The organism is Thioclava sp. NG1 (genome assembly GCF_003122275.1).
Taxonomy (GTDB): Bacteria; Pseudomonadota; Alphaproteobacteria; order Rhodobacterales; family Rhodobacteraceae; genus Thioclava; species Thioclava nitratireducens.
Genome location: NZ_QFBB01000001.1, coordinates 226,014 through 281,766, shown reverse-complemented (window position 1 = coordinate 281,766; position 55,753 = coordinate 226,014). Strand labels below are relative to the sequence as shown.

The following is a 55,753-nucleotide window of genomic DNA, read 5'->3' as shown; positions in this document are numbered from 1 at the left end:
ACGACCATCCCGAACAGCACGAGCCCCAGTAGCGCCAGCGCACGTAGGCCCGGCACGGTGAATGCGCCGGGCACCGCCCAGGTCACCGCCCAGATCGCAGCGCCCATCACCAGCGCCGCGATCACGATGCGGGGCAGGCGGCGGTAGAAACGGTGATCGAAGCTCGCGGCTTCCCCCATCGGGCGTGCGCCGAGCCAAAGCTGCGCGACCATCGCCCAGGCGGCGAGCGTCGTTCCGACAGCCGCCGCAAGGTAGCCGATCACGAAGGACAGCCCGATCGCCAACACCGCATTCACCACCATCGCGACGAGCGCATAGTTGAACGGCGTGCGCGTGTTCTCGCGGGCGAAATACAAGGGCTGCAGAACCTTTTGCAGCACAAAGGCGGGCAGGCCGAGGCCGTAGATCGCGGTGGCCCAGGCCGTGGCAATGGTGTCCTCGTGGGTGAACTGGCCGCGCTCGAACAGGACCGAGACGATGGGCTGGGCTGCCACCAGCAGCGCTACGGCGGGGCCGACGGTGAAGAGGAGCGCGAACTCTCCCGCACGCGAAAAGGAATAGCGGCTGCCGGCCGTGTCGCCGCCGCGCAAGCGACGAGACAGGTCGGGCAGCAGAACCACGCCGATCGCGATGCCCACGACGCCCAGCGGCAACTGATAGAGCCGATCGGCATAGTTCAGCCACGCGATCGCGCCGTCGAAATGCGAGGCGACCTGACGGCCCACCAGCAGGTTCACCTGCACCACGCCGCCCGCGAGCATCGCCGGGATCGCGATCCGAACGAGGCGTTTCATGTCGGGAGAGAGGCGCGGGCGTTTTGGGACGATCTTGTAGCCCGCCCGCCATGCCGCGGCCCAGACCAGCGCCAGTTGCGCCACGCCCGCAACGGGCACGGCCCAGGCCAGCGCATCGCCCACCGGCCAGCCGGCTTGATCGGCCATCAGCATCGCGATGACGAAGGTGACGTTCAGCAGCACGGGTGCCGCAGCGGCAGCGGCGAAGTGACCGGCGGCGTTCAGCACGCCCGACAGAAGCGCGCTGAGCGAGATGAAGAGGATGTAGGGGAAGGCGATCCGGCCATAGCTCGTGGCGATGGCGAACCGCTCATCGCCCGCGAAGCCCGAGGCCATCGCCAGCACCAGCCACGGCATTGCCGCCGAAGCCACCAGTGTCAGCACGATCAGCACCGAGGCCAAGCCGCCCATTGCCTCGCGCGCGAAGCCCTGCGCGTCCTCGCCGCCCTCCAGCTTCTTCGAGAAGATCGGGATGAAGGCGGTGTTGAACGCGCCTTCCGCGAAGAAACGGCGAAACAGGTTCGGTAGCGAGAAGGCCACGAGGAAGGCCTCCGCCACCGGGCCTGCACCGAGATAGGCCGCGATCATCATGTCGCGCGCAAAGCCGAGGATGCGGCTCGCCATGGTCCAGCCGCCCACCGTGAGGAAGCCGCGCACCAGCCGGATTGGTTTCATATTAGTTGCCCGCCCGTTTCGCGCCCGAGGCAATCGCGTCCATCAGCTTCTTCTCGAGAGCTTCCTGGCGCGATTTGGAATGGAGTTTCAGGCCGAACATGTCTTTCACGTAGAAGCTGTCCACGACCTGCGCGCCATAGGTGGCGATCACCGCCGAGGAGATCGAGATATTGTTCGATGCCAGCGCCCGGGTCAGGTCGTAGAGAAGGCCGGGCCGGTCGCGGGTATCGACTTCGATGATCGTGTAGATATCCGATCCCTCGTTGTCGATGGTGATATGGGTCGGGAACTTGAACTCGCGCTCACGCTTCTTGAGCTTGTCGCGATCCTTGAGCGCCTCGCGGGCGACGACCTCGCCTTTCAGCGTCTTCTCGATCATCCCGCGCAGGCGGGTCAGTTTCGAGGCCTCGTAGGGATGGCCCTCGGCATCCTGAACCCAGAAGACGGCGGTCGCGTAGCCGTCCTTCGAGGTATAGGTGCGCGCATCGACCACGTTCGCGCCGACCAGCGCCAGCGCGCCGGAGAGCCGGGAGAAGATGCCGGGGTGATCGGCGAGAGCGAAGCTGACGCGGGTCGCGTCGTGATCGTCATCGGGATGCAGGTCGATACGGATCTCGTTATCGCCCAGATCGCGCAGCAGCCGCGCGAAGATCTCGTGATTGACCGTGGCGAGCGCCTGCCAGTAGGGCGGGTAATGGCGGGCGAGCTCGGCGCGGATGCGGGTCTTGTCCCAATCGTCCTGCGCCTCCAGCACTTCGCGCAGGGCACGTTTGGCCTCGTCGGTACGCTGCTCGCGATTGACCGCTTCCAGCCCGTGCTCCAACGCCATCGCGGTCTCGGAATGCAGCTTGCGCAGCAGCGTCGCTTTCCAGTTGTTCCACACGTTCGGGCCGACGCCGCGAATGTCACAGACCGTCAGCACCGTCAGCAGGTCGAGTCGCTTGCGCGACTTCACGCGCTTGGCGAAATCGCGGATCGTGCGCGGGTCCGACAGGTCGCGTTTCTGCGCCACGTCGGACATCAGAAGGTGATGGCGCACCAGCCATTCGACGGTGTCGCATTCCTCTGGGTTCAACCCCAGCCGCGGCGCTACCTTGCGGGCGATCTTCGCGCCGAGGATCGAGTGATCTTCGGGGCGTCCCTTGCCGATGTCATGCACCAGCAGCGCGACATAGAGAACCTTGCGATTGATGCCTTCTTCGAGAATATGCGACGAGAGCGGCAGATCCTCCACCAGCTCCTTGCGCTCGATCTGTGCCAGCGTCGAGACGACCTGTATCGTGTGCTCATCCACGGTGTAGCTGTGATACATGTTGAACTGCATCATCGCGACGATCGGCTCGAATTCGGGGATGAAGGCGGCCAGCACGCCCAGCTCGTTCATCCGGCGCAGCGCGCGTTCCGGGTTGCCGTGCTTCAGGAGCAGATCGAGGAAGATACGCTGCGCCTCGCGATTGGTGCGCACCTTGTCGTCGATCAGGTCGAGATTGGCCGAGACGAGCCGCATCGCGTCAGGGTGGATCAGCATCCCCGAGCGCAGCCCCTCTTCGAAGAGGCGCAGCAGGTTGACCGGATCGGAGAGGAAGGCCTTCTCGTCGGCCACGTTGATGCGTCCGTTCTCTTCGCAATAGGGGGCCTTCAGCTTGCGTCGCCGGCGGAAAATCCGCGTCAGCATCGGCGCGCTTTTGACGTGCTGCGCCTCAAGCTTGGTCAGGAAGATGCGGGTCACGTCGCCCACGGCGGTCGCGTGGCGGAAGTAATCCTGCATGAAGACCTCTACCGCGCGGCGGCCCGCCAGATCGCGATAGCCCATGCGCTCGGCCACCTCGACCTGCATGTCGAAGGTCAGCTGATCCGAAGCGCGGCCGGAGATCAGATGCAGGTGACAACGCACCGCCCAGAGGTAATTCTCGGCCTCGTGGAAGGTCTCGTATTCCTCGGGCGAAAATGCCCCGATCTCCATCAATTCGCGGGCGCGGTCCACATGATGGATGTATTTGCCGATCCAGTAGAGGGTCTGCAGGTCGCGCAGGCCCCCCTTGCCCTCTTTCACGTTCGGTTCGAGCACGTAGCGCTGCCCGCCCTGCCGGCGGTGGCGTTGCGAGCGTTCCTCAAGCTTGGCCTCGATGAACTCGGCCTCGGTCCCCTCGAAAAGGTCGTGGTGAAGGCGCAGCGACAGCGCCTCGGCCAGCTTATCGTCGCCGCCGACGCAGCGATGCTCCAGAAGTGCGGTGCGGATCGTGATGTCCTCGCGCCCGAGCCGGATGCAATCGTCGAGCGTCCGAGACGAATGACCGACCTTCAGCTTCAGATCCCAGAGCATGTAGAGCATCGACTCGATGACGCTCTCGGCCCAGGGGGTGACCTTGTAAGGGGTGAGGAAAAGCAGATCGACATCGGAATGCGGCGCCATCTCGGCGCGGCCATAGCCGCCCACGGCGAGCACCGCGAAACGCTCCGCCTCGGTGCGGATGCCGCTTGGATGCAGACGCGTCGTCGCGATGCGCAGCACTGACCGGACGATCCCGTCCGTCATCTGGGCATAGGCTTCGACCGTGTCGCGCGCCGCGCGCGGGTGCCTCTCGAAATCAGCCTCGATCGCAGCGGTGGCGGCGCGGCGCTCCTCGGTGAGGAAGTTCACCGTCGCGGTCCGGATGTCCTTGGGATCGCTTGCACCGGAGGTTGCGGCGTCGAGCGCGTCGAACAGACGCTGCTGATCCAGAAGGAGGGGCGCCCCGGTCGATGCCGGGGCGGTGTCTGTCATGCTGGTCACTGCGCGATCTCGTCCCTTTGCGGGCCCTTTCCTGTAGCGGCGCTCCGGATCAGAAGCCGAAACCGCCGAAGTTGCGCGGCGCCGGATCGATCACGACCGCCTGCCCGTTGCGGACCTGAGCTACGGCGAGTGCGCGCTCGTTGGTGCCGTCGGGCAGGAGCCGGAAGACGCCGTTGACGCCCACGAAGCCCGAACGCTGGGTCAGGCCCTGCTTGGTCAGCGCGTTCGGATTGCCCGATTTCACCAGCGCGCCGATCGCCGCGACCCCGTCATAGGCGAGGCCCGCGATCGGGTGGGGCGCTTGCCCGTAAGCGGCGGTGTAGCGCGACACGAACTGCTGTTGCAGCGCCGGGTCGGGCTCGGCGAACCATCCACCTTGGGTGCCCGGAAGCGACAGGGTCGCCGGCGGGATATCCCAACGGGTCAGGCCGATATATTGCGTGGTCTGCGGGGTCACTCCCTGCTCGCCCATCAGCTGCGTGAGCAGCGGGAGTGCGCCTGCGGTATCGGCGGTCAGGAACAGCGCATCGACGTCGCCGGACTTCACGCGGCTTGCGATCTGCGGCGTCGCATCGACCACGCCCTGCTGCGAGAACGGGTAGGAGGCCACACCCGCGAGCGAAGCGCCCGACCGTGCGATCGCCCTCTGGATCGCCTGCGCGCCGATTTCGCCTGCCGTGGTCTGCTCATGCACGACCATGATCCGCTGCTTGCCCTGACGCGCGGCGAAGCTTGCGAGGCGGTTGGCGGTGTTCTGGAAGGTCGGGCCGAGCACGAAGACATTGCCGCCCGCGACGTTGGTATTGTTCGAAAACGCAAGCACGTTGATGTTGCGCGAGGCCACCGCGAGACCCGCCGCATTCGCCGATTGCGCATAGACGGGGCCGAGGATGACCTTCGCGCCCTCGTCGGCAGCCTTGGTCGCCATCGCGGCGGCCTGCTGCGGATTGCCCGCGGTGTTGTAGACCTGCAGGTCGATGCGGGTGCCCTTCAGGTCCCGGATCGCGAGATTGGCCGCATTCTGCAGAGCCCGTGCGAGAGTCTCATCGCCCGCATTTCCCGACCCCGACGGGACGAGAAGCGCGACCTTGACCGGTGCGCTGCTGTCGATCTTCTGGCCGGAATTGCCCATCGGCCCCGGCTGACAGGCCGCGAGCCAGACCAGAGCAAGGAGGGCTGCGATTCGCGCAGCGAGGGCGCGGGGGTTACGAATGAGATTAAACATGATACGTCCTTTTGGGCGTTGGCGTCCGGTCCGGGCACTGAAGCAAAGCCTGCGAACCGCGATCGGATGACGCGATCGAGACTACGCACAAGCAGGCGTGAAGTAAACGATCCACACAAGTGATGAGGCGGGCGATGGGCGAGGGTGTTGTATCTGATGCAAACGCGCAAAATGGCGGAACCAAGGGGGTGCCTGCGCCGTTAAGCCCGGGGCTTCATTTCATCGCCACGCCGATCGGAGCGGCCCGCGACATCACGCTGCGCGCCCTAGATATGTTGCGCGCCGCCGATGTTCTGGCGGCCGAGGATACCCGCAGCCTGCGGCACCTGATGGAGATTCACGGAGTACCGCTCAACGGGCGCCAGGTGCTCGCCTATCATGACCATAACGGTGCCGCGATGCGGCCGAAAATCCTTGCCGCGCTCGAGGCCGGGAAGTCGGTGGTTTATGCCTCCGAAGCGGGCACGCCGCTGGTCGCCGACCCCGGTTATCAGCTCGGCCGCGCGGTGATCGAGGCCGGGCTGCCGCTCTACAGTGCGCCGGGCCCCTCAGCGGTGCTGACGGCGCTGACGCTCTCGGGCCTGCCGACGGATCGCTTCCTGTTCGCCGGGTTCGCGCCGAACAGTAAGGGCGCGCGGCGGAATTGGCTCGCCGAGTTCAAGGAAATTCCCGCGACACTGGTTTTTTATGAAAGCCCCAAACGCATTAGGGAAATGTTAGCTGACGCGGCTCATAGTCTGGGAAAGGAGAGACAAGCGGCGCTGTGCCGGGAACTGACGAAGCGGTTCGAAGAGGTGCGCCGGGGCACGCTGGAAGAGCTTGCGGCAGGCGTGGCTGATGCGCCGATCAAGGGAGAGATCGTGGTGGTGGTCGACAGGCCGCACGCGGTCGAAGTCGATGATGCGGAACTGGAGCGCCGGTTGAGCGCCGCGCTCGAGCGGGAGTCGCTTCGCGATGCGGTCGATGCCGTCGTGGGCTCGACCGGTTTGCCGCGACGCAAGGTCTATCAGGCCGCTCTGGCTATGGAGAAGAAGAAATGAGTGGATCGCTGTCGTATCATTCGGGTCTCGCCGCCGAAGAACAGGTGATGCTGCATTACGAGAGAGAAGGCCGCGCGGTGTCGGAACATCGCTGGCGCGGCAAATATGGCGGCGAGATCGATTTGATCGCGCGCGAGGGCGACACCTTGATCTTCATCGAAGTGAAGAAATCGCGCAGCCATGCCCGTGCTGCCGAACGTCTTTCGCAACGTCAGATGCGCCGAATCTGCGTTTCGGTCGAAGAATACCTGATGCGCCATCCGGCTCCGGCCAACTGCAATCGCAAGGTTCGGTTCGATCTCGCGCTGGTCAATGAGATCGGGGAGATCAAGGTTGTGGAGAACGCCTATTTCGGAATGTGACCGGCCGATGGGTTGAGGTTGCATCCGGGCGCGCCACATTGCATCAAGATTGCACTGAAACAGGGGGCGCGGATGGGTTTGAAAGTTGCGATCCAGATGGATCCGATCGAAGCGGTCAATATCGAGGCTGACAGCACGTTTCGGATCGCCGAAGAGGCGCAGGCTCGTGGGCATGAGCTGTTCTATTACACGCCGGGCCGTCTGATTTATCGCGAGGGTCGCGTTTATGCACGTGGTTGGCCGCTCACGGTGCGCCGCGAGAAGGGCAATCACTTCTCGTTGGGCGAAGAGGCCGAGATCGATCTGGGGGATTGGGACGTCGTCTGGCTACGGCAGGATCCACCCTTTGATATGGGCTACATCACCACGACGCATCTGCTGGATCGGATTCATCCCGAGACGCTTGTGGTGAACGATCCTTTCTGGGTACGCAATTCGCCCGAGAAGCTACTCGTTCTCGACTTCCCCGACCTGACGCCGCCGACATTGATTGCGCGCGACCTCGAGGCCATCCGGGCCTTCAAGGCCGAGCATGGCGATATCATCCTCAAGCCGCTTTATGGCAACGGGGGAGCGGGGGTGTTTCGGCTCGATCCGAACGACCGCAACCTGTCGTCGCTGCATGAGCTTTTCATCGGCATCAACAACGAGCCGTTGATCGCGCAGAAATTCCTGCCCGCGGTGTCGAAGGGCGACAAGCGGATCATTCTTGTCGATGGCGAGCCCGTGGGCGCGATCAATCGGGTGCCTGCGGAAGGTGAGACGCGGTCGAACATGCATGTCGGCGGCCGGCCCGAAAAGGTCGAGCTGACCGCACGTGATCGAGAAATCTGTGCGCGGATCGGTCCGCATCTGCGCGAGAAGGGTCAGATTTTCGTCGGAATCGATGTGATCGGCGATTGGCTGACCGAAATCAACGTGACTTCGCCCACCGGAATTCAGGAGCTCGAACGGTTCGACGGCGTGAATATCACCGCCCGGATCTGGGAGGCGATCGAAGCGAAACGGAGCTGATATGTCGATCCGTCTGGTTTTACTCAATCTCTGGCTGCGCGCTTTCGCAAAACCGATGGTGCGCAGGTTCCACGGCCCTGCGCAAATGCGGCGCGCGACCGAGAGATTGGCCAGTTGGATCGTGCGCGAGCCCACAGAGATATGTCGTCTGCAAATCAGGCTGGCCGGGCGTGACGCACTGTCGTTGCGCGCGGGACAATGCGCGGCCGGGCGCGTCATTCTCTATCTTCACGGCGGCGGTTACGTCACCGGATCCCCTTGGATGTATCGCGGTCTCACCGGGCGCTTGGCGAAGCTGAGCGGCCTCGAGGTGATCGTGCCGGATTACCGCCTCGCGCCCGAAGCGCCGGTGGGCGCCGCGCTCGAGGATGCGACGGCGGCTTTCGACGCGCTTGTTGAAACCGGGTATGATCCTAGCGCGATCGTGCTCGCAGGCGACAGCGCGGGGGGCGGCTTGGCGTTGGCGCTTCTCAGCGCCCTGTGCCAGCGCGGCACGCCGCCTGCCGGGGTGATCGCTTTGTCCCCCTGGACGGATTTGACCTGTTCGGGCGAGAGCCTCCGCCTCAACGCTTCTAAAGATGCAATGCTGCCGGTCGAGCGTCTTGGCGACACCTGCGAAATGGTTCTGCGCGGCCATGACCCGACCGATCCGCGCTTCTCGCCGCTTTTCGCGGAATTTCCCGATCCGCCACCGGTGCTGATCCAGCATTCGATGGCCGAGATCCTGTGTGACGACTCGCTGCGCGTGGCCGAAAGGCTGCGCGATTTCGGTACGGATGTCACCGTGCAGAGCTGGCCCGACACGCCGCATGTCTGGCATTTCTTCGACGGTCGGATTCCCGAGGCGCGCGAGGCGCTGGAAGACGCGGCCGCCGCGGCGCGCAAGATGCTCAACCTGCCACAGCGCTGAGGCGATAGCTCAACGCCTCCGCGATATGTGGCTTGCGCACCTTATCGGCGTGATCGAGATCGGCGATCGTGCGTGCGACCCGCAAGACGCGGTGGTAGCCGCGCGCCGAGAGCCCGACCCGTTCCGCCATCCGCGCCAGAAGATCGCGTCCCTCGGTATCCGGCGTTGCGATATCTTCGAGCAACCGTCCTTCGACTTCGGCGTTGACGCGGATTTCCGGGTGATCCGCGAAGCGTTGGGCCTGCCGCTCGCGTGCGTCAGCGACGCGCGCCGCCACTTCTGTGGAGCTGTCGCCGGTGGCGGGCAGGTCGAGATCGGCATAGCGCACCGGGGGCACCTCGATGCGCAGATCGAACCGATCCATCAGCGGTCCTGAAATTCGGCCCAGATAGTCGTCACCACAGCCGGGCGCGCGGGGGCATGCGCGTTCGGCATCGCCGAGATAGCCGCATTTGCAGGGGTTCGCGGCGGCGATCAACAGGAAGCGGCAGGGGTAGCGCGTATGGGCGTTGGCGCGCGAGACGACGACTTCTCCGGTCTCGATCGGTTGGCGCAGAGTCTCCAGCACGGCGCGGGGGAATTCGGGGAACTCGTCCATGAACAGGACGCCGTTATGGGCGAGGCTGACCTCGCCGGGGCGTGCGCCGCGCCCGCCTCCGATCATCGCCGCCATCGACGCGGTATGGTGCGGTTCGCGGAAGGGGCGGGTGCGCGAGATGCCGCCCTCGGCCAGCAGGCCCGAAAGCGACTGGATCATCGAGGTTTCCAGCATCTCCTCGGGGCGCATCTCGGGCAGGATAGAGGCCAGCCGCGCGGCCAGCATGGATTTGCCCGAGCCGGGCGTGCCGATCATCATCAGGTGATGGCGTCCGGCAGCGGCGATTTCCAGCGCGCGTTTCGCCCGCTCCTGACCCTTCACGTCACGCAGGTCGCGCGGATGCGCGGTCGCTTCGATCAGACCCGGTCGCGCAGGCTCCAGCGGCAGGCGACCGCTGAGATGGTCGATTGCGCCGCCGAGCGTCTCCGGCGCCGTTACATCGGTCGCGCCGACCCAGGCGGCCTCTGCGCCGGAGCCTTTCGGGCAGATCAGCCCCTTGTCCGCTGCGGCAGCTGCCATCGCGGCGGGTAGGGCGCCCGCGACCGGCAGCAGTCGTCCGTCGAGCGATAGTTCTCCCACCGCGACCAGTGCCTCGATACGGTCGCGGGGCACCACGCCAATGGCGCCCAGCAGCGACAGGGCGATGGGCAGATCGAAATGCGAGCCCTCTTTCGGCAGGTCCGCGGGCGAAAGGTTCACGGTGATCTTCTGCATCGGCAGTGCGATCCCCAGCGCGCCGAGCGCCGCGCGCACCCGCTCGCGCGCCTCGGAGACCGCCTTGTCGGGCAGACCCACGACCGCGAAGCCGGGCATGCCTTCGGAGAGAGCGCATTGCACCTCCACGAGGCGGGCTTCCACCCCCTCGAACGCCACCGTGTAGCTCTGGCTGACCATCGGTTCTCCCACGCCTCCTCGTCGATGGGTAGCGCGATCATGGTTTAGGATCGGTTAACGGTCGCCGAGGCCGAGAGGCGGCACCCGAACCTCGACTCAGGGGCGAAAGGCGCCTGGGGGAAAGCTGCCGAAATCTCCACGAGAACCTGCATTTTCTGCATATCCGCACAGCGCTCGCTTCAATTTCGCGCACAAGATCAACGCGTTGCGTTACAGTTTCTCAAGTGTCCGTGAGCAGGCTTATGATATGTCGTGCTCAAGAAGGAGTGATGGTCCTTCCGTAGGGATATGAATTTCTTTCATTTTTCGCTTGAAAACGTCGTCAAGTGCGCCACGCGCACAAAGTTTCAAGCAAAATTCAACATTTCCGTGAGGAACTAATTCATGTCATTCGCATTGGGTGGGCAAAGCAGCCACCCAATTCAAGGTTGCGCCGGTTTGGGCTGGACACCCCAGGGAGATTGTAAATGGCACTTGATGGTATGACCGATGAAACCCTGCCACGCCAAGCGATGCGGGCAGAGTTCCTGGACGCTGACACCGAAGCAGAACTGGCGCGCGCGTGGCGCGATCATCGGGATGAGCAGGCCCTCCATCGACTTGTAACCGCTTATATGCGCCTGGCGATTTCGATGGCGTCGAAGTTCCGCCGCTACGGCGCCCCGATGAACGATCTCATTCAGGAAGCGTCACTTGGTCTGATGAAGGCCGCCGACAAGTTCGATCCGGAACGCGGCGTGCGCTTCTCGACCTATGCCGTGTGGTGGATCAAGGCCTCGATCCAGGAATTCGTAATGCGGAACTGGTCGATGGTGCGCACCGGGTCCACCTCGTCGCAAAAAGCGCTGTTCTTCAACATGCGCCGCGTTCAGGCTCAGTTGACCCGCGAGGCTCAGCAAGAGGGCGAGCAGCTCGACGCGATGCAGCTGCGGCAGCGCGTGGCCGAGGTGATCGGCGTGCCGCTTGCCGACGTCGAGATGATGGAGGGCCGCCTGTCCGGCTCCGACTTCTCGCTCAACGCGACGCAGTCCAGCGAAGACGAAGGCCGCGAATGGGTCGACACACTGGAAGATGACGGCGCGAGCCCGGAGGAAACCGTGGCCGACACCCATGACGGCCAGACGATGAAAGTCTGGTTGGGTGAGGCGATGGAGCGACTGACCGACCGCGAAGCCTACATCGTCCGCGAGCGCCGCCTGATCGACGAGCCGCGCACTTTGGAAAGCCTCGGTGAAGAATTGGGTCTTTCGAAAGAGCGCATTCGTCAGCTCGAAGCGCAGGCCTTCGGCAAGATGCGTAAATCGCTTGAAACACATCAGGGCGAGGTGCAAAGCTTCTTCATATGAGGAAGTTTCTCGCCGCGATCTGCCTGCTGTCGCTGACAGGTTCCGCTCAAGCTGCGGAAATATCGCCCGACCAGCTCGATACGCTGTCGGGCGATATTGTCGTTCTGGGCGAGATTCACGACAACCCCACCCATCACCTCAATCAGGCGCGGGCGATCAAGGCGCTGAAGCCCGCCGCTGTGGTGTTCGAGCAATTGACGCCCGAGCAGGCCGCGAAGATCACGCCGGCGCTTTTGAAGGAAGAGGGGGCGCCGGAAAAGGCGCTGGATTGGAATAACTCGGGCTGGCCCGATTTCGCGATCTACTATCCGATTTTCGAGGCTTTGGGCGATGCGAAAGTCTATGGCGCCGCGCAGCCGCGCGAGACAGTGCGCGCCGCGATGACCAAGCCGCTACCGGAGGTGTTCGGCAAGGGCGCTGCGCGTTACGGGCTCGATCGACCCTATCCCGACGCGTTGCAGGCCAAGCTGGAAGCTCAGTCGCAGGAAGATCATTGTAACGCGCTTCCGGTCGATCTGCTGCCCGGCATGGTCGCCGCGCAACGCTTCCGCGACGCCGCCTTCGCCCGGGTCGCTCTGAAGGCGCTGAAGGAAACCGGCGGCCCGGTCGCGGTGGTCACCGGCTCGGGCCATGCCAGAACCGACCTCGCGGTCCCCGCGCTTCTGCGCAAGGCGGACCCGGAGGCGAAGGTCGTGGCGATCGGCCAGATCGAGGCCGAACCGGGTGCCGATCCCGGTCCACAGCCCTATGACGACTGGATCGTCACGCCCCCGACCGAGCGCGCCGATCCCTGCGCCGCGTTCAAGTGATCCTTGCACCAATGCGCCCCGGCGCTTAGACCATCTGAGAGAGTTTCACGGAGAGGCAAATGCTTGCCGGCAAACGCATCCTGTTGATCGTCGGCGGCGGCATCGCCGCCTTCAAGGCGCCCGAGCTGATCCGACTGCTGCGGGGTGCGGGAGCCTCGGTGAGCCCGGTCCTGACCAAGGCCGGCGCCGAGTTCGTGACGCCGCTGACCCTGTCCTCGCTTGCGGGCGAGGCCGTGCATTCCGACCTTTTCGATCTGACGCATGAGGCCGAGATCGGTCATATCCAGCTGTCGCGCGCCTCCGATCTGGTCGTCGTCGTGGCGGCCACCGCCGACCTGATGGCGAAGATGGCGCACGGTCTGGCCAATGACCTCGCCTCGACCCTGCTGCTCGCGACGGACAAGCGTGTGCTGATCGCGCCCGCGATGAACGTGCGGATGTGGGAGCATCCCGCAACGCAGCGCAATATCGCGACGCTCAAATCCGACGGCGTGATCTTCGCAGGTCCGACCGAGGGCGACATGGCCTGCGGCGAATTCGGCGAGGGCCGGATGATCGAGCCCGAGGCGATCCTCGCGGCGATCGGTGCGGCGCTGTCCGACGGTCCGCTGAAAGGCCGCCATATCCTCGTGACCTCGGGGCCCACCCATGAGCCGATCGACCCGGTGCGCTATATAGCGAACCGCTCCTCGGGCGCGCAGGGCACGGCGATTGCCGCAGCCCTGCGCGACCTCGGCGCGACTGTCACCTTCGTCACCGGTCCCGCGACGGTTGCGCCCCCTGCGGGCGTGAAGGTGATCAAGGTCGAGACCGCTCGCGAAATGCTCGAAGCGGTGCAGACCGCGCTGCCTGCCGAGGCCGCGATCTTTGCTGCCGCCGTGGCGGATTGGCGCGTCGCGAACGCGGCCGAGCGGAAGATGAAGAAGGACGGCACCGGCGCGCCGCCCGCGCTGGAATTTGCCGAGAACCCGGACATTCTCGTCACAGTTTCGAAGATGGGCGAGGGCCGCCCGGGTCTCGTGGTTGGCTTCGCCGCCGAGACCCACGATGTCGCGCGCTTTGCGGCGGACAAACGCGCCCGCAAGGGCTGTGACTGGATCGTCGCCAATGACGTGAGTCCCGCGACCGGGATTATGGGCGGCACCGAGAATGCGGTGACGATCATCGACGAGACCGGCGCGGAAAGCTGGGACCGGACGGGCAAGGACGAGGTTGCGCGGCGGTTGGCTGCGCGCATCGCGGCAGCCTTGGGCGCGGCGACGGGGTAAGGGACGCTCCGCTGTGGATATTTATGCCAAGCCGAAGCGAAGCGCCCCTCTTTCGGCTTGGTCCAAATATCCCCGCCGGAGGCATCTGCAATTGACGCCCGCGCGACATCGGGCAGGAGAGGGACACGTGAGCACACCGATCATCAAGGTTCTGCACGAAGACTGGGCCGATCACGAGATTGCCCTGCCGCGCTACGAGACCCACGGCGCCGCCGGGGCCGACCTGCGCGCCAATCTCCCGCCCGAGGATCGCGGCCGCGGCGTCATGCTCGGCCCGATGCAGCGCGCGATCATTCCGACAGGGCTGCGAGTCGAGATTCCCGAAGGGTTCGAGATGCAGATCCGTCCGCGTTCGGGGCTTGCGTACAAACACGGGATCAGCCTGGCCAACACGCCCGGGACGATCGACGCCGATTATCGCGGGCCGCTGGGGGTGCTGCTGATCAACCTCGCCCAAGAGCCCTATCTGATCGAGCATGGGGCGCGCATCGCGCAGGCGATCGTCGCGCCGGTGGTGCAGGCGCGCTTCGAGGTCTCCGACACTTTGGGTGACACCGCACGCGGCGCAGGCGGTTTCGGCTCGACCGGCAAGGGCTGAGGCATGCTCGGACTCACTCTCATGGCGGCGATCCTCGGGCTTGGGCTGGTGATGAAAGCGTCTGCCCGTGCGATCTTCGGGATGCTGGTGCTGGTCTGGGCGGCGCTGGTGGTCGCGCATCTGCCGATCCCGGGATTTTCTCCCATCGGACGTGTTCTGGGCGGTTCGCTTGCGGGGTGGATTGGCCTCGGTGTCGTGGTCGCGCTGGTGCTGATCTATCGCCGGATGCTCGGGGCGATCCGGACGAGAGCCGAGGCGAAGGAGCCGCAGTCGCCAGCCGCCAACCCGGGCAGCTTTTCCGAGGCGGAACTGGACCGCTACGCGCGCCACATCATGCTGCGCGAGATCGGCGGGCCGGGGCAGAAGCGGCTCAAACAGGCTAAGGTTCTGGTGGTCGGCGCCGGGGGGCTGGGCTCGCCCGCGCTGCTCTATCTCGCCGCTGCCGGGGCGGGGCGGATCGGTGTCGTGGATGACGATGTCGTCTCGAATTCTAACCTGCAGCGGCAGGTGATCCACCGCGACGCCGATCTCGGGATGCCCAAGGTCTTCTCCGCACAGAAAGCGATGCTGGCGCTCAACCCGCATATCGAGGTGCTGCCCTATAACCGCCGCCTGAGCGCCGAGGACGCCGAAGGGCTGGTTGCAGAATATGACCTCGTCCTAGACGGGACCGACAATTTCGACACCCGCTATCTGGTGAACGCGGCCTGCGTGACGACAGGCACGCCGTTGATTTCTGGCGCGATCACGCAATGGGAAGGGCAGCTCTCACTCTATGATCCAGCGAAGGGTGCGCCCTGTTACGCCTGTGTTTTCCCCGAGGCGCCGGCGGCGGGTCTTGCGCCCACCTGCGCCGAAGCGGGGGTGGTCGGCGCGTTGCCGGGCGTTGTGGGCTCGATGATGGCGACCGAGGCGATCAAGGAGATCACCGGCGCGGGGCAATCCGCGCGCGGACGGTTGATGATCTACGACGCCCTCTGGGGCGAGAGCCGTCAGTTCGGCGTGAAGCGGCGCGCCGATTGCGCGGTTTGCGGCGAAGGGCGTGGCGCGGGGATGGTCAATCCTGAGCGTGCGTCCTAGCTTGCGATGCAAAGGAGACACGCCATGACCAACCCGCTTCTCGCCGACTGGACCGGCCCCTACGAACTGCCGCCCTTCACCGAGATTTCAGATGCCGATTTCGCGCCTGCTTTCGATGCTGCGCTGGCCGAGGCGCGCGCCAATATCGCGGCAATCGCGGACTCGCCCGACGCCCCGACATTCGTCAATACGATCGAGGCGATGGAACTGGCTGAAGAGGCGCTCGAAAAGGTCGCGGGCGTGTTCTACAACCTCGCCGGCGCCGATGCGACGCCCGCGCGGCAGGAGTTGATGCGCGATCTGGCGCCGAAGCTCGCGGCGTTTTCCTCCGAGATCACGATGAACAAGGCGCTGTTTGCGCGGATCGACCAGCTTTGGCAGGACCGCGAGAGCCTCGGACTTGGCCCGGAGCAGGCGCGGCTTCTGGAGCAATATTATCAGATGTTCACCCGTTCCGGCGCGGCGCTGGAAGGGGCCGAGGCCGAGCGGATGCGCGAGATCAAGCAGCGCTTCGCCTCGATCACCACGCAGTTCAGCCAGAACCTGCTGGCCGACGAGAGCGGGTGGTTTCGCCCGCTGGCCGAGGATGACCTGGAAGGGCTCCCCGATTTTGTCGTCGATACCGCCCGCGCGGCGGGCAAGGAGCGTGGGCAGGACGGTCCGGTGCTGACGCTCTCGCGCTCTCTGATCGTGCCCTTCCTGCAATTCTCGCCCAATCGCGAGCTTCGCCGGATCGCCTACGAGGCCTGGGCCGCGCGCGGCGCGAATGGCGGCGAGACCGACAATCGCGAGATCGCCGCCGAGGTGCTCAAGCTGCGCGAGGAACGCGCGAAGCTGCTGGGTTACGAGAGCTTCGCCGCCTACAAGCTGGAGCCCGAGATGGCCAAGACGCCCGAAGCGGTGCGCGATCTTTTGATGCGGGTCTGGGCACCTGCGAAGGCCGCCGCCGAGGCTGATGCCGCGAAGCTGGCCGAGATGATGCACGCCGACGGGATCAATGGCGATCTGGAGCCGTGGGACTGGCGCTACTATGCCGAGAAGCGCCGCGTGGCAGAGCATGATTTCGACGAGGGGCAGATCAAGCCCTATCTCTCGCTCGACGCGATGATCGGTGCGGCCTTCGATACGGCGAACCGGCTCTTCGGGCTGAAGTTCAAGGAGATCGACGGGCCGTTCTATCATGCGGACGTGCGTGGCTGGGAAGTGTCGCGCGGGGGCAAGGTTCTGGCCGTGTTCCTCGGCGACTATTTCGCGCGCGGTTCGAAGCGGTCTGGCGCGTGGTGCTCGGCGATGCGCTCGCAGCGCAAGCTGGGCGTCGCGCCGGTGCCGATCGTGGTGAACGTGTGCAACTTCGCCAAGGGCGATCCGGCGCTTCTGTCGCATGACGACGCACGCACGCTGTTCCACGAATTCGGCCATGCGCTGCACCAGATGCTGTCCAACGTGACCTATCAGTTCCTATCAGGCACCTCGGTCGCACGCGATTTCGTGGAGCTGCCGAGCCAGCTGTACGAGCATTGGCTCGACGTGCCCGAGACGCTCGAAAAACACGCGCGCCACTACAAGACGGGCGAGCCGATGCCGACGGAGCTGCGCGAGAAGCTGAACGGTGCTGCCACTTTCGATCAGGGCTTCTCGACGGTGGAATATCTCGGTTCGGCGCTGGTCGATCTGGCCTTCCACGAGGGTGCGGCCCCGGAAGATCCGATGGCGAAACAAGCCGAGGTGCTTCGCGAGATCGGCATGCCCCACGCGATCCGGATGCGCCACGCGACGCCGCATTTCTCGCATGTCTTCTCGGGCGACGGCTATTCGGCGGGCTATTACAGCTACATGTGGTCCGAGGTGATGGATGCCGATGCGTTCGAGGCCTTCGAGGAAGCCGGCGACGTGTTCGACCCGGAAACGGCGGCGAAACTCGAACGCTTCGTTCTGTCTGCGGGCAATTCGCGGCCGCCGGAAGAACTTTATACCGAGTTCCGGGGCAAGATGCCGGGGGTCGAGCCTCTGCTGAAGGGTCGCGGGCTGCTTGATCCGGCCGCCTGAGCGGGTGGTGATGTCGGAGCCTCCGGCGAGGATATTTGAGGCAGTTGGAAGCAAGACGATCTGCCTTCCTCTTGGCCAAAATATCCCGGGGGGCGGCGCAAGCCGTGGGGGCAGCGCCCCCTCCGCGCTCAGCCCCGATAGACATCCTTGTGGATGATGACGTCGGCCTGCGGATAGGCCGCGACAATGGCGCGTTTGAGCGCGGCGCCGATGTCGTGCGCTTCCTCCAGCGTCTGATCCCCGTCGAGTTCGATATGCAGGTTTACGAAGATCTGCGCGCCGGCGGTACGGGTTTTAAGATCGTGAAAGCCGCGCACATCGGGCCAGTCGCGGGCGATCTTGGCGATGCCTTCGATCACGTCGTCAGGGGCTGCGCGGTCCATCAGGGCGTGCCATGCGCCAATGAAAATCTTCGCCGCGCCGGCTAGCATGATCGCGGCGGCGATCAGGGCGACGATGCTGTCCACGTCGCCCCAGCCAAAGGCATGCGAGAGCCAGAGCGCGAGGATCGCGCCCAGCGTCGGCAGCAGGTCGCCCACATAGTGCAGACGGTCGGCGGCGACGACCTTGTTGCCGGTGGACCGCGCCACGCGGCCCTGCCACCAGATCAATCCGAAGGTGACCACCGCAGAGGCGACCATCACCGCGATCCCAAGCCCCTCTGCGGCGAGCGGCGGGGGCGAAGGCGCCATCAGCCGCCGTATTCCGGTGATGCCGATCGTGGCGCCCGCGCCCAGCACGATCAGCGCCTGACCGAGGGCCGCGAGGTCTTCGGCCGAGCTGTGTCCGAAAGCGTGATCGTCATCGGCGGGTTTCGCGGCATAGAGGATCGCCAGCAGCCCCGCGCCCGAGATCAGCAGGTCCACCGAGCTATCGGCCAGCGAGGCGCCCACGGAGAGCGCACCGGTCTGCCAAAGCGCCCAGGCCTTTATCGCGACGAGCAGCGCGGCGGTGCCGACCGAGGCCAGACCCGCCGAGGTGTTCATCCGGTGTTCGTTTTCGCTATAGGCCATCGCCGCCGCCTCTACCTTTGCGCCGTTGCTCTAGCGCAGGAGAGCGTCTCAGTCACGGGTCTCGTCGGGGTCGACGCCCCAGATTTCCGTCTTGGGTAACCAGCCATCCGCGCCCGAACCCGAGATTTCGCACCAATCGTGGGTGCAGGCCCCCAGCTGCGCGATCGCTCCGGCCTGCGCCTTGGCAGTGACCGCGGATTTCGGATCGGGACGGGCATGGAGCGAGACCATGTCCTGCATCACGATCACGTTCCGGACGCCCGAGATCAGCGTGTAGTGAATCCAGCCGCCTTGCCCTTCGTTATCCTCGACGCGCCGCCAGTGGCCGAATTCTGCGGTGACTTTCAGCGGCATGCCCGGGTGGGTGAAGACCCAGTCGATCCGGTGCGACAGCGACGGGCCGCGGCGCACATTTCCCTTCGAGCCCTTGAGCGAGACGTAGCGCGGGATCGGCAGGTGGGTGACGGGGCCGCGATGTTGCGGTTTCGACAGTTGCACGTCGGGGCCATTGCCATCGGGTTCGGCCGCGGGCTTCGCTTGGGGCTTGTTGGTCTGGCTGCTTGCAGCCGTCTGAGAGGGTGCCGCGTCGGGTTTCGATTGCGCGCCCGAGGCATTGCCCGACACGCTCCAGACCGCACCCACCAGAATCGCAATTGAGGATACCGCCGCGAGGATTTTGCTGCCCGTCATCATCCGCCTCATATCCCGGCCCGCCCGTCGGCTGATCCGCGGGTCTGCGACATCCGGTGCGCAATAAAATTGCGCTCGAGTGTCGATTTCGGCCATTACTGCTCGTGCCGGGCCTTGTGCCTGCCCGCGTTGAGGGGCAGTTTGCATCCAACCGCCCCGCGATGGAAGAGAGGAGAGGACCGAGATGCCTGCACCGCGCCTGAGTGTTGTCGTGACGCGACGCCTGCCCGAGGTCGTCGAGACCCGGATGAAGGAATTGTTCGAGGTCGAGCTCAATCACGACGATCGCAAGATGAGCCGGGAGGACCTTGTCGAGGCGATGAAGCGCGCCGATGTTCTCGTGCCTTGCGTGACCGATCGGATCGATGCGTCGATGATCTCGCAGGCTGGCGAGCGCCTGAAACTGATCGCGAATTACGGCGCCGGGGTCGATCATATCGACGTGTCCTCGGCGCGTCAGCGCGGGGTGCTGGTGTCGAACACGCCCGGTGTCGTCACCGATGATACGGCGGATATGACGATCGCGCTGATGCTGGCGGTGACACGACGCATTCCCGAGGGGCTCGCGCATATGCAGGCGGGCGACTGGAAGGGCTGGGCCCCCACCGCCTTCATGGGCCATCGGATTGGCGGAAAGCGGCTGGGCATTCTCGGCATGGGCCGGATCGGTCAGGCGGTGGCGCGGCGCGCCAAGGCGTTCGGGATGCAGATTCACTACCACAACCGCACCAAGGTTCACCCGGATATCGAGGCCGAGCTGGAAGCGACCTACTGGGACAGTCTCGACCAGATGGTGAGCCGGATGGATGTGATCTCGGTGAACTGTCCGCACACGCCGTCTACCTTCCACCTGCTCAATGCGCGGCGGCTGAAGATGCTCAAGCGCGAGGCGGTGATCGTGAATACGTCGCGGGGCGAGGTGATCGACGAAAACGCGCTTACACGGGCGTTGCGGGCGGGCGAGCTGGCCGGGGCCGGGCTCGACGTGTTCGAGCATGGCGCGGACGTCAATCCGCGTCTGCGCGAGCTGCCGAACGTGGTGCTGCTGCCCCATATGGGCTCGGCCACGGTCGAAGGACGTGTTGAGATGGGCGAGAAGGTACTGGTCAATATCAAGACCTTCGCCGACGGTCACCGGCCACCGGATCTCGTCGTGCCGTCGATGATCTGATCCCCAGGTGGCAGAGAAAAGGCCCCGGTGCGATCCTGACACTTTCCGCGTGGTGGGAGGCCCAAAAGATCGGGCCTGTCGTGATACTCACGGCAGGTCTTTATTATTTCTAAGGAAAATGCCGCGTCAGGTTCCGAAAAAGATGTCGTAAATGCGAGACTTTTTTCTCGGCGGCATCATTCGCCTGCGTGAATGAAGAAAAATCAGTGATTTCAGACCTTTCTGCTTCCGGTTTCATGAATGCAGCCAATATCCCTCGGCCACAAGCTTGCCCTTCGCATGCGGCAAAATCCGCGGACGAGCATCCGTATCGACTTCAAGCCGCACGCCGTTCTCCTCACCAAGAAGAACAAGCCAGGCAAACAGGCCACGCAGAAAGCATTTCACACCCAGAACGTGAACGCATTAAACTCCCGCTACAACGACTTCATGGGGCCCTTCAAAGGTCCGGTGTCGAAGTGTCTGGGGCGTTACCTGCGTTGGTTTCTACTCCGGTCGAAGATAGACGGCGGAGCAGTCTTTCGAAGGGTGCTTTCGCCGCAATGAGTTGGGAGGGCGTGGAGACATGACGGTCGACAGAAAGGCACACTGGGACACCGTCTATGGCGAGAAGTCCGAGGCCCAGTTGAGTTGGCATCAGGATGATCCACGGGTTTCGCTCGAACTGATCGAGATGGCTGGCGCAACTGCGAATTCATCAATCATCGACATTGGCGGAGGAACCTCCCGCCTTGCGGGCGCTCTCGTCGCGATGGGACTTCGCGATATCACAGTCCTCGATCTATCGCAGGTCGCCCTGGATGTAGCCCGAGACCGGCTGGGACAAGCCGGTGAAACAGTGAAATGGATCTCAGTAGACATCACCACTTGGGTCCCTGATCGCCATTACGACCTGTGGCACGACAGGGCAGTGTTCCACTTCCTCGTCGATGCGGCGGAGCGGGCGGCCTATCTGGAAAACCTCGCGCGCGCGGTGAACCTCGGCGGCCATGCGATCATTGCCACCTTTGCGCCAGACGGGCCGGAGAAATGTAGTGGCCTCCCGGTCGCCCGATATAGTCCAAACGACCTCGCCCAGCTGCTTGGAGAAAGCTTCGAACTCGTGGCGCATCGCCACCACCTGCATCAGACTCCCTCGGGCAAAAGCCAGTCCTTCCAGTTCAGTCTTTTCCGCCGCTTCGGCTGAAGCCGCAGATGAAACTGGTCGTGAGCCGACCTGCCCAACACGCTTTCGAGACATCGCCATAGCAAGTAGGCGACGATGAAATCGCCGCGTACTTGCTATGGCCAACGAGCTCTACGCTCGGTTCCTCTTGTCGCCGATGAGATACCTCATCAAACCTCCCACCACGCGGAATGCGTCAGTGCGATCCGGGGCCTTTTCTTTTACGGCAGGCGACCCCGAGGTCGAAATGTGCCCGAAATGACGAAAGGCCCCGGGACAGTCCCGGGGCCTTCGCTGGGAGCAGGGGCTGCCCCCGCTCTCCGTCACATCATCCGAAGATTACTTCGCTTCGTATTTCGGAAGCTTCTTCAGTTGCTCTTCGGTCAGACCCGTATGCACGGTGATCGAAGTGTCGTTCTTCAGAACGGTCAGCTCGCTGGCCTTGATCTCGACCGGCTTGGCGCCGATGCCGAGGAAGCCCCCCACGTCGATCACGACGCCCGAGACTTTACCGTCCTTGCCCTGAACCAGTTCGGACACGTCGCCGACCTTGTCGTCGTTCGGGCCATAGACCCCTTCACCACGCAGCGTGTCGGGATCGACCGAAGCCACGTCGACCTTCTGGCCGCTCTCCTTGTCGGCTTGCCCCATGGTGCCCACGGCGGCAGCGGTGCTGTCGACGGCGTCGTCGATCGCGCTCCCGGTTTCGTTCGCGGCTTCCTTGGTCGCTTCGCCAGCGTTGTCAGCAGCGTTCTCGACGGCTTGGCCGGTCGCGTTCGCGGCTTCCTTGGTGTTCTGAGCGGCGTCTTTCGCCATCTCTTGGGTCTTGTCGGCGGCGTTGTTCATCGCCTGCTCGGTGTCCTGCGCGGCGTTCTGAGCAGCGTCGGCAGTGTTCTCGGCAGCGTTGTCCATCGCTTCGCCTGCGTTATCGGCAGCTTTGGCGGTCTTGTCGGCAGCTTCGTTCGCAGCGGCGCCAGCGGCAGCGGCGGTCGCGGTGGCAGCGGCTTCCGCGTTGTCGCCAGCCTTATCCATCTTCTGCGACGCGTCGGCGTTTTCCATCTTGTCGCCGTCCATGTCCGAATCTTGCGACTGCGACGCATCGGCGTTCTGCATGTCTTCGCCGTTGTCGTTGCCGTTCATCTCGCCCTTCGTGTCCGAGCTGAACGCGGTCTGCATTTCGGCGTCGTATTTCGGGGCTTGGTCCAGCTGGTCCTTGCTGCCCTGAGCGACGACGAAATAGGAATTTTCGGTGTCGCCATCGGGAACCAGGTTCAGCGAATCCATCGAGATCGCGACGGTCTTCTCGCCGATGCCGAGGAATCCGCCAACGTCGACGAGTACGGCATCGACCTTACCATCGGTGCCGAGCACGACGTCGCTGACTTCGCCGACGTCATCCCAGTTGTCCTGCGCCTCGTTGACCGCGGTCTTGGCGTCGACCTTGTCCTTCGAGATGTACACGCGCTTGCCCATGAGGCCCGAGGCGTTGAAGGAATCCGGAATCGACTTCATGAACATGTCGCCCGACATGCTGGCCGAAGCGTTCGCGTTGGCTTCCGCCTTGGCGTTGGCATTCGCTTTGTCTTCGGCATGTGCGGGCAGGGCAAGCATCAGGCCGATTGCGGTAGTGGTGATGAGCTTCTTCATATCTCGTCTCCCTTTCGAATTAGGCGAGGCGGGTCGGCTTTGCTTTCCGTCACCGCCGCCTCTGATGCACTGAAAACTGGTGAACCCGCGCACAGTTCCTGTGCATGCAAGGGAAAAATTTTTACTTTTTGCGGGAACTAAACACGAATTCGCGACTCGCATCACGACCATGTCATCGCTCGGTTCGGGGCCGCCCAACGAGGCTTGGGCTTTCATGAACGGGCTATGGCGGGCTGGCGCCGCGCGCCCAAAGCGTGGCGTGTGCGGTTTTGTCGTTTTTGTCGCGCGAATGTCGCCCGGATCGGATTGCGTTCGCGAATATGAGGGTCAATCTGCCCCTACGTCCGTATCGGCAAGGAGGCCCCGCGATGAAAACCCATGTGAAAGCTCTGGTCGTCGGTGGCGGCGCGGTCGGGTGCGGTGTCGCCTATCATCTCGCCAAGGCGGGCTGGGACACGCTGCTGATCGAGCGCGACGAACTGACCTCGGGCTCGACCTGGCACGCCGCGGGTCTGCTGCCGCTGTTCAACATGAGCTACGCGACGACCCACATCCACAAATACTCGGTCGATTTCTACAAGACGCTCGAAGCCGAGACCGGGCTGAATGCGGGTTTTGCGATCGTGGGCAACCTGCGCATGGCGCAGACGCAGGAACGGATGGACGAGTACAAGCTCTATTCTTCCGTGGCCGAGACCGCGGACGTCTATCACGAGTTCCTCACGCCTGCGCAGATGAAGGAGCGCTGGCCGCTTCTGAACACCGAAGACCTCGTGGGTGCGCTGTTCCACCCGCAGGACGGCTATATCAATCCCGCCGACGTGACGCAGGCGATGGCCAAGGGCGCGCGCCAGCACGGTGCCGAGATCGCGCGCAAGCTGCAGGTCAACGCTTATCGCTGGACCGGTTCGGAATGGGTCGTGACGCTCGAGAAGATGGTCGAGAAGGGCGGCAACCTTGTCGGCTCCGGCGAAGAGATCGAGATCCGCGCCGAGCATGTCGTGACCTGCACCGGCAACCACGCGCAGCGCACCGCGCGCCTGCTGGGCATCAAGATCCCCGCCATTCCCGTCGAGCACCAGTTCATCGTGACCGATGCCGATCCGGCGCTCGTCAAATGGCGCGCCGAGGGCAACCCCGAGCACCCGGTGCTGCGAGATGCGGATGCGAAATGGTATGTCCGCGAAGAGCGCGGCGGCTGGATCTTGGGCCCCTATGAGCGCAACGCGCCCGCGCGCTTCCTCTACGACGTGCCGGAGAGTTTCCGCGCCGATCTGTTCCAGCTCGATCTGGAGCGTATCGAAGAAGAATACATGTCGATGATCCATCGCTTGCCGAGTTCCGAGGAAGTCGGCCTGAAGGACGATTTCAACGGCCCGATCTGCTACACCCCCGATGGCAACCCGCTGGTCGGCCCGGCGCCGGGCCTGCGCAACATGTGGCTGGCGGAAGGCTTCTCCTTCGGTATCACCGCCGCGGGCGGCACCGGCTATTACCTCGCGCAAATGATGGTCGAAGGCGAGGCCGAGATCGACATGGCCTCGCTCGACCCCAAGCGCTACGGCAGCTGGATGACCACCGAATACGCGGCGCGCAAGAACGAAGAGGCCTATGAGCACGTCTTCATCCTGCACCACCCCGATGAAGAGCGCGAAGCCTGCCGCCCGCTGCGCACCGCCCCCGCCTATGATCGCCAGATCGCGGCGGGCGCGCAGATGGGCCAAACCAATGGCTGGGAGCGTCCGAACTACTACGGGCCCAAGGATGCGCCTTCGAGCTTCGACCATGACAGCCGATCGTTCCGGCGCGGCGAATGGTGGCAATATGCCAAGGCCGAGGCCGAGGCGCTGCGCGACACCGCCGGCCTTATCGATGCCTCCGCCTTTACCAAACACTTGGTGCGCGGCCCCGGCGCGACCGCCTTCCTCGATGCCTTCACCTGCAACAAGTTGCCGAAAGTGGGTCGGATCAACCTGACCTACGCCCTGACCGAAGCGGGCACGACCCGCACCGAATACACGATCGTGCGGCTGGCCGAGGATGAATACTACCTGATCTCGGCGGGCGCCTGGACCGATTACGACGGCGACTTCCTGCGCAAATCGATCGAGGATTTCCGCGCGGCGGGCGGCGACTATGTCGATTGCCACGACGTGACCACCCAATGGGGCGTCTTCGCGCTCGCAGGCCCCAATGCCCGCAAGATTCTGCAGGAGGTCGTCAAGGACGCCTATCCGGAGACGGTTCTTTCGAACAAGCGCTTCCCGTGGCTTTCGATGCGCAATATCGAGCTGGGCATGTGTCCGGTCCGTGCCGTGCGCGTGGCCTATACCGGCGAGTTGGGGTGGGAACTGCATCACCCGGTCGAATTCGGCCGCTACCTCTGGGATCTGCTGGTCGAAGCGGGCGAGAAGCACGGGATGAAGCTCGTCGGCGCGCGCGCCCAGAACTGGCTGCGTCAGGAGAAGAGCTATCGCGCCTTCGGCAACGAGCTGGGCCGCGACGCGACCCCGCAGGAAGCCGGTCTCGACCGCTTCATCGACCTCGAGAAGGAGTTTACCGGCAAGCAGGCGATGCTCGACACCGGCATCCGCTCGAAATGCGTGACGCTTCTGATCGACGGGCCGGACGATGCCGATCCATGGGGCAAGGAAGTCATCAAGCGGGACGGCGAGAAGGTCGGGCGTCTGACCTCGGGCGGCTGGTCGGTGGCCTTCGGCAAGCAGATCGGCATGGGCTATGTGCGCCCCGATCTGGCCGAGCCGGGCACCAAGCTGAGCGTGCGCATCCTCGGTGCCGATTATCCGGCGGAAGTGACCGAGGACAGCCCGCACGATCCGACTAACGCACGCATCCGCGTCGACGGCTGAGCCTGTCTCTCGATGGAGATCGCAGAAGGGGGGCGCTGCCCCCCTTTTCGCTGCGCGAATTTACCCCCGGGGATATTTGCGCCAAGGCGAAGAGGACGACGCTTTGCGCCTCTTCGGGCTTGAGAAATATCCCGGGGGAGGCGCGTGTCCCGCGCCGGGGGCGGAGCCCCCTCGCTATCAGCCGTTACCCGCTCACGCCAATGTATTGACGCAGGTCAAGGATTTCGCCCGCGCCCCGTGTCACGCCGCGAGGGACGAAATGCGAAGGAGACCTGCGATGAGCTACAAGGCGAAAATCGACGAGATGCGCAACGAGCTACGCGTGATGAACAAGACGATCCCCGACGCAGTCGGCGGCTTTGGTGTGCTGTCGAAAGCGGTGAAGGAGAACGGGCCGCTCGATGTGAAGACCAAGGAGTTCATCGCCCTCGGCATGGCGGTCGTGCTGCGTTGCGAGCCCTGCATCATGTTCCATGTAGAGGCGTTGATGAAAGCGGGCGGCACGCGCGAGGAGCTGGGCGACGTGCTTGCCATGGCGATCCAGATGGGCGGTGGCCCGGGTGTGATGTATGCCGGTCACGCGCTGGCGTGCTGGGACGAGCTGGCCGCCGCGAAAGGCTGAGGCTTCTCCTCTGCGACATGTTGTCAGGCCCGCGCCGGAAAGGTGCGGGCCGTTTCGTTTCATTTTCGACATCACATTGTAAAGGACAGACAGATGAAACGGTTCGCCTCTCTTGCCGCGCCCCTCGCCGCGGCCCTCCTGCTCGGCGCCGCTCCGGGCTTCGCGCAGACTGCCCCGGTGCCGGGGCAAGAATTCCTCCTGCAATGGGATCTCGATGGCGATGGTGGCGTCACGCTGTCCGAAGCCCGCGAGCGGCGCGGCGACATCTTCACGATGTTCGACGAGAACGAGGATGACGCCTATTCCGCAGCGGAGATCGCCATGATCGACGAGCATAAGGCAATGGAGCGCGCGGTCGGCAAGGGTCCGGGGCATCAGATGCCAGAAGGTATGGGGCAGGGGCCCGGCAAGCATCAGGGTCAGGGCCGCGCGATGCGCTCGGGGCACGATGTCCCGGCCGCCGAAGGGCTGCGGGCCTTTGATGCGAATGGTGACGGGGTAATCTCGCGCGTGGAGTTCGTGGGCGGTACTGATCGGTGGTTCGCGATGCGCGATCGCAACGGGGACGGCGTGCTGACCAGCGCCGATTTCGGCCCACGGACCTGACCCGGACCCTTTAGGCGAAGCCTCGCCGATGTCAAAAGACGCCCGCCTGTCAGCGATGACAGGCGGGCGTTTGCATGAGAGGCTGGGAAAAAATCACGGGGGAGTGAGCATGGGGATTTCACGCAGGTTCTTCGTCTCGGGCGCGGCCTTGGCATTGGCGGGCTGCGGCGGCGGGCCGGGCGGCAAACAGGCCAAGCTGATGCGTCCGGCCGTGTTGTCCGCCTCGAACTACCGGGCGAGCGGCATCCCCGCGCGCTTCGGCGATACCGATCCGCATGACTGGGAAGGTCTGGCGCCGGCCCGGTTGCCGGTCCACGGGATCGACGCGGCGCGCTATCAGGGCGAGATCGACTGGCGCCGAGCGCGCGCAGCTGGCGTGTCCTTCGCGTGGCTCAAGGCGACCGAGGGCGGTGATCACTCCGATCCCGGTTTCCACATCAACGCGACCCGCGCGCGGGCAGCGGGCGTGCCGGTGGGGGCGTATCACTTCTATTATTTCTGCCGTTCCCCCGAAGAGCAGGCGGATTGGTATATCCGCAACGTGCCGCGCCGGCGGGGGGATCTGCCGCCTGTGCTGGATATCGAGTGGAACCATACCTCGCGCACCTGCCAGCGCCGCCCCGCGGCCCACGTCACCCGCGCCGAGATGCACCGCTTCCTCGCTGCTTTGACGCGTCATTACGGCACGAAACCGGTCATCTACACGACGATCGACTTCTGGCGTGACAACGACCTGTCGCGTTTCTCGGGCTACGAGATGTGGCTGCGCTCGGTCACCGCGCACCCGATGGAGCGCTACCCCGGCGCCGATTGGAGCTTCTGGCAATATAGCGGCACGGGCGTGGTGCCCGGCGTGCCCGGAACGGTGGACATGAACGCTTTCGCGGGGTCTCCGGGCGCGTGGCAAAGCTGGCTCGCCCGGCGGGCGCAGCGGGCGTGACGGGGGCACCTCGCGGGCAGCGGGGATGAAAAAGGGCGACTTGGAGCCGCCCTTGTCATGAGTATAAGCCGTCCGACCGGTCAGGCAGCAGAGTTGCCTTGTCCAGGCAGATAGCGCAAGAGGTCGCGCTGCTCGAATGTCGCGCCTTTGTTCGGACCGAAGGTGAATTTCGCGCCGATGGAGATGAAGTCCGAAGCCCCGCCATAGCCCATGTCGAGGTGGCCGACAGTACCGTTCAGCGTGAAGGCGTCCTTCACACGGTAATCCATCCCGAATGACACGCGGTTGGTGTTGAGGTACGAGACGTTGAAGTTGTCGAGGCTCGCGTTGAAATCGATCCGGTCATTGAGCGTGTAGAATATCCGGAATGTGAGAAATGAATGTCCTCCGAAGCTTGTGCTTCGGAGGACACATGTCTTTCTGAACTGGCGCGGTCGCTTACTGTAGCGAGCGGACGTGGACTTCGCCCTCTTTGCGGCTCTTGATCGCTGCGACGGCGGCGATCGAAGCGGCGGCGGTGGTGAAGTAGGGAATCTTGTCATAGAGCGCGACCGCGCGGATGTCGCGGCTGTCCGAGATCGCCTGACTGCCATCGGTGGTGTTGAAGACGAGGTCGATCTCGTCGTTCTTCAGCCGGTCGACGATGTTCGGGCGGCCCTCATAGACCTTCAGCACCTTCTCGCTTTCCACGCCATGCTCGGCGAGCCAAGCGGCGGTGCCGCCGGTCGCGACGATGGTGAAGCCCATCGAGATCAGCGTGGCGGCGGCCTCGGCCAGATCGTCGGTCTTGTTGGAATCCTTGATCGAGAAGAACACGCGACCGCTTTCAGGCAGCACGGTGCCCGCGCCGAGCTGGGCTTTCCAGAAGGCCGACGGGAAGTCGCGATCCCAGCCCATTACCTCGCCGGTCGAGCGCATTTCCGGGCCGAGAAGCGTGTCGACACCCGGGAAGCGGGCAAAGGGCAGCACGGCTTCCTTGACCGAGAACCACGGCGTTTGCGGATCGGCCAGCGTCAGCGGATCGGCGAAGGGCAGCGGCGTGTCGGGGCCGACGCCTTCGGGGTAGGGCGGGCGCGCCGGGAAGGCCGACAGCTTCTCGCCCGCCATCAGGCGCGCCGCGATCGAGGCGATGGCCGAGTCTGTGGCTTTCGCGACGAAGGGTACGGTGCGCGAGGCGCGCGGGTTCACTTCGAGCACATAGATCTCGCCGTCCTTGATCGCGAATTGCACGTTCATCAGGCCGACCACGTTGAGGCCCTTGGCCATCTTCTCGGTCTGCACCTTCAGCTCGGCCACGATCTCGGGGCTCAGCGAGTAGGGCGGCAGCGAGCAGGCGGAGTCGCCCGAGTGGACGCCGGCTTCCTCGATATGCTGCATGATGCCCGCAACATGGACGCTTTCGCCGTCGCAGAGCGCATCCACGTCCACCTCGATGGCGCCCGCCAGATAGCTGTCGAGCAGCACCGGGTTGTCGCCCGAGACCACTACCGCCTCTTTGATGTAGCGCTTGAGGTGGTCGAGGTCGCGCACGATTTCCATCGCGCGGCCGCCCAGCACATAGGAGGGACGGATCACCAGCGGATAGCCGACGCGGCCCGCAATCTCGAAGGCCTGCTCGTCGGAGCTGGCAATGCCGTTGACCGGTTGCTTCAGGCCCAGCCGGTTGAGCAGGTCCTGGAACCGCTCGCGGTCTTCGGCAAGGTCGATCGCATCGGGCGTGGTGCCGAGGATCGGGATGCCTTCGGCCTCCAGCGCGTTTGCGAGTTTCAGGGGCGTCTGGCCGCCGAATTGCACGATCACGCCGTGCAGCGTGCCGTTGTCACGCTCCACCCGCAGGATTTCGAGGACGTGCTCCAGCGTCAGCGGCTCGAAATACAGGCGATCCGAGGTGTCGTAGTCGGTCGATACGGTCTCGGGGTTACAGTTGACCATGATGGTCTCGTAACCCGCGTCGGTCAGCGCGAAACAGGCGTGGCAGCAGCAATAGTCGAACTCGATCCCCTGGCCGATCCGGTTCGGACCGCCACCGAGGATGACCACTTTCTTGCGGTCGGAGGGACGCGCCTCGCATTCGACCTCGCCCATCGCGGGGGCCTCGTAGGTCGAGTACATGTAGGGCGTCTGCGCCTCGAATTCGGCGGCGCAGGTGTCGATGCGCTTGAAGACCGCGGTGACGCCAAGGTTGCGGCGGGCGCGGCGGACCTGCGCTTCGTCGCGGCCAGTCAGCTTGGCGAGACGCGCGTCCGTGAAGCCCATCATCTTGAGATTGCGAAGACCCTTTTCGTCGAGCGGCAGGCCCTTCTTGCGAATCTCGTTCTCGGCCTCGACGATTTCGCGGATGCGGGCGAGGAACCACGGATCGAACGCGGTCGCGTGCTGGATTTCCTCGTTGCTCAACCCGTGGCGCATCGCCTGCGCGATCAGGCGCATCCGGTCGGGCGTCTGCTGCGAGATCGCCTTGATGACGGCGGCTTTCTCCGGCGCGCCGTCGATCTCGATCTCGTCGAAGCCGCTGAGGCCCGTCTCCATCGAGGCGAGCGCCTTCTGCACGGATTCGTGGAAGGTCCGGCCGATCGCCATCGCCTCACCCACCGATTTCATCGCCGTCGTCAGTTCCGGCTTGGAGCCTGCGAATTTCTCGAAGGCGAAGCGCGGGATCTTGGTGACGACATAGTCGATGGTCGGCTCGAAGCTGGCGGGCGTGACCTTGGTGATGTCGTTGTCGAGCTCGTCCAGCGTGTAGCCCACGGCGAGTTTCGCCGCGATCTTGGCGATCGGGAAGCCGGTGGCCTTGGAGGCTAGCGCCGAGGAGCGCGATACGCGCGGGTTCATCTCGATCACGACCATGCGGCCATCTTCGGGGTTGATTGCCCATTGCACGTTCGATCCGCCGGTCTCGACGCCGATCTCGCGCAGCACGGCGATCGAGCCGTTGCGCATGATCTGGTATTCCTTGTCGGTCAGCGTCAGCGCGGGCGCCACGGTGATCGAGTCACCGGTATGGACGCCCATCGGGTCGACGTTCTCGATGGCGCAGACGATGATGGCGTTGTCGGCGCGGTCGCGCACGACCTCCATCTCGAATTCTTTCCAGCCCAGCAGCGACTCGTCGACGAGGATCTGGGAGACGGGAGAGGCGTCGAGGCCCGAGCGGCAAATGCGCTCGTAGTCTTCGCGGTTATAGGCCACGCCGCCGCCGGTGCCGCCCAGCGTGAAGGCGGGGCGGATGATCGCGGGCAGGCCGATATGCTCCAGCTCGACCAGCGCCTGACGCACACCCTCGTTGACGTCATAGGTGCCGTTCTCACGCTTGGGCGAGGATACGATGGTCGCTTTCGGGTTCTCGAGGCCGATCCGGTCCATCGCCTCGCGGAAAAGCTTCCGGTCTTCGGCCATCTCGATCGCGTCACGGTTCGCACCGATCAGCTCGACGCCGAATTTCTCCAGCACGCCCATATCGGCCAGAGCAAGCGCCGTGTTGAGGCCGGTCTGCCCGCCCATCGTCGGCAGCACCGCGTCGGGGCGCTCGGCCTCGATGATCTTGGCCACGACTTCCGGCGTGATCGGTTCGATATAGGTGGCGTCGGCCAGACCCGGATCGGTCATGATCGTCGCGGGGTTGGAGTTGACGAGGATGACGCGGTAGCCTTCTTCGCGGAGGGCTTTGCAGGCCTGGGCACCCGAATAGTCGAACTCGCAGGCTTGCCCGATCACAATGGGCCCGGCGCCGATAATGAGGATTGACGTGATGTCTGTTCTCTTCGGCATGGGAATCCCCTCTGGTCGCTGCGCAAATTGAGGCGCTTTATACGCAAAGGGTCAGGCGTCGCAAGAGGGTCAGGACGCGATAGCCGGGTTGCGGGATGACGCGAAGGCGCGGGCCCAACCCCGCCAAGGCCGCGCGCGGCGAGGGCGCGACCCGATTTCGGCCCGGTGAGGGGATACCCGCCTATTCGGCAGCCAGCCTGTGTTCCTGTTCGTCGTCGTCCCGATAGAGGTAATCGCGGGTCAGCGGCACGTCGCCGACCTCATGGGCCAGCTGGTACTGGAACACGACCTGTCCGCCATGGCGGAAGGCCATCTCCGAGGCCACGAGGTAGAAGCGCCACATCCGGCAGAACCGCTCGTCATAGAGCGCGACCGCCTTGTCGATATTCGCCTCGAACCGATCGCACCAATGGCGCAGCGTTTCCGCGTAATGCAGCCGCCACACTTCGAGATCGGTGGTGATGAGCCCTTCGTGTTCGACCGCGTTCGACGCTTCGGACATGGCGGGGCAATAGCCGCCGGGGAAGATGTATTTGGTGATGAAATCGGCCGTCGCGCCGCCGGGGCCTGAACGTCCGATGAAATGGATCAGCGAGATGCCACCCGGTTTCAGCAACTCGCGGACCTTCGCGAAATATTCCCGGTAATGGGGCACGCCGACATGCTCGAACATGCCGACCGAGACGATGCGGTCGAACTTGTCGGTCACGTCGCGATAGTCTGTCAGACGGATGTCGATCTTGTCTTCGAGCCCGGCCTCCTTCACCCGCTTGCGGGCCAGCGCGTGCTGTTCGGTCGAGAGCGTCACGCCCACCACTTTCGCGCCGAAATCGCGCGCCAGCGTCATCGCCATGCCGCCCCAACCGCAGCCGATGTCAAGAATGGTCATCCCCGGTTCGATCAGCAGCTTCTTGGCGATATGGCGTTTTTTGGCCTCCTGCGCCTCCTCCAGCGTCATGTCGGGGCGCTCGAAATAGGCGCAGCTATATTGCCGATCCTCGTCGAGGAATAGATCGTAGAGTTCGCCCGAAAGGTCATAGTGATGCGCCACGTTGGTGCGGGCCTTGTTGACCGGATTGAACTGCGCGAAACGGCGGCCGAAAAAGCGGCTCGCCTCGCGCGGCTTCTCGAACCATGGCATGCCCGAGCCGGTCTGGTTGCGGATTGCGAGCGCGAGAAATCCGCGCAGGTCGTCATCGGCAATCGTATAGTCGCCGTTCATGTAGCCTTCGCCGACACCGAGGTCGGGCCGCAGCACGATCTTCTTCGTCAGTTCCGGGTTGCTCATGGTAACGCGGACCGGATTCCCGGTGCCGTCGCCATAGCGTATGAGGGTTTCGTCAGGATAGACGAGTTCGAGTGTGCCCCTGCGGATCAGGTGGCGCAACATACGGTCGAGAAGCGAGTCCCAAGCTCTCATGCGGTCTCTCCGGATCGTGCCGGGGCTGGCAGGCTCCAGCGTGTGTCTTCACGACGGTAACCTTTGTGAAATTACCAAAGTTCCCGTTCTCACTGAAGTTAACCGAAAATTTACTCTTTTTCGAGCCACGCGCGCGTGATCGGCTCGAGACGTGCCTGTGTTCCTCCGCACAGCTTGACTTTTGCGCTCTCAACGGGTGTATCGGCGCGACTATACGCAATTCTCGATCCGGGAGCCTCCCATGCATGCCTTTCGCAGCCATACCTGCGCCGATCTGAGCGCCGCCAACGCCGGTGAGACCGTCCGCCTTGCGGGCTGGGTCCATCGCGTGCGCGATCACGGAGGCGTGCTCTTCATCGATTTGCGCGACCATTACGGGATGACGCAGGTTCTGTGCGACGGCGACAGCCCGGCGTTCAAGACGATGGAGAAAGTGCGCTCGGAATGGGTGATCCGCATCGACGGCACCGTGAAACTGCGCGACGAGAGCCTGATCAACCCGAAGATTCCGACCGGCGAGATCGAGGTCTATGTTCGCGACATCGAAATCCTGGGTGAGGCCGAGGAACTGCCGCTGCCGGTCTTCGGCGAGCTGGAATATCCCGAAGAGACCCGTCTGTCCTATCGCTTTCTCGACCTGCGCCGCGAGAGCCTGCATGACAAGATGATCCTGCGCTCGAATGTCGTGAAATCCATGCGCAAACGCATGTGGGACGCCGATTTCAACGAGTTCCAGACGCCGATCATCACCGCCTCCTCGCCCGAAGGCGCGCGCGACTTCCTCGTGCCCTCGCGTCTGCATCCGGGCAAGTTCTACGCGCTGCCGCAGGCGCCGCAGCAGTTCAAGCAGCTGATCATGGTCGGCGGCTTCGACAAGTATTTCCAGATCGCACCGTGCTTCCGTGACGAAGACCCGCGCGCCGACCGTTCGCCCACCGACTTCTACCAGCTGGACGTCGAGATGAGCTTCGTCGAGCAGGAAGACATCTTCAACGTGATGCAGCCGGTGATCCAGGGCGTGTTCGAGGAATTCGGCGACGACCGCACCGTCGATCCGAACTGGCCCCGCATCCCCTATGCCGAGGCGATGCTGAAATACGGCTCGGACAAGCCCGACCTGCGCAACCCGATCGAGATGCAGGTGGTCTCGGATCACTTCCGCGACTCGGGCTTCGCCATCTTCGCCAAGCTGCTGGAGCAGGACGGCACCGAGATCCGCGCGATCCCGGCCCCCACGGGCGGTTCGCGCAAATTCTGCGACCGGATGAACAAATTCGCGCAGGAGCAGGGCCTGCCGGGAATGGGCTACATCTTCTGGCGCAAGGGAGAGGATGGCTCGCTCGAAGGCGCAGGCCCGCTGGCGAAGAACATCGGCCCCGAGCGGACCGAGGCGATCCGCGCGCAGCTGGGTCTGGGCGAAGGCGATGCGGCCTTCTTCCTCGGCGGCGCGCCGTCGAGTTTCGAGGGCGTCGCCGGTCGTGCGCGCAACGTAATCGGCGAAGAGCTGGGCCTGACCGACAAGACCAAGTTCAAGTTCGCCTGGGTCGTCGACTTCCCGATGTACGAGGAAGACGACGAGGGCAAGATCGACTTCTCGCACAACCCGTTCTCAATGCCGCAGGGCGGGATGGAAGCGCTGGAAGGCGACCCGCTGCAGGTCAAAGGCTACCAGTATGACCTCGCCTGCAACGGTTACGAGATCCTTTCCGGCGCGATCCGGAACCACAAGCTGGAGACGATGTACAAGGCGTTCGAGATCGCGGGCTACCCGGCCTCCGAGGTCGAGAAGCGCTTCGGCGGTATGGTCAAGGCGTTCAAATACGGCGCCCCGCCGCACGGTGGTTGCGCCGCCGGCATCGACCGGATCGTGATGATCCTCGCCGATACCGCAAATATCCGCGAAGTCATCATGTTCCCGATGAACCAGCGCGCAGAAGACCTGATGATGGGCGCGCCGTCGGAGCCGATGAACGAACAGCTACGCGAGCTGCGCCTGCGGGTTCTTCCTCAAGAAGACTGATCCCGGCGCTATCGTCCGAATCTAAAAGGCCCCGCTCGGGATCGAGCGGGGCCTTTTTCTATTCGCGTCGGAGGAAAGATGCAGCCGCAGCGGAATGTTTTGCGGCGGGTGCCGTGCCAGCCTCAGGTCGAAGCCCGATCAGCCTTCAGGGTCGTCGTTCCGCTTCTCGTCGACCAGCTTCATCTCCTTCTTCTTACGCGCGACGAATTTCTCGCCGTAATCCTCGATCTCTCTGTCGTCGATCACTTCTTTGGCGCGGCCGAAGATTTCGTCCTCTTCCTCGTCCATGTGGTGGTTGTAGTCGTGCTCCAGCTTGTGGAACTTGTTGAGCCAACCGGGGCTCGCCATGTCCATTTCGTTGAGCTCTTCGAGCAGATCGTCGAGCTCGGCATGTTCCTCGACCGAGTGGCGCGCGGAATCCTGGCCCCAGGTCTTGGTCATCAGCTTGGAATAGAAGGTCTCTTCCTCGGCGGCTGCGTGGGACTTGATGTCGTAATAGAACTCTTTCCACGCTTCGGTGCGCGCGGCGCTGTCGCCGGACGTATCGGCGATCTTCTTCATCAGGGCGCGGTGGTTTTCGTGATCTTGCTTGATGGCGTCGTAGATCGAGCTCATCTGGCGGTCCTCCGGTTGCTTCAACTCGTTTTGGCAACGCGAAGTCTTGCGGGCGGTTCCTCGACCGCGTCAGAATGCCCCGGTCGCCGCGATCCGCTCGTCGAGCAATTCCGTGACCCGGGTCATGTCGTCGCGCGATGGGCCGCCGCGGCGGCCGAGCCTTTGCGCCGCGTCTCCAAGTGCCGCGTCATGCGCCGAGCGGGCGACGCTCGACAGGAAATGCGCCGCATAGGGCAGGGCGGGGAGCGGCATGCCCGCCCCGACCGCGTGCAGGAGGTTCGATAGGCGTTGCAGGTCGTCACGCAGCGCGAGCGGGTCAGGTTCGACCACGAGATCGGCAAGCGGGCGCCACCCGAGCGGGCGCATCTCTTCGGGAAGGGCGGAGAGGATCGTGTCCTGAAATAGCGCAAGGCTCTCGATCGGTTTGTCGAGGAACCCGTTCGCCCCCGCGGCAAGAGCGGCCTCCTTCAGCGCGGTATCGCCCGAGGTGCCGAGGATCACCGGATGCGGGCCGCGCAACCCTCGGATTTCGGCGATGAGATCGCCGCCTGATCCGTCGGGCAGGCCCATATCCACGATCGCGATCGAAGGGCGGTAGGTCTTGAGGTGGCGGTCCGCCGAGGCGAGGCAATCAGCGCGACGGATTCGTGCGCCCGAGCGCAGACACAGGAGACGCACCGCTTCGGAGGCGAAGCGGCTGTCCTCCACCAACAGCACCGTCAGTCCGGTCAGCGGACGCTCCGGCGTCGGAGTGCGGGTCGGGTTCGGTATCGTGTCGCTCATGGCGGCCCCCAGTCGATATGGAAATCGTCGGATTCTCGAGATTCGGCAGGTCCTCTCCAGTAAGGGGCAAAGTGCCTAACACCGTGTTAACGCGAACAGGGGCATCCAGGCTTGCGCGAACCGATGCGCCCCGCTACCCCTTGATCCATATCACCGGAGGAGACCCAGATGATCGGACGCCTGAACCATGTCGCCATTGCCGTGCCTGACCTCGAGGCGGCCTCGGCCAAGTATCGCGACACGCTGGGTGCCAATGTTGGCGCGCCGCAGGACGAGCCCGATCACGGCGTCACGGTCGTCTTCATCGAGCTGCCCAACACCAAGATCGAACTGCTCTACCCGCTGGGCGAGGACAGTCCGATCAACGGCTTTCTGGAAAAGAACCCCGCGGGCGGCATCCATCACATGTGTTTCGAGGTGGAGGACATCCTCGAGGCCCGCGACAAGCTCAAGGCGGACGGCGCGCGGGTTCTGGGCAGCGGTGAGCCGAAGATCGGCGCGCATGGCAAGCCCGTGCTGTTCCTGCACCCGAAAGATTTCAACGGCTGCCTGATCGAACTGGAGCAGGTCTAATGAGTCTCACGGGCGGCATCATTCTCTTCGCGGTGATCTGGTTCATGATCTTCTTCATGGTCCTGCCGGTTCGTCTGAAAACGCAAGGCGATGTGGACGAGGTCGTGCCGGGCACTCCCGCAGGCGCACCGCACGAGGCGCATCTGGGCGCGAAGGTGAAGATCACAACCGTTGTCACCATCGTGCTATGGGCGGTCATCGCGGCAGTGCTGCTGTCGGGGATCATCACTTTGGAAGATATCGACTTCTTCGGGCAGTTGCGCCGCTGACCGCGCCGGGAACCGTATCTGATCAGCCGGGTTGGGGGGCTGAAAGGAGCCTCCCATGACACCAAACTGGTTTACCGTTCTGAGCTGGTTATCGCTTGCTGTAGGCGTGCTCTCGTTCATCTATCTTCTCGTGCAGGTGCGTCGAAACCCGCCTCACATGGCCATCATGGCGTGGGTCTGGCCGATTTGCGGGCTGTTTGGCGGACCACTAGTAATCTGGTTGCACAGTCGCTTTCCGGGCCATGGTAATGCGCCCTTCCCGGTCTCGGTCGCGAAGGGGACACTGCATTGCGGCGCGGGCTGCACCTTGGGTGACATTCTGGCCGAGAACCTCGCGCTCGCCGTTCCAGTGATTCTGGTCGCGTTCGGCTGGCCGGATTTCTGGGGGCACAAGATCTTTGCGGTCTGGGGGCTCGATTACGTCTTCGCCCTCGCGATCGGGATCGTGTTCCAGTATTTCTCGATCGCCCCGATGCGCGGGCTCGGGCTTGGCGAGGGACTCAAGGAGGCGGCGAAGGCCGATGTGGCTTCGCTCACCTCGTGGCAGATCGGCATGTACGGTATGATGGCGATCTTCCATTTCGCCGTGTTCAAAGGGCTCTGGGGCGCGGAGATCAACGCCGCCGACCCGGAATTCTGGTTCGCCATGCAGATCGCGATGATGGCCGGTTTCGTGACCGCCTACCCGGTGAACTGGCTGCTGATCCGCAAGGGCATCAAGGAAGAGATGTGAGCGGCGCCTCGGCGCCGCCCCTTATCCACGGCGACCGGTGATCGCGTGGAAGAGGTGGGTGAAGCCTGCGGCTCCCAGCACCGGCACGAACAGGTTCACCAGCGGGATCGACAGCGGCACCGCCATCAGCGCGCCCGCGGCCCAGATCGTGACCTTGTTGCGTTCGTAAAGTTCGAGCGCCGCCTCGCGTTCCATCCGCCGGAAAGCTGCCATCTGGAAGTATTCACGCCCCAGAAGGTAGCCGTTGAGCCCGAAGAACATCAGCGGCGCAAGCGGGATCACGAAGGGGTAGATCATCAGCGCGATGATGTTTGCCGCAAGGATCACGCCGAAGAAGCGTACGGTGTCGCGCATCCCTTCCGCGAAGGTGAGTTTGCGCACCGGCGGCAGCGTCGGGTAGTGGACGTCCTCCACCATCTCCGCCACGTCTTCGAGGAAGAAACCGGTGAAGGCGGAGGCCACGGGCACCATCAGGAAGACCGACGCAAAGAGGATCACCCCCGCCGAGACGATCGACAGCGCGGTGTCGATATGGCCGATCTCGCCGATGAAGGGCAGCGAAAAACTGTCGGGGATCAGCCAGCCGATCAGCATCACCATCGCGGCATAGATCGCAACCAGAAGGCCCAGCGACAGCGCCACGCCGAAGCCCACGACTTTCATCGCGCCGGGCCGCAGCAGGTCGGTCCAGGCTTTCAGATAGCTTGAAATGATCATTCCGAAATCCGCGTGGTGATCGCGTCGAGGTCGGGGCGGGGGCGTTCGGGCGGCGTCACGCCTTCGGTACCCAAGTGGATGAAGCCCGCGACGCTTTCGCCGTCCTTGAGGCCCAGCATCTCGCGCCCGAAGGCCTCGTCATGCGCGGCCCAGCCGGTCAGCCAGTTCGCGCCCCAGCCCGCCGCGAGTGCCGCGTTCAGAAGCGACAGGCAGACCGCGCCCGCCGAATAGAGTTGCTCGACCTGCGGAACCTTCTCGCTCTCCTTGGGTGAGGACACTACCGCGACGCAAAGTTGGCTGTCATGGAACTGCTTGCCGGCCTTCGCGATCTTCTCATCGGGAAGGCCCTGTGCTTTGGCGCGCGCCTCGGCTTCGGCACCCAGCCGCTGCGCGGCCTCGCGCGTGATGGTGATGAAGCGCCACGGCTCCAGCTTGCCGTGATCGGGAGTGCGCGCGGCGGCCGTCAGGATCTCGCGCAGCGCGGCCTCGTCGGGGGCAGGAGCCTTGAGGGTTTTCGCCGGGCGCGACCGGCGGGTCAGAAGGAAAGCCATCGCCGCGTCATTGCGCTCGGCCGGGTTCACTTCGGGCAGTTCAGTCATGAAAATCTCCGTCTGTTGCGCCAGATATCGGGCGCTCGGCATGTGATTGCAACCGCAGCATGGGCAACTGTCTTGTATGCGATCGTGCAGCGCCTATGCTGCGCGACGATGACGGATCTCAGCCACCTCGCAATTCCTGGCAACGAAATCGCCCTGCGCGTGACGCCAAAAGCGTCGCGCAACGAGATACGGGTCGGGGAAGAGGGGCTTCGGGCCTATGTCACGGTCGTTCCGGAGAACGGCAAGGCCAATGCGGCGGTCGTCAAATTGCTGGCAAAGGCGCTAGGTGTGGCGAAGTCGCGGCTGACGCTGATCCGGGGCGAGACCGCGCGCGACAAGGTGTTCCGTCTCGATTGAGCGGGCGCGCGGGGCCGGCCAGGCCCCTCAGCCGTCCTCGGCGGTGCTGTCGGTCTGCTTCAGGCGATAGACGCCTTCGGGCAGGTTGAGCGCCGCCGCCAGCTCCCGCAGCTGGGCATGGCTGAAGGTGATCGTCTGCACCTGCTCGGTCTGCTCGTCGAGCTGTTCGACCACCACGCAATCCTCGAAAGAGCTGATCGTGATGTCTTCCTGCAAATAATCGCGCGGATCCGCCCCCTCGTCGACAAGGGTGATCACGGTCGCGTCGAATTCGTGTTCGATGGTAAACATGACCTCATGCTAGCGCGGCTTGCCGATCCGAAAAAGCGAAATCACGCCGCCGCTTGCGGGAGAGTACGTGGAGGACACTAGGCGGCTGCGGGCCAAGTCGTTAAGCTGGGACAAATCCTGTCTCTGGGGTGTTTTCCCGTCGATGCCTTCCGCCCGTTTCCTTCTCGTGACCCTCTCGCTCGCCGCGACGCTGCTGTCGGGCTGCGTGCCGACCATGGCGCCGATGCAGCCCGTCCCGGAGAGCGAGCTCTCGCCCGAAGCCAAGAAGCGTGCCGAGGTGGCGGTGACGCGGCTGGTAGATGTCGGCGAGCGCATGGAGCCGCAGATCGAGTCGGAATGTCGCAAGCGCACGCGGAACCTCAATTGCGACTACCTTTTCGTGGTCGATGACCGGCTCGATCTCGACGCGAACGCCTTCCAGACCATGGATCGTTCGGGTCGTCCGGTGATCGGGGTGACACTCGCGATGATCGCCGAGGTGCGCAATGCCGACGAGCTGGCCTTCGTGATCGGCCACGAGGCCGCGCATCACATCGCGGGCCATATCGCGGCGCGCGAACGCGATGCGGCGGTGGGGGCGGCTTATCTGGGGCGTGCGGTGCAGGCACAGGGCGCCGATCCGCTCACGATCCAGCGCGCGCGGCGCATCGGGGCCGAAATCGGTTCGCGACTCTATTCCAAGGATTACGAGCTTGAGGCCGACCGGCTCGGTACGATCATCACCTGGGATGCGGGCTACGACCCGCTCAAGGGCGCGCAGTTCTTCCTGCGGTTGCCGGACCCGGGCGACAAGATGCTGGGTTCTCACCCGCCCAACCAGCTGCGCTTCGACGTGGTGCGAAATACCGTTGCCCAACTGCGTGCGGGCAAGATCCCGGCGGGCAGCTGAGGAACCCGCCCAAGGTCTGCGGGCTTGAGATTTGAGAGAAAGGCCGCCGGGAAAGGCGGGTCCGGGACGCGGGAACAGGGGACGGGGACGAAGAACCTATGACAATCTTTTCGCGACTGCGCTGGCGGCTCAGGGTTATCCTGCGCGAGATCTGGGTGCGGGTGACGGCCTTCGGCGTGCTGGGGATCGCGACCGCGCTGGGATCGGCGGGCTTCGGCTACCTCGTACCCGCGGATATCGGCTACAAGATGGGCGCGGGCTCGGTGGAGCCGATCCTGAAGATCATCGCCACCGCGATGCTGACCGTCACGACGTTTTCGCTGCAGATCATGATCACCGCGTTCAGCTCGGCCCAGACCGGAGCCACGCCGCGCGCGATCAAGCTGATGCAGACCGACCGCGTGACCCAGAACGTGCTGGCGAGCTTCATCGGCTCTTTCGTCTTTTCGCTGGTCGGGATCATCGCGCTCGAGACGGATGTCTATGACGACTCCGGGCGATTCATCCTGCTGGTCATCACGCTCGGCGTGGTGGCGATGGTGGTGATATCGCTGTTGCGCTGGGTGCAGCATCTGAGCGAGTTCGGACGGCTCGGCGATGTGATCAGCCGGGTCGAGGACGCTGCGAGCACGGCGCTGAAAGCGCGCTGCGAGCGGCCGTGGCTCGGCGGCAAGGAATGGGAAGACCCGCCCCCCGGGGTCTTCGGGATCACGTCGACGCGGACCGGCCATGTGCAACATGTCGACATGGGGGCGCTGCAAAAGGTGGCCGCGACGCATGACTGCCACATCTGGCTTTGCGGACGGACCGGCGAATTCGTCCACGGCGCATCCGATCTGGTGCGATGCGACGCGCTGCCGGGCGACGCCGAGACCCGCGAGGCGATCGAGGAGGCCGCGCGCGACGCCTTCACCATCGACCACGCGCGCGATTTCGACCAGGATCCGCAATTCGGCCTGATCGCGCTGGCCGAGATTGCCTCGCGCGCGCTTTCGCCGGCGATCAACGACCCCGGAACCGGTATCGATATTCTCGGGCGTCTGGTGCGGGTGCTGGCCGATTGGCATCCACCGAAGAGCCCCGATTGCGTCTTCGACCGCGTCTATGTGCGCGCGGTGACGCCCGAGCAGTATACCGAGGACGCGTTCGCCGCGATCGCGCGCGACGGAGCCGGGCATCTGGAGGTCGCGCTGCGCCAGCAGGAGGTGCTGGAAGCTCTGGCCGAGATGCATCCCGCTCATTTCGGCCGTCCCGCCGCACATCAGGCGCTGCGCGCAGCCGCCCATTCGCAATCCGCGATGACCTTGAGGCGCGACCGCGCGGTGATCGCGGAGGAAGCGCAGGCGCTGGCGGCGCGCTTTGCTCCCGATCTGGACTGTGACGTCGGCCATGACCTCGACAGGGACAGAGCGGACCGCGACGCTTGATCTGAATCATATCGAAATCACGGCCCCTGCGGCAGAGTCGGCCCATCACCGGGATGACTGTTTCAAGGGAGGCTGCCATGACCGCTGCCAAGCACCTCAATCGCCATGCGTCTATGATGAACCGCATGGCCCAGCAGATGGGCGGCGATCTCAGCATGGAGATGGCCGCCGGGCGGCTCAGCGGCGAAGCATGGAAAGACGCGCTGATCCGCTGCACCAAGTGCCGCGAAGCCGGGGCCTGCCTGCTCTGGCTGGCCGAGCACGATCCGCAAATGAACCCCGCGAAAGCACCTCCCGCCTATTGCGAAAACCGCCTGATGATGACGCGTCTGCGCGCGACCATTGGGGCTGAACCCGAAGGAGTGGAATGATGGGAATGCAAAGCGATGTCGATCTGAACTTCTGGGTGACGCGCGGCATGGCGCGGCGTCTCGGAGTGAACATTTCCGAAGCGATGCGTGACGGCTTTCTCACACAAGCCGACTTTGCCGAGATGATCACAACCTGTGCGACCTGCGGGCGCACCGAATTCTGCCTCGCTGTTCTGGCCGAGAAAGGTGAGGGGCCGCAGGCCATCCCGACGGATTGCCCGAATTACGACGTCCTGACGTCTCTGCGCGCTCTCCAGTGAAAGGGCACGTCGTCCGCGCGCGTCGCTTTCGCCTTTCCCTCGCCTGCCTTTGGTTATCTGATGGGACGGCAGCAGGCTGAAAGGGAGCGCGCGCATGGCACGGATTTACGAGGATAACTCGCTCAGCATCGGAAATACGCCGCTGGTGCGGCTCAACCGCATGACGGAGGGCGCGGGCGCGACCGTTCTGGCCAAGATCGAAGGGCGCAACCCGGCGTGGTCGGTGAAGTGTCGCGTTGGGGCGAACATGATCTGGGACGCGGAGGAGCGCGGCGTGCTCGGCCCCGGCAAGGAGATCGTCGAGCCGACCTCGGGCAACACGGGGATCGCGCTGGCCTTCGTCGCCGCGTCGCGCGGTATCCCGATCACGCTGACCATGCCCGACACGATGAGCATCGAGCGGCGCAAGCTCCTGCTGGCCTATGGCGCGAAGCTGGTGCTCACCGAAGGCGCGCAGGGCATGAAGGGGGCGATCGCCAAGGCCGAGGAGATCGCGGCCTCGGATCCCGACCGCTACGTGTTGCTGCAGCAGTTCAACAACCCCGCGAACCCCGAGATTCACGAGAAGACTACCGGCCCGGAGATCTTCGAGGATACCGATGGCGTGGTCGATATCTTCGTCGCGGGCGTCGGCACGGGCGGCACGATCACTGGTGTCTCGCGCTATCTGAAAAAGGAAAAGGGCCTGCCGCTGATCTCGGTCGCGGTCGAGCCCGAGGCGAGCCCGGTTCTGACGCAGGCCCGCGCGGGCGAAGCGCTGCACCCCGGTCCTCACAAGATTCAGGGCATCGGCGCAGGCTTCGTGCCAAAGGTGCTCGACATGGATCTCGTGGACCGGATCGAGCAGGTCAGCAATGATGAGGCTATCGAGACCGCCCGGCGGCTGGCGCGCGAAGAGGGCATATTGGCAGGGATCTCCTGCGGCGCGGCGGCTGCGGCAGCCCTCCGCCTTGCGCGCGAACCGGAGAATGCGGGCAAGACCATCGTCGTCGTGCTGCCGGATTCGGGCGAGCGTTACCTGTCTTCGGCGCTGTTCGAAGGGATGTTCGACGAGGCCTGAGTGGTGGTCTTTGCCGCCTCCAGCAATGCTGCCACCAGCTTCTGCGGGCGGTAGTTCAGGTCCGACGGCGTCAGCCCCATCCGCACCACGACCATATCGGCCGAGGGGATCACGGTGACAGTCTGCCCGTCATGCCCCTCGAGCCAATAGGTGTCGGCGGGCAGGCCGAACCGCGCGTCGTCGCCCGCTTTCTGCTGATCGCTCGGCCCGGCGAGCCAGATCATGCCCTGTGCATAGACCCCGTCGGTCGGCGCGGGCGCATGCATCCGCTTTACGAACGCGGCGGACAGCAATTGCCGCCCCTCCCATTGGCCGTCCTGAAGCAGAAACTGTCCGAACCGCGCCCAGTCCCGCGCGGTCGCGTAGAGGTAGGAGCTGCCGACGAAGGTTCCGGAGGCGTCGGTCTCGAGCGTGGCCGAGTTCATCCCGAGCGGACCGAACAGCTTGCGGCGCGGCCAAGCGAGTGCGGTGGAGGTGTCGCCCACCGCGTTTTGCCAGATGCGCGACAGCAGGACTGCGGTGCCGCTGGAATAGCTGAAATGCGTGCCGGGCGGATGATCGAGCGGCTGCGACGCTGCGAACTTCGCCATGTCCGGCTCGAGGTAGAGCATCCGCGTCACGTCCGAGACGTCACCGTAATCCTCGTTGAAATGCAGCCCGCTCGACATCGACATCAGCTGCGCGACAGTGATCTTCGCCCGGTCGTCGCCCTGCCATTCGGGCAGTAGATCGCTTTGATCCATCCGCAGCTTGCCCGCCTCGATCGCGGTGCCGACAAGGGCGGCGGTGACGGTCTTCGTCATCGACCAGCCCAGAAGCGGTGTCTTCGCATCGAAGCCATCGCCGTAGCGCTCGGCCACGAGCTGACCGTCCTTGATCACCACCACCGCGCGCATCCCCGGCCCGGTCAGCGCATCGTTTTGCAAGACATCGGCAAAGCGGCCTTGTCCCGTCAGTTCGGTCTTCGATCCCGCGGGCCAGAGGGCGACGCTCTTGCTCGGTCCCGGCGCGGGCGGGGCGGCCTGTTCGCGGGCGTCGGCCAGATCGCCGTCGGGGAAGGTCGCGCAACCGAGGCCCATGCGTTGCTCCGCTGTCGTGGGCGCGATGATCCCGGCGAAAGCCGCCCAGACGCGGCCCGCCCGACGATCGGGGCTGACCCAGAAGGCGCGCAGCAGCGGATTGCCTGGCGCCTGCACATCGGTTTCGAGAACCTCGTCGGGGTCGCGGTCCTGCAGGACCAGCGCCGAGCAGGTAATCTTCGCGCTATAGCCCGCGCCGACGCGTAGCAGTTCCGGAGGCACGATGATCGCGTAAATCACAGCCGCCATGACAAGCAGGCCAATCCCGCCGAGCACCGCTTTCCATCCGCGCATCCTGTCCTCCGCTCCCGTGCGCTTGGATCAAGTCACGCGCCCGTTTTTTACTCGCGCGTTAGTTTTGGCAAACAGCGCGGGCTTGCCAAGAGGGCGAGTGCTTTCTCGACGTAAGGTCACCCTGTTGTGAGTTGCGAGGTCGGCGGTCATGGAAGCGACGTCAGAAGTGCCCGCAGCTTCTCTGCTGCGGCGCTTAGCGTCGGTTCGTCGAAACCCGCGTACCCGAGCAGGACGCCTTGCGGCGGGTCGGGCAGGCGGGCGTGCGACGACAGAGCGGGCAGGGTAAGACCGGCCGCCTTCGCGCGCTCGGATATCGCGCGGTCGCCGGCGGGCACGAGGGCCGGGCCGAGACCCGCGCAGAGATGCATTCCCGACGGATCGGGCTGGAGCCGGAGATATTCCTCGAGCCCTGTCAGCGCGTTCAGAAGGTGGCGCTGCCGTTTCGCGTAATGGCGCCGCATCCGCCGTAGATGGGTCGCGAATTCGCCGCTCGCCATGAAGCTCGCCAGCGCCGGTTGCGGTACCATCGAAACCCGCGGCCCTGTCGCGTCGATCGCCGCCCGCATCGGCCCGACAAGCCGCTCGGGCAGCACGATATAGCCGATCCGCAGCGCCGGGCTGAGCAGTTTCGAGAAGCTGCCCATGTAGATCACGCGCTGCAGCCCGTCGAGCCCCGCCAGCGCGGGCAGGGGCTGGCCGCGATAGCGGAATTCGCTGTCGTAATCATCCTCGACGATCAGCGCATCATGGGCACGCGCCCAGTCAAGAAGCGTCAGCCTGCGGGTGAGCGGCATCGCCGCCCCGGTCGGGAAATGGCGCGAGGGGGTGATGATGACGGCGCGGGTGCCGGTCGGCAGATGTACCGGGTCCAGCCCTTCGGCGTCGATCCGCACCGGGTGCTCGTTGAGGCCGCTGGAGGCCAGCACATGGCCCATCGTCGCCCAGCCGGGATCCTCGGTCGCGATCAACCCGCCGGGGGCGATCGCACTACGCGCGATCAGGTCGAACCCGTCCCATGCGCCGCCGGTAATCACCACTTGTTCCGGCGCGCAATCGAGGCCGCGCCACGCCGCGAGGTGGTCGCGGATCGCCAGCCGCAGCGGCGGCCAGCCGAACGGGTCGGGCCGGTCCAGAAGGGTGGGATCGGGGGTGCGCCACGCGCGTTCGAGGTGGCGCGCCCAAAGCCTGTGCGGGAACAGCGCCTGATCAGGCAGGCCGGGCTGGAAGGGCAGCCAAGCTGGCGGAGGCGCCCCTTGCGCGGCCCTTGATGCTTTTCGCGGGGTAGGAGGAACGAGATGGGGCAGATCCTCGGCGACATAGGTGCCGCCGCCGGGGCGGGTGCTCAGGTAGCCCTCGGCGATCAGCTGATCATAGGCGGTGGTCACTGTCATGCGCGAGACCGACAGCTCCTCGGCCAATGCGCGGCTTGGCGGCAGGCGCTCTCCGGCTGCGGCGGGATCGGCGCGCATCATCTCGCGCAGGACATGGGTCAGTTGCGCATGCAGCGGCAGACCGGAGTTTCGATCCAGCGAGAGACCAAACAGGGCGGTGTTTAAATTGGACTGCTGCATTTTTGCGAAACTGGACATGTTTTCCGATCCAGTAGGCCGCTATCGCTGAGGGCACAAGTCAGACATGAGGCAGACCATGACCGAGACCCTCCCTGTAACCGACCGTTCCCGCCTGCGCCGCCTGCATGAGCGCGGCCATTTCGACCGCGACAGCATCAACACGATCCTCGACGCGCAGCCGATGTGCCATGTGGGCTATGTCCGGGACGGCAAGCCCTACGTGACGCCGACGATGCAATGGCGCGAAGGCGATCACGTCTATTGGCATGGCTCTTCCGCGAGCCGCGCGCTGCGCAGTCAAAAGGAGACAGAGGTCTGTCTGACGGTCTCGATCCTCGATGGTTTGGTTCTGGCGCGCTCTGGCATGCATCATTCGCTGAACACGCGCTCGGTCATGCTCTTTGGTGTTGCGTTCAAGGTGGAGGATCCGGCGGAGAAGCTGCAAAAGCTCGGAAATTTCGTGAACCATCTCTATCCGGGCCGCTACGAGACGCTGCGCCCAGACCACGAACAGGATCTGAAGGCGACGACCGTGCTGGGGATGGAGATCACCGAGGGCGCGGCGAAGATCCGCACCGGCGGGCCGAGTGACGACGAGGAGGATTACGCGCTGCCGATCTGGGCCGGGGTAATCCCGATCCGTATGGAGGTGGGCGACCCGATCCCCGATCCGCGTAATCTCGACGGTGTCGAGATGCCCGCGCATGTGCGTGATTTTCGATACGGCGGTTGATTGGCCTGCGCGATACGGTCCATCTCCCTCAGGCGCATCTCGTAGAAGAAGGTGAGGCAGTCGATCAGGCGGCGAACGATGATCCGGACCGAGTTGAACCATTTCAATGATTTGGCAAATCTAAGGGATTCGGGAAAGCGCCGCGAGGAAAGCTGATCGTAATCGGGTGTTTCGCGCGACTGTCGGTTTTTGTTCGGTTTCGATCGAATCGCGCAAAAATGCGCTTCACAAAGTCGTGATCTAGCGTCGTGCAAAACTTCGAGGAATCTCGAAAAAGCTTAGCAGGAAAGGGCTGAGAAGCCGCCGTACCGCGCTGGATCGCGCGACCGAGAGGCAAAGCGAAACCGAAATCACTCTCTTGTTTTGTTCCTGTTACATCCGCACACTACGCCGCGTAGCGCGGAGGCTTCGCACGGGGCCTCAGATCCATCCAACAATGAATCCCGCTACATATGGGAGGAAGACATGAAGAATTTTGCACTCGGTGCGGCGCTTGCGTCGGCCTCGCTCATTGCGCCCTTCACGGCCAATGCAGCAACGGAAATCCAGTTCTGGCACGCCTTTACCGGCCGTCTCGGCGAGCTCGTCGATCAGCAGGTCAAGGACTTCAATGCCAGCCAGGACCAGTATGAGGTCGTGGCGACCAACAAGGGCAACTACTCGGAAACGCTGAACGCCGGGATCGCCGCGTTCCGCGCCGGGGAACAGCCCGACATCCTGATGGTGTTCGAGGTCGGCACGGCGACGATGATGGCCGCCAAGGGCGCGATCAAGCCGGTCTACCAGGTGATGGAAGACGCCGGCGTGGACTTCAATCCCGACGATTACATCGGCGCGGTGAAGGGCTACTACACCACCACCGACGGCAAGATGCTGTCGCTGCCCTTCAACTCCTCGACGCCGGTTCTCTGGGTCAACCGCGACATGCTCGACAAGGCAGGCGTCGCCAAGGATGCGCCGCTGACTACCTGGGAAGATGTCGGCAAAGTGCTCGACCAGCTGAAGGAAGCGGGCGTCGATTGCCCGATGACCACCGCCTGGCAGAGCTGGATCCAGCTCGAGAACCTCTCAGCCTATCACAACGTGCCCTTCGCGAGCCAGGAGAACGGCTTCGCCGGTCTCGACGCGAAGCTGGAGTTCAACGGCCCCGTTCAGGTCAAGCACATCCAGACGCTGGGTGACTGGGCCAAGAAGGGCGAGTTCGTCTACAAGGGCCGCCGCAACGAAGGCGGTGCCGATTTCCGTGCCGGCACCTGCGCGCTTTTCACCGAGAGCTCGGCTGGTTACGCGGGCATCAAGTCCGAAGCCAAGTTCAACTTCGAAGTGCACCCGCTGCCCTATTGGGGTGACGTCGACGGTGCGCCGCAGAACACCATCATCGGGGGCGCCTCGCTCTGGGTCATGGCTGGCAAGGATGACGACCACTACAAGGGCGTCGCTGAATTCCTGAACTACCTCTCGTCGCCGGAAGTGCAGGCGAAGTGGCATCAGGATACCGGCTACCTGCCGATCACCAAGGCCGCGGCCGAGCTGACCCGTGAGCAGGGCTTCTACGAGAAGAACCCCGGCACTGACGTGGCCGTGAAGCAGATGACCGCGAATGCGCCGACCGAGAATTCGAAGGGCATCCGCCTGGGCAACTTCGACCAGATCCGCGGCATCATCGACGAGGAACTGGAGGCTGTCTGGGCCGGTGACAAGACCGCGCAAGACGCGCTCGACAACGCGGTGGAGCGTGGCAACCAGCTGCTGCGCCGCTTCGAGCAAGCCAACCGCTAACCCAAATCCAGCCGCGGGCGGGGAGAACCCTGCCCGCGGCTATTTCTATTCTAAGGCCCCGATCCCGATATGGAAAAACGCGTAACCTTCAAGGGCTGGCTCTTGCCGATGCTGCTGCTCGCGCCGCAGTTGATCATCTCGGCCGTGTTCTTCTTCTACCCGGCGGGCGAGGCGGTGTGGCAATCGCTGTTCATCCCCGATCCGTTCGGCCTGTCGATGCAATATGTGGGCCTCGGCAATTTCGAATACCTGTTCAACGACCCCTATTATCGCGCGTCTTTTGTGACGACGGCGGTGTTCTCGACCCTTGTGACACTGGTCTCGATGATCCCGGCGCTGTTCCTCGCGGTGCTGGCGGATCGGCTGGTGAAAGGGGCGGGAACTTACCGCACGCTTCTGATCTGGCCCTACGCGGTCGCGCCCGCGGTGGCCGGTGTGCTATGGCTCTTCATGTTCAACACGCGGATCGGTGTGGTCGCCTTCTATCTCAACCAGATGGGTTATGACTGGAACCATGTGCTCAACGAGAACGAGGCGATGGGCCTCGTCGTCGTGGCGTCGGCATGGGGCCGCATCAGCTATAACTTCCTGTTCTATTTCGCGGCGCTGCAAGCGGTGCCGAAATCGGTGATCGAGGCGGCGGCGATCGACGGGGCGCGGTTCTGGCGGCGCTTCTTCACGATCGTGCTGCCGCTCCTGTCGCCCACGACCTTCTTTCTGCTGGTCGTCAATATCGTCTACGCCTTCTTCGAGACCTTCGGCGTGATCCACACGATCACCTCCGGCGGGCCGCAACAGGCGACCACGATCCTGGTCTACAAGGTCTACGCCGATGGCTTCGTGGGTCAGGATCTCGGAAGCTCTGCCGCGCAATCCGTGGTGCTGCTGGTGGTCGTGGGCTTCCTGACGGTGCTGCAATTCAAATTCGTCGAGAAGCGAGTGCATTACTGATGGCTGACATGCACAACGAACCGCCCCCGGGCATGGTGGAAAAACGCGGCTCCGGCCTGTGGCTGACCCATGTGCTGATGATCGCGGGCGTACTGGTGATCTTCTTCCCGATCTGGCTGGCCTTCGTGGCCTCGACCCATACCCAGCAGGAGATCGCGCAGGCGCCGATGCCGGTGATGCCGGGCTCGCACCTGATCGAGAACTACTCGGATGCGCTGTTCTCCGGGGTGAATGTGCCGGTCGCGACGATGCTGGTGAACTCGCTGGTGATGGCGCTGGGGATCGCGCTCGGAAAGATCGCGATCTCGCTCCTGTCGGCCTTCGCGATCGTCTATTTCCGCTTTCCGGGACGGCGCTTCTTCTTCTGGATGATCTTCATCACGCTGATGCTGCCGGTCGAGGTGCGGATCGTGCCGACCTACGAGGTGGTCGCGGGCTTCGGGATGCTCAACAGCTATTCCGGCCTGATCCTGCCTCTGATCGCATCGGCCACGGCGACCTTCCTTTTCCGGCAGTTCTTCCTGACGGTGCCGGACGAGCTGGCCGAGGCCGCCCGAGTCGATGGCGCGCGTCCGATGCGCTTCTTCTTCGATATCCTGCTGCCGATGAGCCGCACGAATATCGCGGCGCTCTTCGTGATCCTCTTCATTTACGGCTGGAACCAGTATCTCTGGCCGCTCCTCATCACCACCAATCCCGAGATGAACACGATCGTCATGGGGCTCAAGCAGATGTTCCCCTCGGGCGACGATATCGCCGATTGGCCGGTCATCATGGCGACCTCCATCCTCGCGATGATCCCGCCGGTGATCGTGGTGATCTCGATGCAGAAACTCTTCATTCGCGGTCTCGTGGACAGCGAGAAATAAGGGCAGACAATGGCGACCGTTGAACTCGAAAATATCAAGAAACGTTTCGGCAAGACCGAGGTGCTGCACGGGGTCTCGATCGACATCCAGGACGGCGAATTCATCGTCATCGTCGGTCCCTCCGGCTGCGGGAAATCGACGCTGTTGCGCATGGTCGCGGGGCTGGAGAGTATCTCCGAGGGTGAGATCCGCATCGGCGAGGCCCGCGTGAACGAGCGCGAGCCGATGGATCGCGATATCGCGATGGTGTTCCAGAACTACGCGCTCTACCCGCATATGTCGGTGCGCCAGAACATGGGCTACGGGCTGAAGATCGCGGGCATGTCGAAGTCCGAGATCAAGCGCCGCGTCGATGAGGCCGCGAAGCTGTTGCAGCTGTCGGACTATCTCGAGCGAAAGCCGCGCGAACTGTCCGGCGGGCAGCGTCAGCGGGTCGCGATGGGCCGCGCCATCGTGCGCGAGCCGTCGGTCTTCCTGTTCGACGAACCGCTGTCCAACCTCGACGCCAAGCTGCGGGTGCAGATGCGCGTCGAAATCCGCGAGCTGCAGCGCAAGCTCGGCGTGACCGCGCTTTACGTGACCCACGATCAGGTCGAGGCGATGACCATGGCCGACCGGATGATCGTGATGAACGGCGGCGTGGCCGAGCAGATCGGCACCCCGCTCGAAGTCTATGAGCGCCCCGTGACCATCTTCGCGGCGCAGTTCATCGGCAGCCCGTCGATGAACGTCATCGATGCCGAGGTGCGCGGAGGGCGGGTGATGCTGGGCCATGTGACGCTCGGGCCGACCGATCTGCCCGATCGCCCCGTCAGCCTCGGGATTCGGCCCGAACACCTGCATCCCGATGACAATGGCCCGCTGACGCTGAATGTGACCCTGTCCGAACCGCTAGGGGCGAATACGCTTCTGCACGGAACGCTGGAAGGGCGCGGCGAGCCGATGACCGCAGCGCTGCCGGGCGTGCATATGGAGAAGCAGGCGGTGGGGCAGGTGCGGCTGTCGGTGAACGCCGAAGACCTGCATCTCTTCGATCCGAAAACCGGCAAGCGCCTGAACTGATCGGAGAGGCGGCCAGGCGCACTCAGTTCCGGGCGCTGGCGAGCTTGCCCAACATCGTCAGCGCCTGATCCATCTGCTCGAGCGAGACGAACTCGTCGGCCTTATGGGCCTGCTCGATCGAGCCGGGCCCGCAGATCACCGCGTCCATTCCGAGCGACTGGAACAGCCCGGCCTCGGTGTTGAAAGCAACGCAGCCTGCGTGGTTCTGCCCGGTCAGCGCGAAGACCAGATCGCGCGCGGCGTTGTCGTCCATCGGCTCGAGCCCCACGACCTCGCCGATGGTCTCGGTGGAGATCGCGGCTTCCGGCGCGATGGCGCGCATCTCGGGCAGCAGCGTGTCTTCGACGTAGCTCGCGATCTCGGCTTTGACGAAATCCATGTCAGCGGCATTGATCGGGCGCATCTCCCAGGCCAGTTCGGCGCGCGGCGCGATCACGTTATGAGAAATGCCGCCTTTCAGCGCGCCTACGTTGAGCGTCGTCTGCGGCGGATCGAAGCGCGAGCCTTCGGGGCAGCGTTTGATCAGCTCGGCGCGCAGCTCGAACAGGCGGTTGATGTAGCGCACAGCGTATTCGACCGCGTTCACGCCCTTCTCAGGCGCGGAGCTATGGCCCGGCAGCCCCTCGAAGCGCACGGTATATTCGCAGCAGCCCTTGTTGCCGTCGAAGACCTGCATCGAAGTCGGCTCTCCGATGATGCACAGCGCCGGTCTGACCGGGCGTTTCGCCAGCAGCTTCACCAGTTCCTGCGCGCCCAGACAGCCGACCTCCTCGTCATGGGTGAAGGCGAAATGGATCGGGCGGGTTTTCGCGGCCTCGGCCAGCAGATCGAGCGAGCCGAGACAGGCGGCGATGAAGCCTTTCATGTCGCAGGCGCCGCGCCCGTAGAGCTTGCCGTCGCGCTCGGTCATGGTGAAAGGATCGCTGGTCCAGTCCTGATCGGTGACCGGTACCACGTCCGAATGGCCCGACAGCACCAGCCCGCCATCGCCTGCCTCGCCCAGCGTCGCGAAAAGGTTCGCCTTGTGGCCGCTCTCGTCGACCATGACCTCTACCGCCGCGCCGACGGTTTCCAGCCGGTCCGCAATGTAGTGGATGATCGGCAGGTTGCTGTCGGTCGATATCGTCGGATAGGCGATCAGGTCCGATAGGATCGCGCGGGTGGTGTCGATCCGCATCGGCTCAGTCCTTGACGAACAGTTTGCGCTCGATGTTGCACAGCGGCTCGGCGGGGCCGTCCTCGGTGATGAGGATGGTCTCGGTCGTCTCCATCCCCCAGTCATCCATCCAGAGGCCGGGCATGAAGTGGAAGGTCATGCCGGGCTCGAGGATCGTCTCGTCGGTGTCGCGGATCGAGACGGTATGCTCGCCCCAATCCGGCGGGTAGGAGCAGCCCACCGCGTAACCCGCGCGGTTCGGGCGTTCGATGCCGACCTTGGCCAGCTCGACGTTCAGTGCGCGGGCGATGTCACAGGCGCGGTTCCCGGCACGCGCGACTTCGATCCCGGCGTTGAGGCCTTCGGTTAGCGCTTCGCTCGCATCGAGGACATGCTGCGGGGGCTTGCCCAGAAAGATCGTGCGCGAGAGCGGCGCGTGATAGCGACGGTAGCAGCCGGATTGCTCGACGAAGGTCGCTTCGCCAGCTTTCAGTGCCTCGCCGTTCCATGTCAGGTGCGGCGCGGAGGCATCCGGACCCGAGGGCAGCATCGGCACGATGGCCGGATAATCGCCCCAGCTGTCTTCCTCGCCCTGCACGGCGGTCTTGTACAATTCGCCGACCAGATCATGCTTGCGCAGCCCCGGCTCGGCCAGTTCCACCGCACGCTGGATCACCAGTTCGGAGATCCGTGCGGCACGGCGCATGAAACGCAGCTCCTCGTCGGATTTGATCAGGCGCTGCCAGTTCACCAGCACAGAGGCATCGAGCAGCGTCGCTTCGGGCAGCCCTTCGAAGAGGACTGCATGCGCTTTCGCGGTGTAGAAATAGGTCTCCATCTCGACGCCGATCCGGGCCTTGCCGTAGCCCATGATCCGCAGGTGAGAGGCGAGGTCTTCCATCGGGTGCATGATGTCGGATTGCACCATCGCGTCGTTGTAATGGAGGATGTTTTCCTCCTCCATCCAGACGGTGCGGCGCGCGCCGTTGGAATCCATGAAGCGGCCCCACCAATAGGGGGCGCCCTCCATCGGCAGGATCACGCCCTGATGGGTGTAGAAGGACCAGCCGTCATAACCTGTCAGCCAGAACTGGTTAGACGGGTTGGTGATGAAGAGAATGTCGATCTCGCGCTGCGCCATTGCCGCGCGTACGAGCGCGATCCGGCGGGAAAATTCGAGTTCGCTGAAGTGCACGTTTTCGATCGGCATTCGGGCTTCTTTCTGCTGGCGGTATTTCGGGCAGGTTGGGGCGCGCCCCCGAGCAAGGTCAAGGCCAAAACGAAAACGTGCAACCCCCGGGAGGGCTGCACGTTCGCGTGAAATGGCGCAGTCGTTGTCGTCGCTTACGGAATGAGCCGAGCGAGGATCAATTCCGCCGCTTCCTCGGGGCTGATCGCGGTGGTGTCGATCCGCATCTCGGGGTTCTCGGGTGCCTCGTAGGGCGAGTCGATGCCGGTGAAGTTCTTCAGCTGGCCGGATCGCGCCTTGGCATAGAGCCCTTTCACGTCGCGCGCCTCGGCCACTTCGAGCGGCGTATCCACGAAGACTTCGAGGAATTCGCCCGGCTGCATCATTGCGCGCACCATGTCGCGCTCCGAGCGGAAGGGCGAGATGAAGGCCGTGACCACTATGAGGCCCGCGTCGGTCATCAGCTTCGCGACCTCGCCGACGCGCCGGATGTTTTCCACGCGGTCGGCCTCGGTGAAGCCCAGATCCTTGTTCAGGCCGTGGCGCACGTTGTCGCCATCGAGCAGGAAAGTGTGGCGGTTCATCCGCGCCAGCTTCTTCTCGACCATGTTGGCGATCGTGGATTTGCCCGAGCCCGACAGACCCGTGAGCCAGACCACCGCCGGCTTCTGGTGCTTCATGTTGGCATGATGCTCGCGCCCGATATCGGTCGCCTGCCAGTGGATGTTCTGGGCCCGGCGCAGCGCGAAGTTGATCATGCCC

At 64.1% G+C, this 55,753-nt stretch carries 51 protein-coding genes (2 of these 51 only partly in view); 31 read left to right on the top strand and 20 right to left on the bottom strand.

Annotation, left to right across the window (positions count from 1 at the left end; genetic code table 11):
• The 3 genes in view from murJ to DEM26_RS01285 are tightly spaced (at most 58 nt apart) and all read right to left on the bottom strand, a layout consistent with a single transcriptional unit that may run on beyond the window.
• A protein-coding gene (gene murJ / locus DEM26_RS01295) for a murein biosynthesis integral membrane protein MurJ (RefSeq protein ID WP_088719628.1) crosses the window boundary here: on the bottom strand, window positions 1-1,469 show its 5' portion. 85 nt of this gene lie to the left of the window's left edge; only the first 1,469 of its 1,554 coding nucleotides appear in the window; the start codon lies at window positions 1,467-1,469; its stop codon lies beyond the left edge, outside the window.
• A gap of 1 nt (window position 1,470) precedes the next feature.
• Complete coding sequence (locus DEM26_RS01290; RefSeq protein WP_109171538.1) at window positions 1,471-4,233, bottom strand: [protein-PII] uridylyltransferase; 2,763 nt, start codon at window positions 4,231-4,233, stop codon at window positions 1,471-1,473.
• Window positions 4,234-4,291: 58 nt separating this feature from the next.
• Window positions 4,292-5,467 (bottom strand): penicillin-binding protein activator, encoded by a 1,176-nt coding sequence (locus tag DEM26_RS01285; protein ID WP_109171537.1) that lies wholly within the window; start codon window positions 5,465-5,467, stop codon window positions 4,292-4,294.
• Window positions 5,468-5,601: 134 nt separating this feature from the next.
• Between DEM26_RS01285 and rsmI the strand changes: the two genes are divergently transcribed.
• From rsmI to DEM26_RS01265, 4 genes are all read left to right on the top strand, one after another.
• Complete coding sequence (gene rsmI, locus DEM26_RS01280; RefSeq protein ID WP_109171536.1) at window positions 5,602-6,507, top strand: 16S rRNA (cytidine(1402)-2'-O)-methyltransferase; 906 nt, start codon at window positions 5,602-5,604, stop codon at window positions 6,505-6,507.
• Window positions 6,504-6,869: a YraN family protein gene (locus DEM26_RS01275; protein WP_109171535.1), complete on the top strand. Its 366-nt coding sequence runs from the start codon at window positions 6,504-6,506 to the stop codon at window positions 6,867-6,869. The genes rsmI and DEM26_RS01275 overlap by 4 nt, the downstream gene beginning before the upstream one ends.
• Window positions 6,870-6,941: 72 nt before the next feature.
• Entirely contained in the window at window positions 6,942-7,883 is a 942-nt protein-coding gene (gshB, locus tag DEM26_RS01270; protein WP_075774104.1) for a glutathione synthase, read from the top strand.
• Between the two features lies 1 nt (window position 7,884).
• Complete coding sequence (locus tag DEM26_RS01265; RefSeq protein WP_109171534.1) at window positions 7,885-8,793, top strand: alpha/beta fold hydrolase; 909 nt, start codon at window positions 7,885-7,887, stop codon at window positions 8,791-8,793.
• On the opposite strand, the gene DEM26_RS01260 is transcribed toward DEM26_RS01265, so the two are convergent.
• Window positions 8,774-10,285: a YifB family Mg chelatase-like AAA ATPase gene (locus DEM26_RS01260; RefSeq protein ID WP_088725523.1), complete on the bottom strand. Its 1,512-nt coding sequence runs from the start codon at window positions 10,283-10,285 to the stop codon at window positions 8,774-8,776. The genes DEM26_RS01265 and DEM26_RS01260 overlap by 20 nt on opposite strands.
• 467 nt (window positions 10,286-10,752) lie before the next feature.
• Here DEM26_RS01260 and DEM26_RS01255 point away from each other — a divergent pair, with 467 nt between their 5' ends.
• From DEM26_RS01255 to DEM26_RS01230, 6 genes are all read left to right on the top strand, one after another.
• Window positions 10,753-11,631 carry an RNA polymerase factor sigma-32 gene (locus DEM26_RS01255; RefSeq protein ID WP_075774107.1) on the top strand — a complete coding sequence of 293 codons (879 nt, stop codon included), beginning with the start codon at window positions 10,753-10,755 and terminating at the stop codon, window positions 11,629-11,631.
• On the top strand, window positions 11,628-12,440 hold the full coding sequence (locus tag DEM26_RS01250) for a ChaN family lipoprotein (protein ID WP_109171533.1): 813 nt from the start codon (window positions 11,628-11,630) through the stop codon (window positions 12,438-12,440). The genes DEM26_RS01255 and DEM26_RS01250 overlap by 4 nt, the downstream gene beginning before the upstream one ends.
• 59 nt (window positions 12,441-12,499) lie before the next feature.
• Window positions 12,500-13,708, top strand: a complete 1,209-nt coding sequence (coaBC, locus tag DEM26_RS01245) for a bifunctional phosphopantothenoylcysteine decarboxylase/phosphopantothenate--cysteine ligase CoaBC (protein WP_109171532.1) — start codon at window positions 12,500-12,502, stop codon at window positions 13,706-13,708.
• Window positions 13,709-13,835: 127 nt separating this feature from the next.
• Complete coding sequence (dut, locus tag DEM26_RS01240) at window positions 13,836-14,306, top strand: dUTP diphosphatase (protein ID WP_109171531.1); 471 nt, start codon at window positions 13,836-13,838, stop codon at window positions 14,304-14,306.
• Between the two features lie 3 nt (window positions 14,307-14,309).
• The gene (locus DEM26_RS01235; RefSeq protein ID WP_109171530.1) at window positions 14,310-15,386 is read left to right on the top strand and encodes a HesA/MoeB/ThiF family protein; all 1,077 of its coding nucleotides are present in this window, start codon (window positions 14,310-14,312) and stop codon (window positions 15,384-15,386) included.
• 24 nt (window positions 15,387-15,410) lie between these two features.
• Window positions 15,411-17,432, top strand: a complete 2,022-nt coding sequence (locus tag DEM26_RS01230) for a M3 family metallopeptidase (RefSeq protein WP_109171529.1) — start codon at window positions 15,411-15,413, stop codon at window positions 17,430-17,432.
• A 128-nt stretch (window positions 17,433-17,560) separates the two neighbouring features.
• Here the strand turns inward: DEM26_RS01230 and DEM26_RS01225 are convergent, their stop codons facing one another.
• Complete coding sequence (locus tag DEM26_RS01225; protein ID WP_109171528.1) at window positions 17,561-18,445, bottom strand: cation diffusion facilitator family transporter; 885 nt, start codon at window positions 18,443-18,445, stop codon at window positions 17,561-17,563.
• Between the two features lie 48 nt (window positions 18,446-18,493).
• Window positions 18,494-19,135, bottom strand: a complete 642-nt coding sequence (locus tag DEM26_RS01220; RefSeq protein ID WP_077701392.1) for an SH3 domain-containing protein — start codon at window positions 19,133-19,135, stop codon at window positions 18,494-18,496.
• Between the two features lie 184 nt (window positions 19,136-19,319).
• On the opposite strand from DEM26_RS01220, the gene DEM26_RS01215 reads away from it, so the two are divergent.
• Together DEM26_RS01215 and DEM26_RS01210 are read left to right on the top strand one after the other, a co-directional pair.
• The gene (locus tag DEM26_RS01215) at window positions 19,320-20,306 is read left to right on the top strand and encodes a 2-hydroxyacid dehydrogenase (RefSeq protein ID WP_088727308.1); all 987 of its coding nucleotides are present in this window, start codon (window positions 19,320-19,322) and stop codon (window positions 20,304-20,306) included.
• 565 nt (window positions 20,307-20,871) lie between these two features.
• A complete protein-coding gene (locus tag DEM26_RS01210) occupies window positions 20,872-21,492 on the top strand; it encodes a class I SAM-dependent methyltransferase (protein WP_109171527.1) in 621 nt (206 codons plus the stop codon).
• 318 nt (window positions 21,493-21,810) lie between these two features.
• Here DEM26_RS01210 and DEM26_RS01205 read toward each other — a convergent pair whose 3' ends face one another.
• The gene (locus tag DEM26_RS01205) at window positions 21,811-23,118 is read right to left on the bottom strand and encodes a PRC-barrel domain-containing protein (protein WP_075774116.1); all 1,308 of its coding nucleotides are present in this window, start codon (window positions 23,116-23,118) and stop codon (window positions 21,811-21,813) included.
• Window positions 23,119-23,486: 368 nt separating this feature from the next.
• On the opposite strand from DEM26_RS01205, the gene DEM26_RS01200 reads away from it, so the two are divergent.
• The 4 genes from DEM26_RS01200 to DEM26_RS01185 all read left to right on the top strand — a co-directional run bounded on the left by DEM26_RS01200 (window position 23,487) and on the right by DEM26_RS01185 (window position 28,156).
• Entirely contained in the window at window positions 23,487-25,988 is a 2,502-nt protein-coding gene (locus tag DEM26_RS01200; RefSeq protein WP_088727304.1) for a GcvT family protein, read from the top strand.
• 277 nt (window positions 25,989-26,265) lie between these two features.
• Window positions 26,266-26,610 carry a carboxymuconolactone decarboxylase family protein gene (locus tag DEM26_RS01195; protein ID WP_075774118.1) on the top strand — a complete coding sequence of 115 codons (345 nt, stop codon included), beginning with the start codon at window positions 26,266-26,268 and terminating at the stop codon, window positions 26,608-26,610.
• A 93-nt stretch (window positions 26,611-26,703) separates the two neighbouring features.
• Entirely contained in the window at window positions 26,704-27,216 is a 513-nt protein-coding gene (locus DEM26_RS01190) for a calcium-binding protein (protein ID WP_109171525.1), read from the top strand.
• Window positions 27,217-27,325: 109 nt separating this feature from the next.
• The gene (locus DEM26_RS01185; protein ID WP_199224614.1) at window positions 27,326-28,156 is read left to right on the top strand and encodes a glycoside hydrolase family 25 protein; all 831 of its coding nucleotides are present in this window, start codon (window positions 27,326-27,328) and stop codon (window positions 28,154-28,156) included.
• An 80-nt stretch (window positions 28,157-28,236) separates the two neighbouring features.
• Here the strand turns inward: DEM26_RS01185 and DEM26_RS01180 are convergent, their stop codons facing one another.
• The 3 genes from DEM26_RS01180 to DEM26_RS01170 form a co-directional block, all read right to left on the bottom strand.
• Window positions 28,237-28,425 (bottom strand): hypothetical protein, encoded by a 189-nt coding sequence (locus DEM26_RS01180; RefSeq protein ID WP_109171524.1) that lies wholly within the window; start codon window positions 28,423-28,425, stop codon window positions 28,237-28,239.
• Window positions 28,426-28,594: 169 nt separating this feature from the next.
• On the bottom strand, window positions 28,595-31,924 hold the full coding sequence (gene carB / locus DEM26_RS01175; RefSeq protein WP_075774121.1) for a carbamoyl-phosphate synthase large subunit: 3,330 nt from the start codon (window positions 31,922-31,924) through the stop codon (window positions 28,595-28,597).
• Window positions 31,925-32,105: 181 nt separating this feature from the next.
• On the bottom strand, window positions 32,106-33,344 hold the full coding sequence (locus DEM26_RS01170; RefSeq protein ID WP_075774122.1) for an SAM-dependent methyltransferase: 1,239 nt from the start codon (window positions 33,342-33,344) through the stop codon (window positions 32,106-32,108).
• 241 nt (window positions 33,345-33,585) lie between these two features.
• On the opposite strand from DEM26_RS01170, the gene aspS reads away from it, so the two are divergent.
• Window positions 33,586-35,364 (top strand): aspartate--tRNA ligase, encoded by a 1,779-nt coding sequence (aspS, locus tag DEM26_RS01165; RefSeq protein ID WP_075774123.1) that lies wholly within the window; start codon window positions 33,586-33,588, stop codon window positions 35,362-35,364.
• Window positions 35,365-35,502: 138 nt separating this feature from the next.
• Here aspS and DEM26_RS01160 read toward each other — a convergent pair whose 3' ends face one another.
• A complete protein-coding gene (locus tag DEM26_RS01160; protein ID WP_109171523.1) occupies window positions 35,503-35,979 on the bottom strand; it encodes a hemerythrin domain-containing protein in 477 nt (158 codons plus the stop codon).
• Window positions 35,980-36,048: 69 nt separating this feature from the next.
• Complete coding sequence (locus DEM26_RS01155; RefSeq protein ID WP_109171522.1) at window positions 36,049-36,762, bottom strand: response regulator; 714 nt, start codon at window positions 36,760-36,762, stop codon at window positions 36,049-36,051.
• A gap of 168 nt (window positions 36,763-36,930) precedes the next feature.
• On the opposite strand from DEM26_RS01155, the gene mce reads away from it, so the two are divergent.
• From mce to DEM26_RS01140, 3 genes are read left to right on the top strand one after another with little or no spacing between them, the layout of a single operon-like run.
• Window positions 36,931-37,335, top strand: a complete 405-nt coding sequence (gene mce, locus DEM26_RS01150) for a methylmalonyl-CoA epimerase (protein WP_075774126.1) — start codon at window positions 36,931-36,933, stop codon at window positions 37,333-37,335.
• Window positions 37,335-37,604, top strand: a complete 270-nt coding sequence (locus DEM26_RS01145; RefSeq protein ID WP_075774127.1) for a DUF1467 family protein — start codon at window positions 37,335-37,337, stop codon at window positions 37,602-37,604. The genes mce and DEM26_RS01145 overlap by 1 nt, the downstream gene beginning before the upstream one ends.
• A 55-nt stretch (window positions 37,605-37,659) precedes the next feature.
• Window positions 37,660-38,337 carry a DUF4396 domain-containing protein gene (locus DEM26_RS01140; RefSeq protein ID WP_075774128.1) on the top strand — a complete coding sequence of 226 codons (678 nt, stop codon included), beginning with the start codon at window positions 37,660-37,662 and terminating at the stop codon, window positions 38,335-38,337.
• Window positions 38,338-38,358: 21 nt separating this feature from the next.
• On the opposite strand, the gene DEM26_RS01135 is transcribed toward DEM26_RS01140, so the two are convergent.
• Both DEM26_RS01135 and DEM26_RS01130 read right to left on the bottom strand, forming a co-directional pair.
• Entirely contained in the window at window positions 38,359-39,054 is a 696-nt protein-coding gene (locus tag DEM26_RS01135) for an EI24 domain-containing protein (RefSeq protein WP_075774129.1), read from the bottom strand.
• Window positions 39,051-39,653, bottom strand: a complete 603-nt coding sequence (locus DEM26_RS01130; RefSeq protein WP_088719770.1) for a nitroreductase family protein — start codon at window positions 39,651-39,653, stop codon at window positions 39,051-39,053. Before DEM26_RS01130 ends, DEM26_RS01135 begins: the two co-directional genes overlap by 4 nt.
• A gap of 108 nt (window positions 39,654-39,761) precedes the next feature.
• Between DEM26_RS01130 and DEM26_RS01125 the strand changes: the two genes are divergently transcribed.
• On the top strand, window positions 39,762-40,010 hold the full coding sequence (locus tag DEM26_RS01125; protein ID WP_075774333.1) for a DUF167 domain-containing protein: 249 nt from the start codon (window positions 39,762-39,764) through the stop codon (window positions 40,008-40,010).
• A 27-nt stretch (window positions 40,011-40,037) separates the two neighbouring features.
• On the opposite strand, the gene DEM26_RS01120 is transcribed toward DEM26_RS01125, so the two are convergent.
• Window positions 40,038-40,301 carry a hypothetical protein gene (locus DEM26_RS01120; protein WP_088719646.1) on the bottom strand — a complete coding sequence of 88 codons (264 nt, stop codon included), beginning with the start codon at window positions 40,299-40,301 and terminating at the stop codon, window positions 40,038-40,040.
• 67 nt (window positions 40,302-40,368) lie between these two features.
• Between DEM26_RS01120 and DEM26_RS01115 the strand changes: the two genes are divergently transcribed.
• From DEM26_RS01115 to cysK, 5 genes are all read left to right on the top strand, one after another.
• Window positions 40,369-41,190 (top strand): M48 family metallopeptidase, encoded by an 822-nt coding sequence (locus tag DEM26_RS01115; protein ID WP_233242985.1) that lies wholly within the window; start codon window positions 40,369-40,371, stop codon window positions 41,188-41,190.
• Between the two features lie 98 nt (window positions 41,191-41,288).
• Window positions 41,289-42,617, top strand: coding sequence for a DUF2254 domain-containing protein (locus DEM26_RS01110; RefSeq protein WP_109171521.1), 1,329 nt, complete (start codon window positions 41,289-41,291; stop codon window positions 42,615-42,617).
• A 77-nt stretch (window positions 42,618-42,694) separates the two neighbouring features.
• Window positions 42,695-42,988: a DUF6455 family protein gene (locus DEM26_RS01105; protein WP_075774134.1), complete on the top strand. Its 294-nt coding sequence runs from the start codon at window positions 42,695-42,697 to the stop codon at window positions 42,986-42,988.
• On the top strand, window positions 42,985-43,248 hold the full coding sequence (locus DEM26_RS01100; protein ID WP_075774135.1) for a DUF6455 family protein: 264 nt from the start codon (window positions 42,985-42,987) through the stop codon (window positions 43,246-43,248). Before DEM26_RS01105 ends, DEM26_RS01100 begins: the two co-directional genes overlap by 4 nt.
• Before the next feature lie 94 nt (window positions 43,249-43,342).
• Window positions 43,343-44,308 carry a cysteine synthase A gene (gene cysK / locus DEM26_RS01095; protein ID WP_088719649.1) on the top strand — a complete coding sequence of 322 codons (966 nt, stop codon included), beginning with the start codon at window positions 43,343-43,345 and terminating at the stop codon, window positions 44,306-44,308.
• Here the strand turns inward: cysK and DEM26_RS01090 are convergent.
• Both DEM26_RS01090 and pdxR read right to left on the bottom strand, forming a co-directional pair.
• Entirely contained in the window at window positions 44,263-45,681 is a 1,419-nt protein-coding gene (locus DEM26_RS01090) for a serine hydrolase domain-containing protein (RefSeq protein ID WP_075774137.1), read from the bottom strand. The genes cysK and DEM26_RS01090 overlap by 46 nt on opposite strands.
• A gap of 146 nt (window positions 45,682-45,827) precedes the next feature.
• Window positions 45,828-47,270 (bottom strand): MocR-like pyridoxine biosynthesis transcription factor PdxR, encoded by a 1,443-nt coding sequence (pdxR, locus tag DEM26_RS01085; RefSeq protein WP_109171520.1) that lies wholly within the window; start codon window positions 47,268-47,270, stop codon window positions 45,828-45,830.
• A 58-nt stretch (window positions 47,271-47,328) separates the two neighbouring features.
• On the opposite strand from pdxR, the gene DEM26_RS01080 reads away from it, so the two are divergent.
• From DEM26_RS01080 to DEM26_RS01060, 5 genes are all read left to right on the top strand, one after another.
• Window positions 47,329-47,985, top strand: a complete 657-nt coding sequence (locus DEM26_RS01080; protein WP_199224613.1) for a pyridoxamine 5'-phosphate oxidase family protein — start codon at window positions 47,329-47,331, stop codon at window positions 47,983-47,985.
• Window positions 47,986-48,450: 465 nt separating this feature from the next.
• A complete protein-coding gene (gene ugpB, locus DEM26_RS01075; protein ID WP_075774142.1) occupies window positions 48,451-49,764 on the top strand; it encodes a sn-glycerol-3-phosphate ABC transporter substrate-binding protein UgpB in 1,314 nt (437 codons plus the stop codon).
• A gap of 69 nt (window positions 49,765-49,833) precedes the next feature.
• Entirely contained in the window at window positions 49,834-50,715 is an 882-nt protein-coding gene (ugpA, locus tag DEM26_RS01070; protein ID WP_088719653.1) for a sn-glycerol-3-phosphate ABC transporter permease UgpA, read from the top strand.
• A gap of 32 nt (window positions 50,716-50,747) precedes the next feature.
• Window positions 50,748-51,584 (top strand): sn-glycerol-3-phosphate ABC transporter permease UgpE, encoded by an 837-nt coding sequence (ugpE, locus tag DEM26_RS01065; RefSeq protein ID WP_075774334.1) that lies wholly within the window; start codon window positions 50,748-50,750, stop codon window positions 51,582-51,584.
• Window positions 51,585-51,593: 9 nt separating this feature from the next.
• Window positions 51,594-52,646 (top strand): ABC transporter ATP-binding protein, encoded by a 1,053-nt coding sequence (locus DEM26_RS01060; protein ID WP_075774144.1) that lies wholly within the window; start codon window positions 51,594-51,596, stop codon window positions 52,644-52,646.
• 22 nt (window positions 52,647-52,668) lie between these two features.
• Here DEM26_RS01060 and argE read toward each other — a convergent pair whose 3' ends face one another.
• The 3 genes from argE to cysN all read right to left on the bottom strand — a co-directional run.
• On the bottom strand, window positions 52,669-53,823 hold the full coding sequence (gene argE, locus DEM26_RS01055; RefSeq protein ID WP_088719655.1) for an acetylornithine deacetylase: 1,155 nt from the start codon (window positions 53,821-53,823) through the stop codon (window positions 52,669-52,671).
• Between the two features lie 4 nt (window positions 53,824-53,827).
• Window positions 53,828-55,012, bottom strand: a complete 1,185-nt coding sequence (locus tag DEM26_RS01050; protein ID WP_075774146.1) for a M24 family metallopeptidase — start codon at window positions 55,010-55,012, stop codon at window positions 53,828-53,830.
• Window positions 55,013-55,146: 134 nt separating this feature from the next.
• Window positions 55,147-55,753 carry the 3' end of a sulfate adenylyltransferase subunit CysN gene (gene cysN, locus DEM26_RS01045; protein WP_109171519.1) on the bottom strand. 1,301 nt of this gene lie beyond the right edge of the window, so the window shows 607 of its 1,908 coding nt (coding positions 1,302-1,908); its start codon lies beyond the right edge, outside the window; the stop codon is at window positions 55,147-55,149.

Excerpts from the sequence above, each read along its gene's own strand:
- DEM26_RS01050 (WP_075774146.1), bottom strand. The coding sequence starts at position 55,012 with ATGCCGATCGAAAACGTGCACTTCAGCGAACTCGAATTTTCCCGCCGG.
- DEM26_RS01225 (WP_109171528.1), bottom strand. The coding sequence starts at position 18,445 with ATGGCCTATAGCGAAAACGAACACCGGATGAACACCTCGGCGGGTCTG.
- DEM26_RS01060 (WP_075774144.1), top strand. The coding sequence starts at position 51,594 with ATGGCGACCGTTGAACTCGAAAATATCAAGAAACGTTTCGGCAAGACC.
- DEM26_RS01155 (WP_109171522.1), bottom strand. The coding sequence starts at position 36,762 with ATGAGCGACACGATACCGAACCCGACCCGCACTCCGACGCCGGAGCGT.
- DEM26_RS01185 (WP_199224614.1), top strand. The coding sequence starts at position 27,326 with ATGGGGATTTCACGCAGGTTCTTCGTCTCGGGCGCGGCCTTGGCATTG.
- rsmI (WP_109171536.1), top strand. The coding sequence starts at position 5,602 with ATGGGCGAGGGTGTTGTATCTGATGCAAACGCGCAAAATGGCGGAACC.
- DEM26_RS01260 (WP_088725523.1), bottom strand. The coding sequence starts at position 10,285 with ATGGTCAGCCAGAGCTACACGGTGGCGTTCGAGGGGGTGGAAGCCCGC.
- DEM26_RS01140 (WP_075774128.1), top strand. The coding sequence starts at position 37,660 with ATGACACCAAACTGGTTTACCGTTCTGAGCTGGTTATCGCTTGCTGTA.
- ugpA (WP_088719653.1), top strand. The coding sequence starts at position 49,834 with ATGGAAAAACGCGTAACCTTCAAGGGCTGGCTCTTGCCGATGCTGCTG.
- DEM26_RS01080 (WP_199224613.1), top strand. The coding sequence starts at position 47,329 with ATGACCGAGACCCTCCCTGTAACCGACCGTTCCCGCCTGCGCCGCCTG.
- DEM26_RS01145 (WP_075774127.1), top strand. The coding sequence starts at position 37,335 with ATGAGTCTCACGGGCGGCATCATTCTCTTCGCGGTGATCTGGTTCATG.
- DEM26_RS01130 (WP_088719770.1), bottom strand. The coding sequence starts at position 39,653 with ATGACTGAACTGCCCGAAGTGAACCCGGCCGAGCGCAATGACGCGGCG.
- coaBC (WP_109171532.1), top strand. The coding sequence starts at position 12,500 with ATGCTTGCCGGCAAACGCATCCTGTTGATCGTCGGCGGCGGCATCGCC.
- DEM26_RS01230 (WP_109171529.1), top strand. The coding sequence starts at position 15,411 with ATGACCAACCCGCTTCTCGCCGACTGGACCGGCCCCTACGAACTGCCG.
- DEM26_RS01250 (WP_109171533.1), top strand. The coding sequence starts at position 11,628 with ATGAGGAAGTTTCTCGCCGCGATCTGCCTGCTGTCGCTGACAGGTTCC.
- DEM26_RS01275 (WP_109171535.1), top strand. The coding sequence starts at position 6,504 with ATGAGTGGATCGCTGTCGTATCATTCGGGTCTCGCCGCCGAAGAACAG.
- DEM26_RS01090 (WP_075774137.1), bottom strand. The coding sequence starts at position 45,681 with ATGCGCGGATGGAAAGCGGTGCTCGGCGGGATTGGCCTGCTTGTCATG.
- DEM26_RS01195 (WP_075774118.1), top strand. The coding sequence starts at position 26,266 with ATGAGCTACAAGGCGAAAATCGACGAGATGCGCAACGAGCTACGCGTG.
- DEM26_RS01170 (WP_075774122.1), bottom strand. The coding sequence starts at position 33,344 with ATGAGAGCTTGGGACTCGCTTCTCGACCGTATGTTGCGCCACCTGATC.
- DEM26_RS01255 (WP_075774107.1), top strand. The coding sequence starts at position 10,753 with ATGGCACTTGATGGTATGACCGATGAAACCCTGCCACGCCAAGCGATG.
- DEM26_RS01160 (WP_109171523.1), bottom strand. The coding sequence starts at position 35,979 with ATGAGCTCGATCTACGACGCCATCAAGCAAGATCACGAAAACCACCGC.
- DEM26_RS01190 (WP_109171525.1), top strand. The coding sequence starts at position 26,704 with ATGAAACGGTTCGCCTCTCTTGCCGCGCCCCTCGCCGCGGCCCTCCTG.
- DEM26_RS01120 (WP_088719646.1), bottom strand. The coding sequence starts at position 40,301 with ATGTTTACCATCGAACACGAATTCGACGCGACCGTGATCACCCTTGTC.
- DEM26_RS01200 (WP_088727304.1), top strand. The coding sequence starts at position 23,487 with ATGAAAACCCATGTGAAAGCTCTGGTCGTCGGTGGCGGCGCGGTCGGG.
- pdxR (WP_109171520.1), bottom strand. The coding sequence starts at position 47,270 with ATGTCCAGTTTCGCAAAAATGCAGCAGTCCAATTTAAACACCGCCCTG.
- DEM26_RS01125 (WP_075774333.1), top strand. The coding sequence starts at position 39,762 with ATGACGGATCTCAGCCACCTCGCAATTCCTGGCAACGAAATCGCCCTG.
- aspS (WP_075774123.1), top strand. The coding sequence starts at position 33,586 with ATGCATGCCTTTCGCAGCCATACCTGCGCCGATCTGAGCGCCGCCAAC.
- argE (WP_088719655.1), bottom strand. The coding sequence starts at position 53,823 with ATGCGGATCGACACCACCCGCGCGATCCTATCGGACCTGATCGCCTAT.
- DEM26_RS01110 (WP_109171521.1), top strand. The coding sequence starts at position 41,289 with ATGACAATCTTTTCGCGACTGCGCTGGCGGCTCAGGGTTATCCTGCGC.
- DEM26_RS01105 (WP_075774134.1), top strand. The coding sequence starts at position 42,695 with ATGACCGCTGCCAAGCACCTCAATCGCCATGCGTCTATGATGAACCGC.
- DEM26_RS01205 (WP_075774116.1), bottom strand. The coding sequence starts at position 23,118 with ATGAAGAAGCTCATCACCACTACCGCAATCGGCCTGATGCTTGCCCTG.
- ugpE (WP_075774334.1), top strand. The coding sequence starts at position 50,748 with ATGGTGGAAAAACGCGGCTCCGGCCTGTGGCTGACCCATGTGCTGATG.
- DEM26_RS01135 (WP_075774129.1), bottom strand. The coding sequence starts at position 39,054 with ATGATCATTTCAAGCTATCTGAAAGCCTGGACCGACCTGCTGCGGCCC.
- cysK (WP_088719649.1), top strand. The coding sequence starts at position 43,343 with ATGGCACGGATTTACGAGGATAACTCGCTCAGCATCGGAAATACGCCG.
- DEM26_RS01265 (WP_109171534.1), top strand. The coding sequence starts at position 7,885 with ATGTCGATCCGTCTGGTTTTACTCAATCTCTGGCTGCGCGCTTTCGCA.
- DEM26_RS01215 (WP_088727308.1), top strand. The coding sequence starts at position 19,320 with ATGCCTGCACCGCGCCTGAGTGTTGTCGTGACGCGACGCCTGCCCGAG.
- DEM26_RS01100 (WP_075774135.1), top strand. The coding sequence starts at position 42,985 with ATGATGGGAATGCAAAGCGATGTCGATCTGAACTTCTGGGTGACGCGC.
- DEM26_RS01290 (WP_109171538.1), bottom strand. The coding sequence starts at position 4,233 with ATGACAGACACCGCCCCGGCATCGACCGGGGCGCCCCTCCTTCTGGAT.
- carB (WP_075774121.1), bottom strand. The coding sequence starts at position 31,924 with ATGCCGAAGAGAACAGACATCACGTCAATCCTCATTATCGGCGCCGGG.
- DEM26_RS01210 (WP_109171527.1), top strand. The coding sequence starts at position 20,872 with ATGACGGTCGACAGAAAGGCACACTGGGACACCGTCTATGGCGAGAAG.
- DEM26_RS01180 (WP_109171524.1), bottom strand. The coding sequence starts at position 28,425 with ATGGATTACCGTGTGAAGGACGCCTTCACGCTGAACGGTACTGTCGGC.
- DEM26_RS01220 (WP_077701392.1), bottom strand. The coding sequence starts at position 19,135 with ATGACGGGCAGCAAAATCCTCGCGGCGGTATCCTCAATTGCGATTCTG.
- DEM26_RS01285 (WP_109171537.1), bottom strand. The coding sequence starts at position 5,467 with ATGTTTAATCTCATTCGTAACCCCCGCGCCCTCGCTGCGCGAATCGCA.
- ugpB (WP_075774142.1), top strand. The coding sequence starts at position 48,451 with ATGAAGAATTTTGCACTCGGTGCGGCGCTTGCGTCGGCCTCGCTCATT.
- DEM26_RS01235 (WP_109171530.1), top strand. The coding sequence starts at position 14,310 with ATGCTCGGACTCACTCTCATGGCGGCGATCCTCGGGCTTGGGCTGGTG.
- gshB (WP_075774104.1), top strand. The coding sequence starts at position 6,942 with ATGGGTTTGAAAGTTGCGATCCAGATGGATCCGATCGAAGCGGTCAAT.
- mce (WP_075774126.1), top strand. The coding sequence starts at position 36,931 with ATGATCGGACGCCTGAACCATGTCGCCATTGCCGTGCCTGACCTCGAG.